The 43,038-nt window shown below is 69.9% G+C and carries 34 protein-coding genes; 10 read left to right on the top strand and 24 right to left on the bottom strand.

Translation table 11 applies throughout. The features are described 5' to 3' along the window. The 4 genes from VMJ70_02970 to VMJ70_02955 all read right to left on the bottom strand — a co-directional run. Nucleotides 1-293 (bottom strand): peptide chain release factor-like protein (locus tag VMJ70_02970; protein HTO90071.1); only part of this gene is annotated, 293 nt, incomplete at its 3' end. 2 nt (nt 294-295) lie between these two features. Further along, nucleotides 296-1,474: an ABC transporter permease gene (locus VMJ70_02965; GenBank protein HTO90070.1), complete on the bottom strand. Its 1,179-nt coding sequence runs from the start codon at nt 1,472-1,474 to the stop codon at nt 296-298. Further along, the gene (locus VMJ70_02960; protein HTO90069.1) at nt 1,471-2,280 is read right to left on the bottom strand and encodes an ABC transporter ATP-binding protein; all 810 of its coding nucleotides are present in this window, start codon (nt 2,278-2,280) and stop codon (nt 1,471-1,473) included. Before VMJ70_02960 ends, VMJ70_02965 begins: the two co-directional genes overlap by 4 nt. Then, nucleotides 2,264-3,247, bottom strand: coding sequence for an HlyD family efflux transporter periplasmic adaptor subunit (locus VMJ70_02955; GenBank protein ID HTO90068.1), 984 nt, complete (start codon nt 3,245-3,247; stop codon nt 2,264-2,266). The genes VMJ70_02960 and VMJ70_02955 overlap by 17 nt, the downstream gene beginning before the upstream one ends. Before the next feature lie 115 nt (nt 3,248-3,362). Here VMJ70_02955 and VMJ70_02950 point away from each other — a divergent pair, with 115 nt between their 5' ends. From VMJ70_02950 to thiL, 3 genes are read left to right on the top strand one after another with little or no spacing between them, the layout of a single operon-like run. Continuing rightward, nucleotides 3,363-4,796: a pitrilysin family protein gene (locus VMJ70_02950; GenBank protein HTO90067.1), complete on the top strand. Its 1,434-nt coding sequence runs from the start codon at nt 3,363-3,365 to the stop codon at nt 4,794-4,796. Next, nucleotides 4,793-6,187 (top strand): pitrilysin family protein, encoded by a 1,395-nt coding sequence (locus tag VMJ70_02945; protein ID HTO90066.1) that lies wholly within the window; start codon nt 4,793-4,795, stop codon nt 6,185-6,187. The genes VMJ70_02950 and VMJ70_02945 overlap by 4 nt, the downstream gene beginning before the upstream one ends. A gap of 8 nt (nt 6,188-6,195) precedes the next feature. Then, the gene (gene thiL, locus VMJ70_02940; GenBank protein ID HTO90065.1) at nt 6,196-7,200 is read left to right on the top strand and encodes a thiamine-phosphate kinase; all 1,005 of its coding nucleotides are present in this window, start codon (nt 6,196-6,198) and stop codon (nt 7,198-7,200) included. Here thiL and VMJ70_02935 read toward each other — a convergent pair. From VMJ70_02935 to VMJ70_02905, 7 genes are all read right to left on the bottom strand, one after another. Further along, entirely contained in the window at nt 7,197-8,186 is a 990-nt protein-coding gene (locus VMJ70_02935; GenBank protein HTO90064.1) for a plastocyanin/azurin family copper-binding protein, read from the bottom strand. The two genes, thiL and VMJ70_02935, sit on opposite strands and share 4 nt — an antisense overlap. 22 nt (nt 8,187-8,208) lie before the next feature. Beyond that, entirely contained in the window at nt 8,209-9,033 is an 825-nt protein-coding gene (locus tag VMJ70_02930; protein ID HTO90063.1) for a methylated-DNA--[protein]-cysteine S-methyltransferase, read from the bottom strand. Between the two features lie 83 nt (nt 9,034-9,116). Then, nucleotides 9,117-9,755 (bottom strand): isoprenylcysteine carboxylmethyltransferase family protein, encoded by a 639-nt coding sequence (locus tag VMJ70_02925; protein ID HTO90062.1) that lies wholly within the window; start codon nt 9,753-9,755, stop codon nt 9,117-9,119. Nucleotides 9,756-9,806: 51 nt separating this feature from the next. After that, nucleotides 9,807-11,192 carry an aspartyl protease family protein gene (locus VMJ70_02920; GenBank protein ID HTO90061.1) on the bottom strand — a complete coding sequence of 462 codons (1,386 nt, stop codon included), beginning with the start codon at nt 11,190-11,192 and terminating at the stop codon, nt 9,807-9,809. Next, on the bottom strand, nt 11,189-12,361 hold the full coding sequence (locus tag VMJ70_02915; GenBank protein HTO90060.1) for an amidohydrolase: 1,173 nt from the start codon (nt 12,359-12,361) through the stop codon (nt 11,189-11,191). Before VMJ70_02915 ends, VMJ70_02920 begins: the two co-directional genes overlap by 4 nt. A 267-nt stretch (nt 12,362-12,628) precedes the next feature. Then, a complete protein-coding gene (gene map / locus VMJ70_02910; GenBank protein ID HTO90059.1) occupies nt 12,629-13,372 on the bottom strand; it encodes a type I methionyl aminopeptidase in 744 nt (247 codons plus the stop codon). Between the two features lie 73 nt (nt 13,373-13,445). Further along, nucleotides 13,446-14,900 (bottom strand): OmpA family protein, encoded by a 1,455-nt coding sequence (locus VMJ70_02905; GenBank protein ID HTO90058.1) that lies wholly within the window; start codon nt 14,898-14,900, stop codon nt 13,446-13,448. Nucleotides 14,901-15,403: 503 nt separating this feature from the next. Here VMJ70_02905 and VMJ70_02900 point away from each other — a divergent pair. Beyond that, on the top strand, nt 15,404-17,956 hold the full coding sequence (locus VMJ70_02900) for a kelch repeat-containing protein (GenBank protein ID HTO90057.1): 2,553 nt from the start codon (nt 15,404-15,406) through the stop codon (nt 17,954-17,956). A 16-nt stretch (nt 17,957-17,972) separates the two neighbouring features. Here VMJ70_02900 and VMJ70_02895 read toward each other — a convergent pair whose 3' ends face one another. Both VMJ70_02895 and eda read right to left on the bottom strand, forming a co-directional pair. Further along, nucleotides 17,973-19,253, bottom strand: a complete 1,281-nt coding sequence (locus VMJ70_02895) for a hypothetical protein (GenBank protein ID HTO90056.1) — start codon at nt 19,251-19,253, stop codon at nt 17,973-17,975. Nucleotides 19,254-19,264: 11 nt separating this feature from the next. Further along, complete coding sequence (gene eda / locus VMJ70_02890; protein ID HTO90055.1) at nt 19,265-19,942, bottom strand: bifunctional 4-hydroxy-2-oxoglutarate aldolase/2-dehydro-3-deoxy-phosphogluconate aldolase; 678 nt, start codon at nt 19,940-19,942, stop codon at nt 19,265-19,267. Between the two features lie 79 nt (nt 19,943-20,021). Here eda and VMJ70_02885 point away from each other — a divergent pair, with 79 nt between their 5' ends. Continuing rightward, the gene (locus tag VMJ70_02885; GenBank protein HTO90054.1) at nt 20,022-22,577 is read left to right on the top strand and encodes an AsmA-like C-terminal region-containing protein; all 2,556 of its coding nucleotides are present in this window, start codon (nt 20,022-20,024) and stop codon (nt 22,575-22,577) included. 112 nt (nt 22,578-22,689) lie between these two features. Here VMJ70_02885 and VMJ70_02880 read toward each other — a convergent pair whose 3' ends face one another. The 4 genes from VMJ70_02880 to VMJ70_02865 all read right to left on the bottom strand — a co-directional run bounded on the left by VMJ70_02880 (nt 22,690) and on the right by VMJ70_02865 (nt 28,332). After that, entirely contained in the window at nt 22,690-24,039 is a 1,350-nt protein-coding gene (locus VMJ70_02880) for a DUF2330 domain-containing protein (GenBank protein ID HTO90053.1), read from the bottom strand. Then, a complete protein-coding gene (locus VMJ70_02875; protein ID HTO90052.1) occupies nt 24,002-24,910 on the bottom strand; it encodes an RnfABCDGE type electron transport complex subunit D in 909 nt (302 codons plus the stop codon). Before VMJ70_02875 ends, VMJ70_02880 begins: the two co-directional genes overlap by 38 nt. 42 nt (nt 24,911-24,952) lie before the next feature. Beyond that, nucleotides 24,953-26,986 (bottom strand): glycogen debranching enzyme N-terminal domain-containing protein, encoded by a 2,034-nt coding sequence (locus VMJ70_02870; GenBank protein HTO90051.1) that lies wholly within the window; start codon nt 26,984-26,986, stop codon nt 24,953-24,955. A gap of 161 nt (nt 26,987-27,147) precedes the next feature. Next, nucleotides 27,148-28,332, bottom strand: a complete 1,185-nt coding sequence (locus tag VMJ70_02865; protein HTO90050.1) for a divergent polysaccharide deacetylase family protein — start codon at nt 28,330-28,332, stop codon at nt 27,148-27,150. 233 nt (nt 28,333-28,565) lie between these two features. Here VMJ70_02865 and VMJ70_02860 point away from each other — a divergent pair, with 233 nt between their 5' ends. Genes VMJ70_02860 through VMJ70_02850 form a run of 3 tightly spaced genes read left to right on the top strand, consistent with a single transcriptional unit; the run spans nt 28,566 to nt 31,778 of the window. Beyond that, the gene (locus VMJ70_02860; GenBank protein HTO90049.1) at nt 28,566-29,300 is read left to right on the top strand and encodes a hypothetical protein; all 735 of its coding nucleotides are present in this window, start codon (nt 28,566-28,568) and stop codon (nt 29,298-29,300) included. 55 nt (nt 29,301-29,355) lie between these two features. After that, nucleotides 29,356-31,062 carry a HAMP domain-containing sensor histidine kinase gene (locus VMJ70_02855; protein HTO90048.1) on the top strand — a complete coding sequence of 569 codons (1,707 nt, stop codon included), beginning with the start codon at nt 29,356-29,358 and terminating at the stop codon, nt 31,060-31,062. 11 nt (nt 31,063-31,073) lie between these two features. Beyond that, on the top strand, nt 31,074-31,778 hold the full coding sequence (locus VMJ70_02850; protein HTO90047.1) for a response regulator transcription factor: 705 nt from the start codon (nt 31,074-31,076) through the stop codon (nt 31,776-31,778). A gap of 134 nt (nt 31,779-31,912) precedes the next feature. Here VMJ70_02850 and VMJ70_02845 read toward each other — a convergent pair whose 3' ends face one another. After that, nucleotides 31,913-33,649 carry a carboxypeptidase regulatory-like domain-containing protein gene (locus VMJ70_02845; protein ID HTO90046.1) on the bottom strand — a complete coding sequence of 579 codons (1,737 nt, stop codon included), beginning with the start codon at nt 33,647-33,649 and terminating at the stop codon, nt 31,913-31,915. Between the two features lie 299 nt (nt 33,650-33,948). Between VMJ70_02845 and VMJ70_02840 the strand changes: the two genes are divergently transcribed. Continuing rightward, nucleotides 33,949-36,075: a T9SS type A sorting domain-containing protein gene (locus tag VMJ70_02840; GenBank protein HTO90045.1), complete on the top strand. Its 2,127-nt coding sequence runs from the start codon at nt 33,949-33,951 to the stop codon at nt 36,073-36,075. Nucleotides 36,076-36,093: 18 nt separating this feature from the next. Here the strand turns inward: VMJ70_02840 and VMJ70_02835 are convergent, their stop codons facing one another. The 5 genes from VMJ70_02835 to VMJ70_02815 are packed head-to-tail and all read right to left on the bottom strand — an operon-like array spanning nt 36,094 to nt 40,511. After that, entirely contained in the window at nt 36,094-37,263 is a 1,170-nt protein-coding gene (locus VMJ70_02835) for a heparan-alpha-glucosaminide N-acetyltransferase domain-containing protein (GenBank protein HTO90044.1), read from the bottom strand. Further along, nucleotides 37,260-38,177: a 16S rRNA (adenine(1518)-N(6)/adenine(1519)-N(6))-dimethyltransferase RsmA gene (gene rsmA, locus VMJ70_02830; GenBank protein HTO90043.1), complete on the bottom strand. Its 918-nt coding sequence runs from the start codon at nt 38,175-38,177 to the stop codon at nt 37,260-37,262. Before rsmA ends, VMJ70_02835 begins: the two co-directional genes overlap by 4 nt. Before the next feature lie 10 nt (nt 38,178-38,187). Further along, the gene (locus tag VMJ70_02825; protein ID HTO90042.1) at nt 38,188-39,276 is read right to left on the bottom strand and encodes a HEAT repeat domain-containing protein; all 1,089 of its coding nucleotides are present in this window, start codon (nt 39,274-39,276) and stop codon (nt 38,188-38,190) included. 60 nt (nt 39,277-39,336) lie between these two features. Further along, the gene (locus VMJ70_02820; GenBank protein HTO90041.1) at nt 39,337-39,717 is read right to left on the bottom strand and encodes a hypothetical protein; all 381 of its coding nucleotides are present in this window, start codon (nt 39,715-39,717) and stop codon (nt 39,337-39,339) included. Beyond that, entirely contained in the window at nt 39,714-40,511 is a 798-nt protein-coding gene (locus VMJ70_02815) for a TatD family hydrolase (GenBank protein ID HTO90040.1), read from the bottom strand. The genes VMJ70_02820 and VMJ70_02815 overlap by 4 nt, the downstream gene beginning before the upstream one ends. Nucleotides 40,512-40,597: 86 nt before the next feature. On the opposite strand from VMJ70_02815, the gene VMJ70_02810 reads away from it, so the two are divergent. Then, complete coding sequence (locus tag VMJ70_02810; protein ID HTO90039.1) at nt 40,598-41,029, top strand: hypothetical protein; 432 nt, start codon at nt 40,598-40,600, stop codon at nt 41,027-41,029. Between the two features lie 23 nt (nt 41,030-41,052). Here VMJ70_02810 and VMJ70_02805 read toward each other — a convergent pair whose 3' ends face one another. After that, nucleotides 41,053-42,777: a class I tRNA ligase family protein gene (locus VMJ70_02805; GenBank protein HTO90038.1), complete on the bottom strand. Its 1,725-nt coding sequence runs from the start codon at nt 42,775-42,777 to the stop codon at nt 41,053-41,055. Nucleotides 42,778-43,038 lie beyond the last annotated feature (261 nt).

Here is a 43,038-nt window from a genome sequence, read left to right as displayed (position 1 = left end):
CGCTTCTCCTGCAGCCGTTGCTCGACGCTCGCACGCGTCGGGCGGGTCGCGACGCGCGGCCGGGGGCGCCGCCGCCGCCGCTCGAGCGCCTGCCAGACGCGCTCCAGCGCCAGCTGGCGATTGCGCGACTGCGAGCGCGACTCGGTGGCGATCCGGGTGAGCCCGGAGGGGCGGTGGGTGACGCGCACGCTCGACTCCGTCTTGTTCTTCTTCTGCCCGCCCGGCCCCGACGACTTGTAGGGGGTCACGGTGCAGTCTCGCGCGAGCCGGGCAAGATGCGGCGGCAGGCTCATGCCTACTCGAGCTGCTTGTGAAAGCGCTGGACGCTCATCGTGAACAGGAGCGCCGCGAACCCGGCCAGGGCCAGGGTCTGCGGCCAGATCGCGGCGAGGCCCACTCCCTTCAGGATGATGCCGCGCAGCGTTTGCAGGTAGTAGGTCAGCGGCAGGAACCAGCCCAGCCAGCGCGCGAACGCCGGCATCGCCTCGCGCGGAAACATGAAGCCCGAGAGCATGATGTTGGGCAGCAGGATGAACATCGAGGCCTGCATCGCCTGCGCCTGGGTGCGCGCCACCGTCGAGAAATAGAGTCCCAGCCCGAGGCTGGCGGTGATGAACAGCAGCGAGACCGCGTAGATCAGGAACAGGCTGCCGCGGATCGGCACGTGGAACAGCAGCGACCCCGCGATCAGCACCGTGGTCATCTGCACGTAGCCGACCAGCAGGTAGGGCGCGATCTTGCCGAGCATGATCTGGCTGCGGGTGAGCGGGGTCACGATCAGCTGCTCGAGGGTGCCGGTCTCGCGCTCGCGGACCACCGCCATCGCGGTGGTGATGATGAGCATGTTGGAGAGCAGCGCACCGATGATGCCCGGCACCATGAACAGGGCGTTCTTGAGCGCCGGGTTGTAGAGCGGTCGGATGCGAACGTCGATGGGCGGCACCTCGTTCACGGCGCGCACTCCTTCGCGCTGCTCGAGGATCTGTAGGCTCTGGCGCTGCCCGACCAGCTGGGCCGCGCCGATCGCGGCCTGCGACGAGGTGGGATCGGTGGCGTCCACCAGCACCTGGACCGCCACCGGCCGGCCGCGCTTCACGCTCTGCGCGTAGTCGGCGGGGATCACCACCGCGGCGCGGGCGCGCCCGCGATTCACTTCTTCGAGCGCGTCCGCGTAGGAGAGCACATCGCGGTGCAGCCGGAAATTGCCGGTGGCCACGAAGCGCTGGACCAGGTCGCGGCTCTCCTGGGTGCGATTCTGGTCGAACACCACGGTGGGGAGATTGCGAACGTCGGTGGTGATGGCGTACCCGAACAGGATCAGCTGCATCACCGGCACGCCCAGCATCATGCGCAGCGTCGCGCGGTCGCGCCGCATCTGGATGAATTCCTTCCAGAAGATGGCGCGAAGTCGCTCCGGGAAGATCCGGCCGAGCAACGAGACGCGCCGGACCGCGCTCGGGGCGGCGACACTCATGACTCGGCCTCCTGCAGCCTGACGAAGATGTCCTCGAGTGAAACATTGGTTCCGAACGCCGCCTTGACCTCGGTGGGCGTTCCAATCGCGGTGAGATGGCCGCGCGACAACATCGCGAGCCGATCGAAGCGTTCGGCCTCGTCCATGTAATGCGTGGTCACGATCATGGTGGTGCCGCTCTCCGAGAGCTCGCGGATGATCTGCCAGAACACGCGCCGCGCGGCCGGGTCCACGCCCGCGGTGGGTTCGTCGAGGAACAGCACCGGTGGCTCGTGCAGGAGCGAGCAGCCGAGCGCGAGCCGCTGCTTGTTGCCGCCCGACAGCGTGCCGGCGAGTTGCGAGCGTGACGCTTCGAGCCGCATCGTCCGGAGCGCCCAGTCGATGCGCGCCGGCGCGCGATCGCCCACCTCGTAGACGCCGGCGTAGAAGCGCAGGTTCTCCTCGACGGTGAGATCGCGATAGAGACCGAAGGCCTGCGACATGTAACCGATCCGGGTCTTGACCAGGTCGGGATGGCGCACGACGTCGATGCCGGCGACCGTGGCGTCGCCCGAGGTCGGCGCCAGCAGACCGCACAGCATGCGGATCGTGGTGGTCTTGCCCGATCCATTGGGCCCGAGGATGCCGAAGATCTCGCCGCGGCGGATTCCGAACGTGATGCCGGCGACCGCGATCAAGGGGCCGAACTTCCGCACCAGATCGTGGACCTCGATGACCGAGTCCACCGCCGGGCCGGGCGACGAGCCGCCGCGCAGCGGGCCGCCCGCCGGAGCCGGACTGGGACTCGCGTCACTCCACGTGACCATGGATTCGAGCATCCGCCGGAAGACCGGCTTTGAGCGCGCCGCCGCTCGGCGCCAGCTGCACCTTCACACCGAACACCAGGTTGGCCTGCTCCTCCTCGGTGAGTGCGGCGCGGGGCGTGAACTCGGCGCGCGAGGCGATCTCCACCACGCGGCCCGGGTAGGCGCGCTTCGCGCCGATCGGGCGCACCTCGACCGGCGAGCCGAGCCGCACGTCGGTGAGTTTCGGCGCCGCGACGTACACCCGCATCCACAGCGAGTCGGGATTGCCGAGCGTCACCAGCGGTGCGCCCGGTTGTGCGACCTCGCCGGGCTGGAAACTCTTGAGCAGCACCACGCCCGAAATCGGCGCGGTCAGCACCAGCTCCTGGGCGCGGCTCTTCGCTCCCGCCAGCTGCGCCTGGGCGGCGGTGGCGGCGTCGCGCGCCGCCGTGATCTGCTGGGTGCGGAAGCCGGTCTCGCGCATGCGCAAGTTCTCGGCGGCGGCGCGCGCCTTGGCGGCCGCGGCGTCGCGCTGCGCTCGGGCGCGATCGAGGTCCTGCTGCGAAACCACCCGCGACGCGGCCAGCTTCTGCATGCGCACGAGGTTCGAGTCGGCGAGCTCGGCGTCGGCGCGGGCGGCGGCGAGATCGGCGCGGGCGGCCAGCACCTCTTCGGGGCGCGCGCCGGCCTGCAGGTCGTGATACTGCGCGGCCGCGCTCTGGGCGCGCGCCGCCTGTGCCTGGAGATCCGCCACCAGCTCGCCGTGGTCGAGCACCGCGAGCGTGTCGCCGACGCGCACCGAGTCGCCCTCGTTCACGCGGATCTCGAGCACCCGGCCGCCGGCCAGCGACGACACGTCCACCTCGTCCATCTCGATGGTGCCCGACGCGCGGATCTCGCCGTTGCGCGAGCAGGAGCAGGCCAGCGTCACGAGCAGGAACACGAGCAGCGGGGGGGTGGCCGAGTGCAGCACGGTGCGGGCGGACATGGCCTCAGGATCGGTCAAGAGATAGGCGTGCGCAAACCGCCGCCGGCTCGCTCGCCGAACATCGAGCGGCTAGACTGCGCGCTTCGATCGTCGGCCGCAGTGGGAGGAAAACGGATTGATCGACACCCGTGGTCGGAGTTGCGCGGCGCCTCGCATCCTGCTCGTGATCGCCGCGCTGGCGATCGCGCTCGCGGCCTGCCGGGCGGCGTCGGCCGCCAAACGCCCGGCTCCCGCGCCGCCCGCCCAGGCGACGGCGGCGATCAGCCCCGAGCGCTTCAAGGTCGAACGGCAGGTGCTCGACAACGGCCTGGTGGTGCTGACTCACGAGGACCACGCGGTCCCGGCGATCGCGTTCTGGCAGTGGTACCGCGTGGGCTCCCGCAACGAGCGCCCGGGCATCACCGGGCTCTCGCACTTCTTCGAGCACATGATGTTCAACGGCTCGAAGAACGTTCCGCCCAAGGAGTACGACCGGATCCTCGAGTCGAACGGCGGCTACTCGAACGCCTTCACCGACCGCGACATGACCGGCTACTACGAAGAGGTCGCGTCCGAGCACCTCGACGTGCCGTTGCGACTCGACTCGGATCGCATGGCGGCGCTCTCGCTGCTGCCCGAGCAGCTGAAGAGCGAGATCGAGGTCGTGAAGGAGGAGCGCCGACTGCGCGTGGACAACGACGTGAGCGGCATGCTCGACGAGGCGCTGTGGGCGGGCGCGTTCGTCGCCTCCCCCTATCACTGGCCGGTGGTGGGATGGATGAAGGATCTCGAGCGCATTCCTCGCGAAGAGATGGTCGAGTACTTCCGTACCTACTACGCGCCCAACAACTGCATTCTGGTGCTGGTCGGGGATTTCCAGACCGCTGCGGCGCTGGCTCAGATCAAAGCGGCGTTCGGCGGGATCCCCTCGCAGCCGGCTCCGCCCCAGCCGGTGGACTCCGAGCCCGAGCAGCGCGGGGAGCGGCGGGTCGAGGTGCGTTATCCGGCCGAAACCCAGACTTTCGTCGAAGGCTACAAGGCCGGCGGCGTCCAGAGCCCGGATCTCTACGTGCTCCATCTGCTTTCGATCCTGCTCTCGGACGGCGAGTCCTCGCGACTGCATCAGACGCTGGTCTACGAGCGGCAGATGGCGCTCGACGTTTCGAGCGAATACCGGACCCGGCTGCAACCGGGGTTGTTCACGGTCTCGGTCGAGATGAAGCCTGGACGGAGCGCGGCGGACGGACAGGCGGCGCTGGATTCGGCACTGGCGGCCTTCGCCAAGGACGGGCCGGCCCCGCGCGAGCTGGAGAAGGCGAAGAATCTCGCCGAGGCCGACTTCGTGCGATCGCTCAAGACCAACAACGGCGTCGGCGAAATGCTCGCGAGTTACGAGCATCTGTTCGGTGACTACCGCGCCATGTTCCAGACCGTGGGTCGCTATCGCGCCGTGACCGCCGAGGACTGCCGCCGCGTGGCGCGCCAGTTGTTCGATTCGCGCCGGCGCACCGTCGCCGTGCTGGTGCCGGAGCCCGACTCGAGCGCTGCCGGCGACGAGGCGAAGCCATGAGGCGCGGGAGTCAGGCGCGCGCCGGCGTGCTGGCGCTCGGCATCGCGCTCGCCTCCGCGCTTCCGGCGGTCGCCGGCGCCGGGGCGCTCACGCTGCCGCCGGCGACGCGCACCACGCTCAGGAACGGACTCACCGTGCTGATCATGCCGACCGCGCGGTTGCCGCTGGTCGACATGCTGCTCGAAGTCAAAGCCGGCTCGGTCGGTGATCCCCCGGGGAAGGAGGGGCTCGCTCATCTGACCGCCGAGCTCCTGACGCAGGGGGCGGGCGAGCGCAGTGCCCGGCAGATCGCCGAGGACATCGCCTACGTCGGCGGGACGCTCGAGTCCGAGAGCGGCGAGGAGCGCATCCGGGTCTCGTGCGAGGTGCTCAAGAAGGACTTCGCGGTCGGGCTCGAGCTGCTGCGTGACGTCGCGGCGCGCCCCACTTTCCCCGTCGAGGAGTTCGAGCGCAGGCGGTCCGAGGCGCTCGGCGAGATCGCCAGCGCCGCCGACGACCCGGAAGAGGTGGCGGATCGCGAGCTGCTTCCGTTCCTGATGGGCGCGCATCCGCTCGGCCATCCGGTGCTCGGCTGGGAGGCGTCGGTGAGCGCGATGACGCGCGACGACGTGATCGCGTTCCACCGCCGCAATTTCGCGCCCGACAACGCGCTGCTCGCGGTGGTCGGCGACGTCGAGCCGAAGGTCGTGATTCCCGCGCTCGAGGCTGCATTCAAGGACTGGAAGTCGCAGGGCGGCCAGAGGTCGCAGCCCTATCCGCCGCTGGCATCGGCGCCGAAGCGCGAAGTGCGGGTGGTCTCGCGCCCCGAGGCCACGCAGAGCCAGATCCGCTTCGCCTGTCCGGCGCTGGCGCGCAATCACCCCGACTATTTCCCGGTACTGGTCGCGAATACGATCCTGGGCGGCGGGTTCACGTCGCGGCTCGTGAACGAGATCCGCGTGCAGCGCGGCCTCACCTATTCGATTCGAAGCGAGTTTCGGATGCAGCGGAACAGCGGCCAGTACGTGATCAGCACGTTCACGCGCAACGAGACCTTGCGCCAGACGATCGACGCCGTGATCGAGGTGATCAAGAAGTTGCGCGACGACGGCCCGACGGCCGAAGAGGTCGACAAGGCGCATCGCTATCTGGCCGGCCAGTTCCCGCTCGGACTGCAGGCGCCGGACGAGCTGGCCGAGCAACTGCTCGACGTCGAGTTCTATGGTCTTCCGCCCGACTACCTGCAGACCTTTGCCGACCGCGTGAACGCAGTGACGCTCGAGGACTGCCGCCGCGTGCTCAAGGCCTACTTCTGCACCGACGAGCTGAAGATCCTGGTGGTGACCCCGCCGGATCTGGGGAAGAGCGCGCTGGCCGGGCTCGGGCCGCTGTCGGTCAAGGACATCCGATAGGCGCGCGCATGACCCGACTCGAGGAGCTCGGCGAGTTCGAATTGATTCGCAGGCTCACCGCGAACCTTCGGCTCGGCCCGGACGTGCGCGAGGGCCCGGGGGACGACGCCGCGGTGGTGCGGCCCGATCCCGGCCGCGACCTCGTCATCACCAACGATGCGCTGATCTCCGGCCGTCACTGGCTCGACGAGTGGATCGAGCCCGCCGACCTCGGCGCGCGGCTCGCGCTCGCCAACTTGAGCGACGTGGCGGCGATGGCGGCGCGCCCGCGCTGGGCGGTGATCGCGATGGGCCTCAAGCCCGACCGACTCGAGGCGTGGGTGAGCGCGGTGCAATCCGGCGTGGAATCGACGCTGGCTCGCGAGAACGCCTGGCTGGTCGGCGGCAATCTCGGCTCGGTGGAGCTTCAGGAGTGGCTCTGCCTCACTCTGATCGGCGACGTGCAACCGGAGCGGGCGTGGACGCGCCGTGGCGCTCGGGCCGGCGACCTGATCGCGGTCACCGGCTCGCCGGGACGCGCCGGCGCGGCGCCGCGACTGATCCGGAGACTCGGCGCGGGCGCGCGCGCCGCGGAATGGTCGCCGCTGCTCGAGGCCTGGCGGCGGCCCACCCCGCGAGTGGACTTCGCGCGCGCGCTGGCCGCCAGCGGCGTGGTGGTCGCGGCCATCGACCTCTCCGACGGCGTCGCCGGCGACCTCGGCCACCTGTGCGCGGCAGGTGGCGTCGGCGCCGAGCTCGAGGCGTCGGCCTGGGGCGACGATCCGCCGCTCGAAGCCGCCGCTCGCACGCTCTCGGTTCCGCTCGAAGAGCTGCGCGCCGGCGCCAGCGACGACTACGAGCTGCTGCTGGCGGTGCGCGCTTCCGGGCGAGCGACCTGCGAGGCCGTGGCGCGCGAGGCGGGTGTCCCGCTCCACTTCGTGGGCCGCTTCACGCCCGATGCCGGCGTGATCGAGTGGCTCGAGGGCGGTACCCGGCGCCCGCTGCGGGCGCGCGGGTTCGAGCATTTTGTCTAGCGGTACAGCGCCTTCAGCCTTCCCCAGGTCGAAGTGCGCGCCGCGGTGGTGCAGAGCAGCGAGGTGCCGAAGTTCGGATGCGCCTTCTGCCAGGAACTGGCGCCGTGGTCGGTGGCCGCACCGCAGAACGTGATCGAGTAGCCGCTGCCGCCATTCGGCAGATCGGTGACGTCGACGACGTCGCCGGTGTTCCAGAGCCCGGCGGTCACCGCGGTGGCGCGGTTCGGCTGCGCCGCCTGACCGGCGACGCCCCACTCGACGTAGTCCACCATCTGATTGGCGTCGGTGAGTGACGCGGGCGCCGTCGAGCCCCCCGGGCCGGTCGTACTGTTGGGTACGTAGAGCGCGAACGATCCCGCGGCACCCATGTCGCCGATGCTCGGCAGATAGATGTTGGTCGCGTCATTGGTGCCGCTGGCGTTGAGGTGAAGGGTCAGACTCGAATTGGCGCCGAGGAAGATCCCCGTGCCCAGCGTCGTCGCGGTGCTGTTGGGGGTGACTCGGAAAAGGTCCAGGAAGTCCCCGTTCGTTCCGAGGTTGGTGATCTGGACGCGATCCGCGCCCGCGGCTCCGGCGAATTCGACCTCGGTGATGCGGTAGTTCGCGACGCTCGCGGTCCCGGCGGGATTGATGTTGAGGGTGCCGACCATGGTGGGGAAATGCGGAAAGCAGTAATAGGGCACGGATCCGCTTCCCGCCACCTTCCAGAAGAAACCCGTGCCGGCGGGCTGGCCTGCGGCACTGCCCGTGCTGCGAAATACCCCGGTTCCGCCTGAGCTTCCGTCCGTGCCGCTGGTCACGGTGTGGTTGCTGCCCGACCAGACCCACACCACCTGATCGCCGACGTTGGCGCTCAGCGTACTGGGAGTGAAGCTGAGCCCGCCGGCGCCGACGAAGACGGTCGCCTGCCCGGCGAACGCCGGCGACCAGCAGGAAAGCGCGAGCACGACGGCGACCGCGGACCGGAAGAGAGGCTTCCTACGCATGATGAACCTCGGAGTACGGCGCTCAGCGCCCAGATCGTTTGGTCTTCGCGACCCGCGTTCGGCTCCCGGTCGAGCCACGCGCGGCCGCCTTCACGCCGGCCCTGGGTGAAGTCTTGGAGGTGGAGGAGGCCGCCGGCCGAGCCGGCGTACGAGTCGCGGCGCGTGAAGCGGTTGGGGGGCGCGAGGCCGCGCCCGCGCGACTCGCGCGCGAGGGCTCCGCCTGGGTCGCCGAGGTGAGCCGGGCGACGCCGAGCGGCGGCCCGTCGCCGGAGGCGACCCGATTGGTGGGCGCGACGCCGGCGCCGGCGAACAGATCGAGCGAGGCGCCGCTCAGCCGCGCGAAGTGCGCTTCGTGGCCGAGCAGCCAGCGCTTGCGCGGCACGCCGCCGCCGTAGCCGACCATGCTGCCGTCCGAGCCGATCACGCGGTGGCAGGGAATGATGATGGCGATCGGATTCTGATGGTTGGCGAGCCCGATGGCCCGCGCCGCCCTGGGCTGATGCACGGCCTTCGCGATCTGCCCGTAGGTGCGAGTCTCGCCGTAGGGAATCTCGCGCAGCGCGTTCCACACCTGGAGCTGGAATTCCGAGCCGACCGGATCGAGCGCCACGTCGAATTGCGTCAGCGCGCCGCAGAAGTAACCCTCGAGCTGATCGACGACCGGCTTGAGGTCGAGCAACGACGCTTCCCATTCGGCGCCGGGATTCTCGTCACGGTGCGAATCCACCGCGCGCTTGATGCTGCGCTTGTCGAGGAACTCGAGGTAGCGCAGGCCGTTCTCGGTCGCGGCGAGGAACAGGAGACCGAGGGGCCCGGGAGCCGACATGACGTGGTAGGCGATGCGCATGCGGCGGGAGCATAGCCGAGGCTCACGAGCGCTCCAAACCCGGCCGCGCGCGTGTTGAGAAGCGGGAAACCGCGCCGCGGTGGTTACAGGCGCGGAACGAATCCGCCGGTGCGCGCGCGATAGGCCTCCCAGGCCCCGCCGAAATGTTCGCGCAGCGCCCGCTCTTCATCGGTTGCGCGCGCGCCGAGCAACATCGCCATGAGCGCGAGTGGAATCAGGCCGAGCGCGCTCCCGAACGCCAGAACCGCGCCGGCCGCGGCGAGCCATGCCCCCGCGTAGCCGGGATGCCGCATCCGGGCGTACAGGCCGCGGGACTCCAGCGCGTGTCCGGGCAGGATCGCGATGGTGGGATCGAAACGCGAGCCGAGCTGCGCCATCGCAGCGATACGCAGCCCGAGCCCGGCCGCCGCGAGCGCGACGCCGAACCAGCCGCGCGCGTCACCGCCGGGAATCATCGCCAGGTTCAGGCGTTCGCCCCAGGCCGCGAGTGGCGGCGTCGCGACCGGCAGCACGAAGAGCCCGAGGATCCGCAGCGGATCGCTGGCGCGGCGCGTGCCCTCGACCGCGCGCACCGGCTGGGCGATCGCCAGCAGCAGCGCCCCGCCGAACCACACCCCGAGCAGCGCCAGCGCGCGCCAGTGGCCGAGCAGGATCGGGATGCCGCCCAGCGCCCAGGCGAGCAGCGCGGCGTCGAGCGCGGTGGCGGCGAACGCGGCCAGCACCGCCGCCGCTCGAGTTCCGCGGGCCGGGGGGGAGGGCCGCGGAGCTTCCACCTAGAATTGCTCCAACACCAGTTCCTGCTTGGCCCAGTCGATCGTGATGCGCGTGTTCTCGAAGAACTCGCCGGCCAGGATCGCGTCCCGCCGTACGCCATGTCGCCACATCTCGGCGGAATCCATGGCATTCGACCAGCCGGCCACGTGATCGGTGACCATCCGTCCGACCGTGATCGAGGGCACCGTGACGCCCACCCACGGGCGGCCCTGCATGATGGTGCCCATGCTCTTCATGAACTTGGAGATCGCGCCGCCCTTGAGCCCCAGCTCCTCGAACACCTCGTTGGGCGCGGCGAAGCCGCAGCCCGGCACGCCGGTCTGCACCACCATCGCCATCTTGCGACTGCCGCCGACCGTGCCGCGCACCATCAGCTCGCACTCGCCCCACAGCTCGAACGGCACGCGGATGGCGTCCGGGCCGGCCGCGGCCGCGACCCCGCCTTCGAGAGGTCGAAGCTCGAGCCGCTTGCGCTTGTAGTCGATGGTGGGCGTGAAGCGCCGCAGCAGATTGAGGCCGATCACGCCCGCCACCTGCTCGCCGGTCGGATTCACCTCGATGCTCCACTTGTGGAGCGACAGGATGCCCGCCGGGATGCGTTCGATCTTGATGCCGTTGATCTCGAGCTTCTGGACGATCGCGTTCTTGACCGCGAAGCGCGAGCCGCACCAGAAGGCCAGCGATTGGCCCGGCAGCTTCGTGACGTTGGCCCGCGACGCCCACATCGGATCGATGAGCAGGTCCGAGGCGCCGGTGTCGAGCGCCATCAGCACGACTTCGCCATTGAGCCTCACCGAGACCAGCGGCACGGGATAGCTGCGCGACCACATCAGCGACACTTCCTTCGGCGGCGAAACGATCTGGAACGGCGGGGCCTCGGCCAGGTTTTCGAGCAGCGAGGCGCGGCCCGCGTCGTCGGCGTCTTCGGCGAGCCTGGCGGCGTCCGCCCACTCGCCGCGGCGCAGGCGCGTCGAGTAGAGATCGGCGATCGTTCCCTCTTCGACATTGCCGGCGGCGGTGAGCAGGCTCTCGGCCTCGGCGAGGTGGTTGTCGAACAGGGCGAGCTTGCCGAGCCCGGCGAGCGCCGAGGGATCGCCGGGCTTGAGCGCCAGCACGCGCGTGAAGAGCTTGCGCGCGTCGGGGCCGCGCCCGAGCCGCAGCAGCGCCACGCCCAGCGTGTCGAGCCGCGCCGCATCATCGGCGTGGCCGACCGTGTCGCGCGTCGCCTCGCGCAATTGGAGCTGGGCGTCGCGCAGGGTCGGATCGGGCTGCAGCCAGTCGGCGCGCGCGACCGCGATCGTCAGCGCCGCCAACGCCAGCGCCGCGAGCGGAAAACGCACCGCCCGGAGCGCACCGCGCCGAGCCCGCGGCCGCCCGTCGCTCACGCGCCGAGGAATTTCCGGGTGGTGCGCAGCATCATCTCGGCGCCGAGCGCCAGCACCTGCTCGTCCACGTCGAAGCGCGGATGGTGGTGATCCCACACCAGGCCCTTCGATTCGTTACGCGAGCCGACCGCGATGAAGCAGCCCGGCACGCGCGCCAGGAACGCCGAGAAGTCCTCGCCGCCCATGGTGCGCACGTTGGATCGGACGTGATCGGCGCCCACCATCTCGATCGCGACGCCGCGCGCCAGCTCGGCCATGGCCGAGTCGTTGACGGTCGGGCGATTCATGCGATCGAGCTTGAGCTCGGCGCGACAGCCCATGCCCTCGGCGACGCCCTTCACGATCCGCTCGACCCGGCCGGGAATCTCCTTCCAGACGTCGGGATCGAAGCTGCGGATGGTGCCGTTCATCCAGGCGTTCTGCGGAATGATGTTGAACGCGGTCCCGGCGCGCAGCTGCGTGACGCTCACCACGATCTCGCGGAATGGATCGGTGTTGCGGCTGGCGATGGTCTGGAGCGCGGTCACGATGTGCGCGAGCGCGACGATCGGATCGGAGCTGAGATGGGGCATGGCGCCGTGCGCGCCCTTGCCGTGCACGGTGATCGCGAATTCATCGACCGCCGCCATGAACGGGCCCGAGGTGACGCCGATGGTGCCGACCGGCAGGTCCTGCCACACGTGCATGCCGAAGGTGGCATCGGGCTTCGCGTAGTCGAGCGCGCCGTCGCGGATCATGGCTTCGGCGCCGCCGCCCCATTCCTCGGCGGGCTGGAAGCACAGCACCACCTTGCCGGGGAGCTGGGGGGCGTCGTGCACCAGCTGCTTCGCCACCGCGAGCAGGATCGAAGTGTGGCAATCGTGCCCGCACGCGTGCATCTTGCCGGGCGTCTGCGAGCGGTAGGGAACGTCGTTCTCTTCGTGGATCGGCAGGGCGTCCATGTCGGCGCGCAGCATCACGGTCTTGCCCGGGCGACCGCCCTGGATCGTGGCCATCACGCCGGTCTTGCCGATTCCGGTGCGCGGCGTGAGCCCCAGAACCTTCAGCTTCTCGGTGACGATGCCGGAGGTGCGCACCTCTTCGAACGCGGTCTCGGGATGCATGTGCAGGTCGCGGCGGACTGCGACCAGCTCGTTCAGGTCGATGGCGCTGTGAGTGAGCGTGGCCATGAGAAGACTCCGGGCTTCGGGTGCGCGGGTCGGGCGCGGATGGACTGCCGATGAGCGGCGCGAGCCTAGCACACGGACTGTCTGAGCACGCCGCGCGGGGAATCCGGCTAGTGGGTCTGACCCACTACCGGAATCCGATGGCGTCGGGCGCGCTCGACTGCGACCTCCTGCCTCGGTCTCGCTGTCGTCGCGGGCTCCGCAATCCTCTCCTGCGCCCGATGCGGAGCCCGGGGCCCCGAGACCCCCCGCGGCACGCTCAGACCGGGCCTAGGCCGCGGTCAGCAGCAGCGGCGCGCCCTTTCGCACCACCAGGGTGTGCTCGAAGTGCGCGGCGAGCGCCCCGTCGGCGGTGCGCAGGGTCCAGCCGTCGGGACCCTCGACCACGTCAGCGGAGCCGGCGCTGATGATCGGCTCGAGCGTGATCACCAGCCCCTCCTCGAGCCAGGCGCGCTCGGTGGGATCGCCCCAGTTGGGAATGGTCGGCGCTTCGTGAATCGTGCGGCCGATGCCGTGGCCGGTGAGCGCGCGCACCACGCGGAAGCCACGGCGCCGCACCGCCGCTTCCACCGCCGCGCCGACGTCGCAGGCCCGCCGGCCGGGCCGCACCTCGCGCAGCGCGGCGTGGAACGCGTGCTCGGCGGCCTCGGCCAGCGCCCGCGCGCGTGCCGCCACGCGTCCGACCGGGACGGTGATCGCGGCATCGGCCATGAAGCCATCCTTCTCGGCGGTGACGTCGAGCTTCACCAGATCGCCCGCTTCGAGGGCTCGCTCCGAAGGGACGCCGTGCACGATTTCGTCGTTGACGCTGATGCAGTTGTCGCCCGGGAATCCGTAGACCAGCCGCGGCGCCGAGCGCGCGCCCTGGGCCCGCAGCGTGCGCGCGCCGATCGCGTCGAGCGCGGCGGTGGTGATTCCGGGCCGCACCGCCGCGCGCAGATCCTCCAGCACGCGGCGCACCACGCGCCCGGCCTCGATCAGCGCCTCGAGCTCGGCTTCGGTTTCGATGCACATGCGCGCCTCCCAACGGAAGAGCCCGGAGCCTGCGCCCCGGGCTCTCGCCGTGCTGACGGGCGATCCCTCGCCCTTACTTCTGCAGCATGTTCTGCTTCTGCGTCTCGCGCTTCAGCGCTTCCTTGTTAAGCACCACGAACTCGACGCGGCGGTTCTTGGCGCGGCCGAGCGCGGTGTTGTTCGGCGCGATCGGTTTGGTTTGCCCGTAGCCCTTGACCGTGAATTGGTCGGCCTTGAGGTCGGGGAACTTCTTGGTCAGGTAGTCGAGCACCGCCTGAGCGCGCTGCTCGCTCAGCTTCTGATTCTTCGCGGGCACGCCCTGCGAGTCGGTGTGGCCGCCGACCTCGATCTTGAGCTCCGGCCACTTGCTCAGGATCTGGCCGACCTCGTCGAGCGCCGGGTACGAATCCGGCGTGAGCACCGCCTTGCCCGAAGCGAAGTTCACCTCGTGCAGCCGGATCATGCCGGTGTCGAGCAGCTCGGTTTCCTTCTCGCTCACCACGATCGGGCAGCCGGTGGCGTCGACCTTGGCGCCGGCCGGCGTGTCGGGGCACTTGTCGAGCCCGTCGCACACGCCGTCGTTGTCGGAGTCCATCGGACAGCCGTTGGCGTCCACCTTGCAGCCCGCCGGCGTATTGGCGCACTGATCGAGGCCGTCGTAGACACCGTCACCATCACTGTCGATCGGGCAACCGGTGGCGTCGACCTTGGCGCCGGCCGGCGTGTTCGGACACTTGTCGATCCCGTCGAACACACCATCCTTGTCGGCGTCACTCGGGCAGCCGTACTGGTTGACGGTCGCGCCGACCGGGGTTTCGGGACACTGGTCGAGGCCGTCGAGCACGCCGTCCTTGTCGGCGTCGTGCGGGCAGCCCTCGGCGTCCACCTTCGCGCCTTTCGGCGTGTCGGGGCACTTGTCGGACTTGTCGGGGACTCCGTCGCCGTCGGTGTCGCGCGCCTTCGCGCCAAGGGCGAAGGTGACGCCCGCGCCGAGCACGGTGAAGGTGGTCTTGGTGCCGCCGTTGTCTTTCGGCACCCAGATCAGCTGCCGGAATTCGGCGCGCAGGCCGATGCCGTCGTTGAGCCAGAAATTGAGCCCGGCACCGTACTCGCCGAGACCCTGATCCGCCTTGGAGCCGCCGCTGCTCGGCTTGAGCTGGCCCCAGCCGGCGCCGGCGAAGACGAACGGCCCGCCATAGCGGCCCGCCCACGGCGTCGCGACCAGGTCGCCGGTGAGGTGCATCCAGTCCACGTTGGTGCCGCCGCTCGCCACGTCCTCCTCGGTCGGCGTGAAACCGCCCGCGGCTTCGATGCCGCCCCACTTGAACGCCTGGTAGCCGACGCGGCCGCCCAGGTAGGCGTTGTCTTTCAGCTGGTTCGTGCCGGGGAACTTGAGGCCGCTGTCGAACAGCGTGAAGCCCCCGAAGGGCGTGACGGTCCAGTATTTCCCGAGCGGCTCGGCGGAAGCCGCCCTCGCGCATAGAGCCGCGGTCAGCATCAGCGTTACGACTCGCCATGGGCGCTTCATAGGCGTTGCCTCCTCTGTCCATGAGAGGCGACCGCGAGCTGAAATCGTGTTCACTCGCGGCGCGTTCCGCCGGAACCGGCGGCAATCGGGCGGCACGATAGCGGCGCTGGGGACGCGAAGCAAGACTCCGCTCGGGGGCGAAGCGGCGCGCGACGCGTTGCCATAATTCCGGCAAGGAACTGCGACAGTTCTTCCCTGCGCAGCCGAGACCGACATTGCCCTTGTATGCCGGGGCGCCCGGCGAGAGACTCGCGCAATCGATCTCAGGATGAGATCGCCTCTTGCACGAGACCACGGCACTCACGGAGGAGTCCGCCATGCGCCGCTCGGCCGCGTTCCTTCTTGTTCTGCTTCTGCTTCCCGCCCCGCTGGCCCGCGCTGCTCATGCGCGCCCAAGTTCGCTCCAGTTCGATAGCGGCACCTGGATCCCGCTCGCCCCCCCAGACCCAGTGCCCTCTCCGCGCCAGGCCGGCGCCGTCGCCTATGACCCCATCGGCGAGCAAATGATTCTGTTTGGCGGTGAAGCGCTGAACGACACCTGGTCGCTCGATTTGTCCGGCTCTCCGACCTGGACACAGCTGATCACCGCGCATTCGCCCACGGCGCGCTCTGGCGCGTTGATGGTCTACGACTCTCGCCGTCGACAGATGATCCTGTTCGGCGGAAACCAGGGCAATTCCTACGTGAACGACGTGTGGGTGCTGAATCTCACGGGTACGCCCGACTGGACTCCGTTGACGCCCGCCGGAAGTCTTCCTACCGCCAGAATGGCTGCCACCGGCATGTACGATCCGGTTAGAGATCGTCTGCTCGTGTTCGCGGGGTACCCCCCGGCGACTTCGGGCTCGACCGTCTGGGCGCTCAGTCTCGGGAGTGCCCCAAGCTGGGATCAGCTCGGCGTGACAGGCATTCTTCCCTCGCCCCGGTGGGGCGCCGTCGGCGGGTACGATCCCGAGAACGACCGCTTCATCATCACCTCGGGTAGCGCCACCGATGATCCCGCCGGGACCACCGACGTGTGGGCCCTGTCGCTGGGCGTCTCGCTGCAGTGGACGCTGATGGATCCCCCAGGGCTTCATCCACAGAGTCGCTTCATCGCTTCTGCGGTCTACGATCGGCCGAACAAGCGGTTTCTCTTGTTCGGAGGATTCGGCGCGCTTGGCCCGCTCAGCGACCTTTGGGATCTGGAAGACGCGGGGTCGGGAGCGTGGGTCTCCCTCGGCCCGGCCGGACCTCGTCCGTCGGCACGGCGGAATCACATGGCCGTGTATGACGAGCAGAATAGCCGCATGATCCTCTTTGGTGGCCTCAACGACGCCACCGTCGTCACCAACGACCTTTGGTCCCTCCAATTCCCTCCGGCGGCCCCGCTGCTGCCCGAGATCGACTCTTTCGAGCCAGCGGGAGGCCAGGTGGGTGCGACCGTAATCATTCACGGACATCACCTGGACGAGGTCTCCGGAGTCTCATTCAATGGCGTACCTGCAACGGTCTTCTCTGCAGTTCCACTCCAGGCGCAGGCGCAGGTACCGGCGGGCGCCACCACCGGGCGCATTCGTTGCACCTCGGCGACGGGCTTCGCCGAGAGCGCCACCGATTTCTTCATAGGTGATCCGCCCGTGCTGCTTGGCGCGGAGCCGGATTCCGGCGGACCTCGTGCTCAAATCCTCCTATCCGGGAGAAATTTCACGGGTGCGACGCGCGTCTCGTTCGGCGGCTCGAGCCCGACCGCCTTCTCAGTGACCTCAGATACAACGATCCTCGCGTTCGTCGGACTCAACGGCACCACCGGGCACGTCACGGTCGCGAATCCGGTTGGCAGCTCCGTCGGGGCGTTCGAGTTCCATGTTCTGGCCGCGATCGCGACGCCCCGCCTGCTCCCGGTGCGAGACGTTCCCAACGATCAGGGTGGGCGCGTCACGTTGCGCTGGGAGGCGAGCGACTTCGACGAGCCTTCCACCGGCACCATCACCAGCTATCGCGTGTGGCGCCGCGCTCCGGCCGCGCTCTCGGCGTCGCCGGGCGATCACGTCCAGGCCGCGGACTACTGGGAGCCGCTCGCGGATCTGCCCGCGGCGTTTCTCCCAGGCTACGCGTACACGGCGGCCACGCCGTTCGACTCGACTGCAGACGCGAATCCTTACACGGCGTTCTTCGTGCAGGCGCTGACCGCGGATCGCCTCACCTTCTACACCTCAAACGTGGACAGCGGCTACTCGGTGGACAATCTGGCGCCGCCCGAGCCGACGCCGTTCGTCGCGACCTATTCCGCCTCACAGGCGGCGCTGCACTGGCGCGCCAGCCGCGCGGCCGACTTCCGCGAGTTCCGGCTCTACCGGGGGATGGGTCCGAGTTTCCCGCTGGCGCCGCAGAACCTGCTGGTGGCCACGCAGGACACCGGCTACGTCGACGTGGCCGCGGGGCCGAACGACTATTCGTACAAGCTGATCGCGCTCGACATCCATGGCAACGCGAGCCGGGCCGCGATGGTGTCGCCCGAGACGCCGGTGGCGACGCTCGCATCACTGCTGAGCGCCGAGGCGAATGCCACCCGCATCCGCCTCGCGTGGTACTCGGGCGACGCGCCCGGCGCGCTGGCGACCGTCTATCGCCGGCAGCTCGATGGCGATTGGCAAGTCGTGGCGCAAATCGTGGCCGATGGCAGCGGAATCCTTCGTTATGAAGATCACGCGATCGTCGCCGGCCAGCGTTACGGCTATCGGCTGGGCATCGTCGATGGCGGGGTCGTGACGTTCGCGGGAGAAGTGTGGCTCACCGCCGAGACGCCGCAGTTCTCGATGGCCGCGGTCTGGCCGAATCCGGCGAGTGGCGGGCGCTTCTCGGTGGCGTTCGATCTGGCGAGCGCGGAGGCCGCCTCGCTCGAGCTGTGGGACGTGGCCGGACGGCGAATCGACCGCCGCGAAGTGGGCGCCCTCGGCGCGGGCCACCATCAGCTCGAGTTCGGCGGCGACACGCGCCTCGCGCCCGGCGTTTATCTGCTGCGGTTGAGCTCGGCGGGCCGGAAGCTCAGCTCGAGGGTCGTGCTGCTGAACTGAGCGCGCGGGCGAAGCGCTAGAACGCCGCCTGCAATTGCAGGAAGCCCTTGTCGTGGTGGAACGTCACCGGATAGGGCTCGGGATCGAGCTCGATGCCTTCGATTCCGGCGACGCTCACCGCGCCGAATCGGGCGATCAGTCCGAAGTAGGCGCGTGATTCGTTGCGCGTGCCATCGGTCTCGGTGAAGGGAGCGGCGCGCGTCGCGTCAACGCCGATCCGGTCGAACAGCCCACCGGCGCGGAAGGTGAATTGCCGGTTGATCACCGCGGTCACGTCGAGGTTCATCATCCGGTCGTCGCAGACCAGGATGTACTGCGTGTCGGGCGGACCGCTGAATTCGCATCGTCCCTGATAGATGTAGCTGCCCTGCACCAGCACGCCGCGCATCAGGTTCATCGGCCGGCGGAAGTAGCCTTCGGCCTGCCACTGGCGCCGGTAGCCGAGATCGGGAATCACCAGCGGGCTCACCGGAATGTCCTGATCGCGCGCCTGCCGATTCCAGCCGCGTGCGCCGAGCGTGAGCTTGCCGAGGTCGCGTTCGATCTGCCCGGTCGCGTAGGCGCCCCACAGCTCGTGGAATTCCTGATTGGCCCCGTAGAACTGGACGTACACGCTCTTGCGCGAGGAGGTGAGCCACTTGCCCGACACTTCCGCGCGCCAGTGGTCGTGGCGCGTCGCGAAGTGCAGCGCAGGCTCGTAGGGACGCTTCTGGTAGGGCTCGCTCAACTGGCCGACCTGGGTCTGCCGGAACGCCCAGAAATTGTTGAACACGTCCTCCAGCGTGAAGGTCAGGTTGAGCTGATAGGCGCTGGTGTCCGAACCGAACCCCCACGAGAACCCCAGGTCCTGGCTCGCCTTGTCGGGCATCGCCCGGAACATCACCCCCAGGACGCCCGCCGGCATCGGATAGTTGAAGTAGAGATCCAGGTACTGGTACTGGAGGATGTCGCTCTGGTTCTGCAGGTAGTTGACGCCGAGCCAGGCGCGTTGGCCCAGCGGCGCCCTCAGGCGCAGATCGGTGTCGATCAGCCAGCGCCCGGAGGTGAGGCAGCCCTGCGCGGTCCGCAGGATCTGCGGCGAGCGCGCCCATTCGTCGAGCCATGGATTGGGCGCGCGCGTCAGGAAGTGATCGATCATGCTTTCGTCGTCTTTTTCCTGATTGACGACGCTGAAGGTCGAGAACTCCTCGATGCTGGCGCGCGCGATCGCCGGCGCGATGACCAGCGTCGCGATCGCCGCCTGCAGGGCGCCGGCCGACAAGGCCAGTATTCTCGTCAGCGCGGCCGGAGGTGCCACGCCGGAACACCTCACACGGGGGCCTCGATCTCCCCGGCGCGTTGCGCCGCGTGGAGCCGCGCCACGAACGCTTCGGCGCGCCGCGTGATCTCGCCGAACTCGCCGCGCACGGCGAGTTGTGGATCGGCGAGCGCGCCGCCGAGTCCGCAGCCGATGCAGCCGGCGCGCAGGAACGGCACGACGTTGTCGAGATGGGTGCCGCCCGCGGCGAGCATCGGGATGTGCGGCAGCGGATCGCGGATCACCTGGATGTAGGCGGGGCCGCCGGCCACGCCGACCGGATAGACCTTGACGACGTGAGCGCCGGCGTCGCTGGCGGCGACGATCTCGCCGGTGGTGTAGGCGCCGGGGCAGAACATCACGCCGGCCTCGCGCGCGATGCGCGCCACCTCGATCGACAGGTTGGGCGCGATGATGAATTTCGCGCCGGCGTCGAGCGCGGCGCGCGCCTGCATCGCGCTCAACACCGTCCCCGCGCCGACCACCAGGTCGTCGCGCCCGGCGAGCTGCTCCATGACGCGCGGCGCGTCGGGCACCGAGTAGGTGACTTCGATCAAGCCTATGCCGCCGGCGGCCACCGCGCGCGCCGCGCCCAGCGCCGCCTCGGGCGAGGGCGCGCGAATCACCGCGACGAAGCGCTGCTCGCGCAGGCGGGTCAGTGCCGCGGGCTCAGGGCGAGTCGGAAGCATGAGTTGCCGGACACTAACCCCACGACCGCTGTGGCACAATGGCCGAGTCGCTCGCCCGCCTCGTCACGGAGGACCCCGCATGGCCGCGCCGCGCTTCACTCGCGTTCTCTTGATCGTCGCCGGCGTTCTGCTGGCGATCGTGCTGGTGGCGTGGGCGGCGCTGGCGATCCTGTTCCCGCCCGCGAAAGTGCGCGCGCTGGCGCAGCGGCAGCTGGGCGCGGCGCTGGCGCGCGAGGTGCGCTTCGACGACGCCTCGGTTTCGATCTTCCCGCCGGTGCGACTCCGCGTCGCCGGCCTGGCGCTCGCCGAGCCGGGCGGATTCGCGAACGGTGCCGCCTTCCAGACCCGGACGCTCAACCTCGATCTCGACGTGCTGGCGCTGATCGGCGGCCGGGTGGTGGTGCGGCGCCTCGATCTCGACCATCCGGCGCTTCATCTGGTGCTGCGCACCGACGGCACCACCAACCTCGACGGTCTCTCGAAGCCGCCGCCCGCGGGGGCGCCGCCGGCGAAGCCGATGGACTTCGCGGTGCGCGAGCTCGCCATCGACGGCGGCAGGCTGCTGGTGGACGACGTAAGGAACGCGCGCCGCATCGCCTGCGGGCTCGGCACACGACTCGGCCTCTCGAGCGAGTCGGGCGGCAAGCGACTGTCGCTGGACGGCCGGACCACGCTCTCGAATCTGGCCTTCGGCCCGCTGAGCGCGCGCAGCACCGCCGATCTCAATTCGTCGCTGGCGAAGCTCGAGTGGAAGATCGAGCACGCCGGCAAGTACGACGCCGGACTTCAGCGGCTGGCCTTGACCCGCCTGGCGCTCGAATTCGGTCGCACCGAGATCGCGTTGCGCGGCGTGGTGGATCATCCCGGACCGCAGGCGGTCGTGGGCCTCGAAGCGCAGGGCATGGGAATCGATCTCGGCGAAATCCTCGGCTTCCTGTCCGCCGCGGACACGCACCTCCTGAACGGCATCTCGGGCGCGGGCCAGCTCGACTTCCAGCTCGCCGTCCGCGGCTCGGTCGCCGGCGGCGCGATCCCGGCGGTCACCGGGCCGCTGCGCCTGCGCGACGCGCGCTTCAAGTACGCGGGCGCCCCGGCGGCGGTCGAGGCGCTCCAGTTCACCGCGAATTTCGGGGGCAATTCGCTCGACATCGGCGATCTCAGCGCACGCGTCGCGTCGCAGCCGATCCGCGCGCGACTGCACGTCGAGAACTTCGCCGATCCGAGCCTGGACCTCGCGCTGCAGGGCAATCTCGACCTCGCCGCGATCGGCCCGCTGGTGGCGCCGAAGGACACCAAGCTCGCCGGCCGCGCCGACGTCGACGTGCGCGTCCGGGGCCGCGCCAGGGATCCGGCGGCAATGAACGTGGATGGCCGCGCCAAGCTCGCCGCGGTCAGCGTCGAGACCCCGGCGTTGCCGAAGAAGCTCGAGGACTTGCACGGGGACATCGCGTTCTCGCAGACGCGCGCGCAGGTGACCGGCCTCGGCGCGCGGGCCGGCCAGTCGTCGTTCACGCTCGACGGCACCGTGGACCGCCCGCTGTCGATGATGGCGGCGCAGAAGTCGGACGGCAGTTTCCCGACGCCGGCGGCGGCGGTGAAATTCGACCTGCGCTCGCCCTACCTCGACGCCGCCGAGATCATGCCGTCCTCGGGCGGCGCGCCGGTGCTGCCCAACGCCACCGGCGGCGGCAACGTGAGCATCGGGCGCCTGAAGAACGGCGCGCTCGACGTGCGCAACGTGGCGGCCTCGGTGGCGCTTGCGCCCGCGGTGCTGAGCGTGCCGAGCTTCGCGATGGACGGCTACGGCGGAAAGATCGGCGGGAACGCGCGCTTCGATCTCACGCAGCCGAAGTCTCCGGCTTTCGACGTGAAGGCCAAGCTCGACACCCTGCAGGCCGACGCGCTGCTCTCGGCTTGGACGCCGGCCAAGGGGCTGCTGCGTGGGGTACTGAGCACCGATCTCAATCTGTCGGGAGCGGGTGGAACGCCGGAAGCGCTCAAGCGCACGCTCACCGCGGTCGGCCTGGCGGCGCTCGCCAATGGCCAGCTCGGGCCGGGCCCGGCCCTCGAGGCGATTGCGCAGGTCACGAGGATTCCCGACTTGAAGCAGATGTATTTCAAGGACGCGAAGCTGCCGTTCAAGATCGAGCGCGGCCGCTTCGTGACCGACGCCGGCCACCTCAACGGGCCCTACGGCGAATGGCTGATCGCCGGCGGCGTGGGCTTCGACGGCGCGCTCGACTACGCCGTGAGCATCACGCTGCCGCCGAGCGCCGTGGCGGCTCTCGAGGCGAAGTCGGCGCTGGCGGCCGGGGCGCTCGCCGACGATCAGGGCCGCATGCTGCTCGATCTCAAGGTGGCGGGCTCGGCCAGGGCGCCGCGCGTGACCTGGGATACCGACGCGATGAAGGCGCGGCTCATGGGCCGGGCTTCGGCGGCGATCGAGGAACAGCGCACCAGGCTCGAGGCCGAGGCGCGCGCGGCACTCGTCGACAGGCAGCAGGCCGCGGCCGAGAGCGCGCGCGCCGCGCTGCAACGGCTGCAGGGGAGCGCGGCCGACAGCGCGCGCACGCGCATCACCGACGTCTTGAAGGGGTTCTTCGCGAAGACCCGGAAAGACTCGCTCGCGAAGTAGCTGCGAAGATTCTCGAGCGAGCCCCGCACCCCCTGAAATCCTGGAAATTGGACGCAACCCATTGCGGGGCTTGCGGACAGCTCATTTTACCCGCTCCAGAGCGGGCCAAGCCTCAGTTCTTCCAGATCTTCTCCCACCACTTGGGCTCGGCGACGGCGAGGTCGGGTTCGCCGCTCGCCGCCATGCGCGCGCGGATCGCGCCGAGATCCCAGCCGGTGAGATCGGCCAGCGCCCGGGCTTCCTTGGCGCGGCGTTCGTTCAGCTGGCGCTGGTAGTCCGCGGCCGCCGGGCAGCTCAGGTCGCCGGCCCACGGGTGGCGAAGCACGTAACGGCCCTGGAAGTTCTGGGTGTCCGCGGTCTGCTGGAACACCAGGTCATCGGGAAAGTGCGCGCGATCGTAGCGCGCGTGCAGGCGCGTCATGAACACGCGCGTCGCGCCGTTCGACGCATCGTCGAGCCAGAACACGCCGAGCTTCTGCAGCTCGTCGTTCGACAGCGGCGGGCTCGCGCACGGATCGCACCAGCTCATGTCCCAGGCGTATTCGGTGAAGACCACGGCCATGTTCTCGCGCTCGACCTGATGAGCGAACATCGCGGTGTAGAAGCGTGGAAACTCCTTCTCGACATAGAGCGGCACATCCATGTCGGACGGCAGCTTGACGTTGCGGTAGTTGGCGGTCTCGACGCGGCCGGCACGGGTGAGCGCGTACACCAGCAGCTCCTGCTCGCCGTCGGCGTTCACCATGCCGAGCCGGATCGGCAGCATGAAGCGCGGCGATTCGAACGCCATCTGCAGCGGACGGAGGTTGACGACGCCGAGCCGTTTCTGCTCGCCCAGGTTCACCTTTGCGACGAAGAACTTCATGCCCTGTTTGAGATAGATGCCGAGCACGCGCGAGGCGCCGGCCGGCAGGCGGTAGCCGTGATCGATCAGCCAGCGCTCGAGCCCGCCGCTCTCTTTGGCCGAGAGAATCAAGATGTCGTACTCGCCGACGGTATAGCGCGCCTCGATCGTGACGCCGCGCGCCTGATCCCGTTTCGCCGCTCCCACCGCGGCCGGCGCGTCGGCGGCGCGCGACTTCAGCGCCTCCATCTCGAGCGCCACCGGCGCGCAGGGATTGGGATCGAAGTACTCGACCAGCCGCGGCGCCGAATAGGCGTCGAGGTGATCGATCACGGTGCGATCGCCGACGTGGATCTGACCGCGCTCAAGCACGGTCGGCACCGGCACCACCAGCGCGAACTGGCTGGGCTCGCCGCGGAAGTCGTTGGCCATGGTGAGCACGGTGCGATCACCGTCGCGCACCATCACCACCTGCGATGCGCGGTTGAAGAGCTTCGCGTCGCCGCTCGCGACGTAGAAGCCGCAGAAGGCGTGCGCTGGAGCGACGGCGAGGACGAGAACCAGCGCCGCGACCAGGGTGTCAGGCGCGTGCCGGAACCAGCGTGGGAAGCGAAGCATGAGAGCCCCCTTTCGAGTGCGAGGAGTTCGCGTCCCTGCGCCATGCGTGGCGCGCTCCCGGCAGCCAGCGATCGAGCAGCGGAACCAGCGGAGCGCAAGCCGCCAGCGACCAGATCAACGCGTTGGTTCGATAGAGCGCGAATTGCACCACGCCCGCGCCGACCGCCACCGCAGTCACGAAGATCAGTCGGCCGAGACGGGAATCGGGTGTGGTCCTGGGGTCGGAAATCATGAAGAACGCGAACAACAGCACCGAGCCGTTGCTCAGCACGTGGAGCGGCGCGGCCCATGGCTGCCCGAGCCAGGCGGCGCGACCGAACAGCAGCGCCGCCCAGGCACCCAGGAAGCCGAGGCTGACGTCGGCGCGTGCGGCGCGCGTCACCACCAGCGAACCGAGCGATCCGATGGCGAACCCGACGAGCGCCGCGTGGCCCCACTGCCCCGCCGACACCCAGATGCCCTGACGGAGCGCCATCATCGCGGCGAGCCCAAAACAGGTGGGGTTGAACAGGTGTTTGCCGTTGACTCTTATGAAGAATTTGCTGAGCACGCTGAGCGCGCAGGTCGCGACCGCCAGCGCCGCCGAATCGGTGCGCAGCAGCAGGCACAGCCCGGTGCCCGAGATCAGGGCGCTGCGCCACTCGAATGGTGCCGGGCGCACGAAGCGCGAGCCCAGCCATTGCGAGGCGAGGCAGGCGCTGATCGTGAGCCCGGCGCGCGCCGCGGTGACCTCGAAGTCGAGCGCGGCTAGCCCAAAGAGCAGGAGCGCCGCCTGCACCGACATCTGGTAGTGGCGGGGGTCGGCCGCGAACGCGCGTGCGAATCGCACCGCCGCGTCGCGCGCCGCGCCGGCGAGGTCGCGGAGCGTCATGCCGCCTAATACGCGGCGTCCGCCCGATCTATTCCGTGCGTCCTACCAGGGGAGCGGGACCGCGACCGGGGTCGAGGCGTGCTCCACTTCCTCGATCCACACGCGGAGCAGCTCGCCGGCGGCGATCGCGGAATGGACGGCGCCGGCGGGGCGGCGATCGGCCAGTCGGAAGCGCTCGGGAATTCGCCACGGCTCGCCGCAGCGAACCAGGGCGTGACGCAGCGCGTCGAGATCGGCGCGAACGCGCGCCTGGGCCTCGGCGCTCCGGCCGCCGACGCGCAGCCGTGCGGTGTGGAAGGCGCCAAGCCATTCGGTCTCGACTTCGTCGTCGTCAGGAACGGGGCGCAAGCCGAGTGGCGTGGCCAGCTCGCGCTCGATGGTCGCGAGCAATCGCGCCGGGCGATCGTCGGCGAGCAGTGAGCGCGGCAGGCTCGAGGCCAGCACCTGGGCGGCGCTCAGGCCGGCCACCGGCTGTTCATCGCGCAGGGTCTCGAACAGGCAGCCGCGCGAATCGTCCCACAGCGCCTCGTTGAACCGCCGCTGGTGCTCGTGCGCCCACGCCAGGTAGAACGCGCCGTTCTCGCGCCGGCCGGCGAGCCGGGCCAACTGCGCCATCGCCACCAGCGCGTAGGCCCACAGCGCGTTCAGGGCCGACGGCTTGAGTGTCGCGCCGTCGCGGGTGACGGCCAGCAGGCCGTCGGAGTCCACGGCGATCCCGTAGTGCGTGCCCGAACGGTAGAACTGCATCACGCCCTCGAGCGCCGGGAACAAGACGTCCCGCGCAAACGCCGAATCCTCGCTGCGCCGCGCGTAGAGCTCGGCCGCCGCGATCAGCCACAGCGAGGGCTCGGGCGAGCCGTAGGCGGGGGTGCCGTCGTCGGCATGGAACGATTCCGGCGCGACCCCCTCGTTCAGGTACTCGAGCACCCCGAGCAGCACGGCGCGGGCCGGCTCGAACGCCCGCATCGCCAGCAGGCCGGGAATGCCGCGCAGCGTCGACGCCACGCGCTCACGCGGCGCGGGCAGTCGGTCGAGCAGCGTCAGACGCCGATCGCGTCGCGTGAGCCCGACGAGCAGCCCGCGTGCGAGCGACACCGTCCAGCCGTCGCCGGCATGCACCAGCGGCTCGGCCTGAGGCGCGTTGCCGTTGGGGCCGGGCTCGGCGTCGCGCGCCGCGGCTTCCGACCCGCTCGAGCCGTGCGCGGAGGCGGCCTCGCGCGCGGTGTGCGCGGCGCCGGCGAGCGTGGCGCGAGTGCGTTGCGCCAGATCCTCCCGCTCGGTCTGCTCGATCATCGCCACGCAGGCGGCGAGGGTCGGCGGAGGCGGCGCCCCCAGCCGATCCTCGCGCGCCAGCGTGCGGAACAGCTCGGGCTCGTCGGCGAACACCAGATGCAGGTGCGAGCCGGGCGCCAGCGTCGCCTCGACATGGCCGGGGACGAATCCGGCATCGCCGAGCGTCGGATCGTCGTCATGCAGGTAGGAGAGGCCGCTGCGCCACAGCTTGGCGGGCAGGAATGCCCCGTTGTGCCAGAGGGTGAGCGACGGCCCGCCATCGTCGAGCGCGAGATGCACGCGCCCGGGGACCCCGCCCGCGACGCCGGGAACATCGCGCACCCGCTCGAGCGCGTGCGGGGCTCGCCGCGCCACGATCGGGGCCACCATCAGGCGCGCGTTGTGTCCGCCGAGATGCCGGTAACGGATCGCCACCGCGTTGTGCCCGGCGATCGGAATCAGCGCCTTCTCGATCGTCACGCCGGCGGCGACGAAGCGCCAGGCCGGCCACGGATCGGTCTCGAAGGCCTCGAGCGTCGAATCCAGCAGCCGGCAGCCGTCGGCGAGGAAGCGATGCGCGGAGAGCTCGGTGGTGTTGCCCCGCACCTGCAGACGCTCGTCCAGTCGAAGCAGCAGCGTGACGAGCCGGCCATGGGGGGAAGCCGCGACCAGCAGGGCCTGGGTGCGGCGCGTGGCGATGTCCGCGGCGGTGCCGGCGGAGTAACCGCCGAGCCCATTCGCCATCAGCCACTCACGCGCCAGCCATCCCTCGGGGATGCTCCGGACGTCCTGTCCTGTGCGCATGCCGGCGCGAAGATAGCACGCGTCCAGTGGATAGAGCAGAATTTTTTCGGCGGGGCGGTGGTGCCGACCGGCGGCCGCGCCGAGCGCCGCCGTTGCCCACCGCCACCCTGCCGGCGCGCGAATCGCCGGGCGGGTGCCGGGGCGCCGACCTCAGAGCGAGCCTACAGCTCGGGCGGCCGCTTCAGCACCGCCGAGAGCGGAACCAGGTCGACCCCGTCGAGACGCTTCGGATCGAGCGACTTCTCGAGCCACCCGCGGCTGGTGGCGGTGGCGCGCAACCACACCACACGGGTTCCGCCGGGCGGCGTGTTCTCGACCAGATGGCGCCAGGCCCGGTCGAGCCCGGCCGGCTTCTCGGCCCGTGCTTCGCCGTCGAGCACCAGGTCGGGCTCGGCGTAGACCACGCCGAGCTGTGACGCCAGCGGGCGGCACACCGCGCCTGCGACCGGCGTGAGATGAATGAACGGCAAGCGCTCGCGCCGCAGCTCCTCGTACACCGCCGTCATCACCGTCATGTCCTGGGTGGCGAGCGATCCCATGAGATTGGCCACCGCCACCACCGGCCGCGCCTGCGCGATCTCGCGTCGCACCTCGCTCGCGATGCGCGCCGGCTTCATGGTGACGAGGATCGCGCCGGGCCCGGGGCTGACCTGAGGATAGTTGATGGGCTCGAGCGGCAGGTGGAGCACGACTTCGCGGCCGCGCGCGTGCGCCTCGTGGAACAGGGCTTCGCTGGAACGGGTGTCGGGCGGCAGCACCACCGCGAACGGACGCGGGATCGCGAGCGCCTGCTTCGCCGTGGCCTCGTCATCGCCGAGTCCGTACAGCACGATCGCGATGCGCGCCGCGTGAGCCTCACTCTTCTCTTCCGGCCGCGCCGCACGCGCCAGCAGCAGTTCGTGAGTTCGATCGCGGCCCACACCCACCACCAGCGTCAGCTCGGATCCGCCGTGCGGCGTTGGACGCTCGCGCCCCGAGAACACCCGACCGCCGCCCTGGGCGACGGCTACGCTGATCGCACGGTTGGCCTGGATCAGCGAGGCCTCGGGCGCGATCCCGATCCGCCAGTGCACGCTCGTGCCCGAACCGCGCGGCGGCTCCTCGCGCACGCTGTCGCGTGGCACGTTGACCGCTGCCAGCCCTCGCCGCACGTCGCGCGAGAGGATCTGGGTGAGGCGTGAGCGATCGCCGAGGCCGAGGCTGCGCGCGATCAGAATGGCGCCCGAATCCGAGCGCAGATAGCGGACCAGCTCGCCGCCGAGGAACAACAGGAGGGCGCCGGCGAACAGGATGAAGAGCAAGCGAGCGTCGGCGGGCGCGGACTTCTTTCGGCGCTTGGGGCTCATCGAGGAGTGACCGCACGTTACGGAGCCTCGGCGGGGGCGTCAACGCCCGGGGCGATGGTCCCGAGCGGGCGAAACGCACGCCGGCGGGGCCCCCACCGGTTGGCCGGTCCGCGATTTTTGCCCTTCCCTGACACGATTCGAAGAGTCTGATGACAGGCTTTTCCTCGGTTCGGCCGATCTTCCCCTTGAGCGGCGCCCACCCCGGGCGCGGCTGGCGTGCCTGGAGGTGCCTCGTGAAGCTAGTGCGACCCCTTGTTCCTGCTTTCACCGTGCTCGGCCTGTGCGCCGGGGTCGTCGCCGCGTTCGCCTGTGACCAGCAGAAGGCCCAGGGTGCCGGCGCCGCCGCCTCGAACACCGCCTGCTCGGCTTCGGTCTGCCCCCATGGCGCGAAGGGCGCCTCGACCGCGGCCATCACCGCCGCGTTCGACCACTGCTCGGGAAGGAGCGGAGCGTCGGCCACCGCCGCGAGCATGTCGGGCGGCGCGTGCACCGGGAAGAACGCCGCGACCGCCGGCGCGAACTGCTCGGCGCACGCCGCGACCGCCCAGCACATGTGCTCGGGCGCGAACGGCGCCACCGCCAGCGCGCAGCACACTACCTGTACCTACTGCCACGATCTCGACGCCTGCGAGCAGGAGATGCGCAGCCTCGGCGCGGTGGTCCAGGTGGTGCCGCTCAAGAATGGCGTGATGTACGTCTACACCACCGATCCCGCGCGCGTGCGGGCGGTCCAGTCGGCAATGGCGCGGCACAAGGAGGCCGGCGTCATGTTCGCCTCGGCCGGCGAGGACGCCAAGCTCTGCGACAATTGCCGCGCCCTGCGCGGCGCCGCGGCAAGCGGTAAGCTCACCCGCGAGGTCGTCAACATCGACGGCGGATGCCTCACGCTCATGACCTCGAACGATCCGGCGGTCGTGGCCAGGATCCACGAGCTGGCCGGAGTGAACACGATCCGCGCCAAGAGTTGATCGAGGGTCCCGGTTTTCGGGCCGGCTCGCTCGCGCGGGCCGGCCCGATTTGCTGATGGCGACTTCCGACTCGATGAATCCGGCAGCCGAGAGCGCCCGCCGCGCCGCACTCGAAGCGGCGCTGGCCGAGGCGCGCGCGCGATCGGGTGCGCCCGGCACGGCGCCCGAGGGGGCGCCGCTGCGCGAGCGCATCAAGAACGCGCTTGCCAACATTCCGTTCCGCCGCCGCGTGCTCACCGCGGTGTTGAGCGCGGTGGCGATTCCGGCCGTGATCCTGGCGGGGCTCGCCATCTACCTCACGCAGCGCGTCACGCGCAGCGTCGAGACCGACAGTGCCACCTACGACTCGTATGTCGGACAGCAGGTCGCCGAGGCATTCGAGCTCGAGCTGAACTCACATCTGCGCGCCGCGCTCGAGCCGGTGGATCCCGCGATTCGCGCCGGTGCCGATCCGGGGCTGGCGCTGGCGGCGGTGCCGATGAACGGCGACGGATTCGCGGGCTGGCATTTCGTGCCGGTGTCGGAAGTCGAAGGGCTGTCGGTGCTGCTGGTGGAGTCCCAGGTGCTGGCCTACGCGCCCGGCGAGGGGCATCGGCGCGGCCAGTACTTCGTGGGCTGGCTGCTCCGCAACGGCACCAACGACATCATCGGCGCGGGCGGCTGGTGGGTGGACCCCGGCGTGTTCATCCAGCGCCACCTCGATGAGGTGGTGCAGGAAAAGATCCCGGCCGACGAGCGCATCTACGGCGGGATCGAGTCGATCCGCCACGTCAGCATCGAGGTGTTCGGTCCGGGCGGCGAGCGCGTGGGCGCGGTACGCGAGCCGGCCGATCTCAAGACCGCCCGCATGGAGCGACTTTCGGGTCCGTTCGAGCGCTACGTGGTGCGCGTGGCGCCCACCTCGAGCGCCGGCGCGGCGTGGACGCTGCGCTTCATCTCGCTCGAGATCTTCATCATCACCCTGATGGGGCTGGTGATCCTGGCGGCGATGCTGTTTGGTTACCGCTATACCGTCCGGCAGCTCGAGCTCGCACAAATGAAGGCCAGCTTCGTATCGAACGTGACGCACGAGCTGAAGACACCGATCGCGCTGATCCGTCTGGCGGTCGAGACCTTGCAGATGCGCCGGTTCAACAGTCCCGACGAGAGCGAGCGCTTCCTTTCCACGATCGAGCGCGAGACCCAGAAGCTGACCCGGCTGGTGGACAACATTCTCGATCTGGCGCGCTTCGAGTCGGGACACCATATTCTCAAGATGACGCAGGTGGACGTGCGGCAAATCGCTCAGGAAACGCTGGAAAACTTCCGCCCGCGACTGGAGCATGCCGGCTTCCGGGTGGAAACCGATCTTCCCGACGGGCTTCCGCGCGTGCGGGGAGACGCGATCGCCCTGTCTCACTGCCTGCTCAACCTGCTGGACAACGCGGTCAAGTACTCGAAAGATGACCGTTACATCCGGGTGACGGCGGCCGCATCCAACGGCACGGTGCAGCTATCGGTGGCCGACCACGGAATCGGGGTGGCGCCCGGTGACCGCCGGCGCATCTTCGAGAAGTTCGTGAGAATCGATCACGGCCTGCAGCACGATGCCAAAGGCGCCGGGCTCGGGCTTTCGCTGGTGCAGCAAATCATGCGCGCTCATCACGGGCGCGTCGAGGTGACACCGAATCCAGGAGGGGGAAGCGTGTTTACGCTGGTACTGCCGGCCACCGACGGGGCGGATGCGGCGCGGGCCCACGACCGCGCTCCCGTGAGTTCATGAAGGAGGAAAACGTGACAACCGCTGCCAAGCGCGTGTTGATCGTGGAGGACGAGGAAGGTCTGCTCGATGGACTCGCTCACAATTTCCGCTACGAAGGCTACGAGGTGCTGACCGCGAAGAACGGGCAGGAGGGCCTGCGCATGGCCCTCAAGCAGAAGCCCGACGTGGTGCTGCTCGACATCATGCTGCCCGAGAAGGACGGCTTCACGGTTCTGAAGGAGCTGCGGCAGCGCCACCGCGACATCCCGGTGCTGGTGATGACCGCGCGCAACTTCGAGGCCGACATCCTCAAGGGCTTCGACCTCGGCGCCGACGACTACGTGACCAAGCCGTTCGGCATCAAGGAGCTGGTCGCGCGCGTGCGCCGTCTGGTCCAACGCGGCCCGGCCACCGGCCCGGCGCCCGGTCCCACGATCTACAAGTTCGGCGACGTCGAGGTGCGCTTCGAGCCGCGCGAGGTCTACAAGACCGGCAAGGCGGTGGCGCTCTCGTTCAAGGAGTTCGAGCTGCTCAAGTATCTGATCGAGCACCGCGGTCGCACCGTGAGTCGCGAAGAGCTGCTCGAGGAGATCTGGGGCGTCGACGAGGAGCTGGGCGTCACCACGCGCACCGTGGACACCCACGTCTCCAACCTGCGGTCCAAGCTGGGGGCGGGGTTCGCGCAGCCGTTCATCGTCGCGGTGCACAAGGTCGGCTACAAGTTCGTCGAGCCCTGATGGGCAGCGAGAGAGCAACCGATCACGTCGCTGGATTCGGCCGCTCCTCGCTGCGAAGTGTGCGCGGGGATACCGCTCGCTGGTCGCGGCCGAGCCGCCCTCTCCTCGGCGGCTCCTCGCAGCCCAAGCCGCCTCTACGGCGTGATGATGATGGAGCCGATCTTGATGCTGTCCGCCATCGAGATCGCCGAGAACCAGCCGGTGACGCCCGGCCCGGTGATGTTGGGAGTGCCGAACAGAGTGGTGTCGGGCAGGGCGTAGCGGATCGGGCCGTTGGCCGCCCACAGGTGGAAGTAGTACTGGCCGGTGGGCAGCGGGTCGTTCGACAGGTGGAGCGCGGGATCGCCGATGGCGGTTCGATCGCCGACGGTCACGGTGCCCGCCGGCCATCCCGTCACGAACACCTGCGGGGGAATCGGAAAGGTGAGCGGCTCGAACGAGCCGACGTAGATCGCGTCGTAGCCAGTGAAGCTGCTGGCGTCGTCGCTCCATTCCGCCGCGAACACCGAATCCACGATGGCGTCGTTGGAGGGTGACAGGATCCTCATGCCTCCCGGCATGAGCACCGTTGCCGACGCATCCATCGCGCCGTCGCCGTCGAAATCCAGGTCCAGCTCGTAGCTGGATCCGCGTTGCAGGCTCAGCGAGCCGCTTACCCCTCCGATCACGCCGTAGTACCCATTGCCGATGGAGGGCAGCGTCGTGACGGTGCCGCCGCCGTTCAGCTTCACGACCGCGTTGTTATAGGCCGGGAAGGTCGGCGAGGTATTGACGCGAATGCGGACGGTCGCTTCGTCTCGAATGATGGTCGCCGCGTCCCGCCCGCGGATCAGCTGGGCTTCCACGATGTAGCTCTGCGCCGGCCCCGATTGCAGCGCGAGGTTCCGCTGCACGCAGGGATTGCCGATGGTGTCGGACTGGGCGCTGGCCCCGGCGGTGGTGATGGCGCCGCCGGCGACGCGCGTGGCCACCAGTTGAATGGCGGCGTGGGGCGCGGCGTCCACTTCGTATTGCCCGAGCGAGTTGGTGGTGGTGAGCCCGCCGGGAAACGCCTGCACGTTGACGTTGGGAATCGGGGTGCCGCCCGCGGTCACGATCCCGCTCACGCATGCGGGCGTGCCATCGAGCAGCCCGGCCGCGTACCACGACAGATGATCCACGTCGACCTTGACCACCGGCACGCCGCCGATCCCCGAGCTCGCCACGGTGCCGTAGGCGAAGGCCTTCCACAGGCCATCGGTCGGATCGTAGCGGAAGCACTGGAGCGCCGAACCGGGAAGCAGCTCGGCCACGCGCGAGGCGGGGATCGGCAGCTCGAGATGAATGGTCTTGGCGAGCGCGTAGCCGTTGCCCGCGGCGTCACCGACGGTGACTTCAGCGACCGAGATCGGATCGAGATTGCCCGAGGCGTTGAACAGGTTGAGCGCCGAGATCGTGCCCGGCATCGCCATGGATTGAACCGTGGTGGGATCGAGCCCGGTGACCTGAACCTGCGCCGTGCTGCTGCTGCTCACGAATCCGGCGGGCAGTGTCACCGCAGTTCTGGAAACCGGGTCCATCACCTGGCCGCCGCTGGCCGCCGCGACGTTTTGAGTCACGCCGATCGGCAGCAGCGACAGCGTCAAGCCTTCCGCGTTGCCGGCCGAAGCCTTCAGGTTCACCGGGTGCGAGGCGAATCCGGCCTTGGAAACCGTGACGCTCACGGCCTGCTCGGCGGGGATGGTCAGGGTGTACTGGCCGAGGCCATTGGTGGTGACGTTCGAGCCCGCACCGGGAGTGGATGAGACCGTCGCACCGGCCAGCGGTGAGCCGCCGCCCGTCAGGTTGAACACCACGCCGCTCACGCTGGCGGTGGGCCCGGGCGGCGCCATTGGATTTCCGGGACTGCTCTTCTTGCTGCACGAGAGCGCGAGCGAGAAGCACAGCAAGCACGGCAAGACGAGAAATGGGCGACTTCTCAGGGCTCGACCTCCCACCCGGCACGAAAAGGCGTCGGGCCGCACCGGCAGCCCGACGCCCGATCACCCCATGAGTGTAGCCCGCCGCCGCCCGGGCCGCTAGCCGAAGCGACCGGCTTTTTCGCGTTATTGAACGTGGGCCGGGCCGCAGCCATACTCCCGGCTCGACCGATCTCTGCCCCGGAATCCGCCTTCCCCACCGGAGGTGTCGCGTGCGTCGCCAGGCGATGGTTCTCGCAGCCGCTCTCGTTTCGCTGTTCGGCCTTCCGTCGTTCGCGCGCGCGGCCACGCCGCCTGCTCGCGATCCGCAGTACGTTCGCTTCATGGGCCGCGAATTTCCGCGCCAGGGCACCGACGCCCGCCGTGCCTGGATCGCGCGGCTGCAATCGCGCGTCGCGACCGCGCGCACACGCCTGGCGGCGGCCAAGTCGGGCGCGTCGATGCCGAACCCCGATCAGGGCGGCCTGCCCTCGATCGAGTCGTGGACCGGAAACGGCGAGCCGGTGGTGACCAGCCCGATTGGCCAGGCCGAGCCGACCGGCGTCGCCGATGGATCGGGCGGCGCGATCTTCGCATTCGAGGACTTCCGCAGCGGAGCGCCCGACGTGTTCGCGAGCCATCTCGATTCGAACGGCAATTTCGTCTCGGGCTGGGACCCGGCGGGATTCCCGGTGGCGGTGACGGATTCGTTTGAAGTGCTGGTCCAGTCGTGCACCGATGGCGCCGGCGGGATGTACGTGAGCTGGAGCGTGCTCCACACCGGTTCCGGCTCGATCGGCGATCTCTATCTGCAGCGCATCACGAGCGCCGGAGCGCTGAGCCCGGGCTGGCCGGTGAATGGCAGGAGGTACGCGGTCGGCGAACTCCAGGGCTATGCCCTGCGCGCGGACGGCTCGAACGGCACCTACGTCGGCTGGACCGACATGAACCTGCAACCGTGGGTGGTGCGGCTGGACGGCTCGGGCAACGCGATCGCCGGCTGGCCGGGCGGCGGGAAAGCGATCGGCAATGCCAACAATCAGGAAATTGACTTCACGCTGGACGGCTCGGGGGGCTTCCTCTTCACCTGGGCGTCGAACGACAGCGTGTTCGCCACGCGGCTGGCGGGCGATGGCACGTTCTCGCCCGGCTGGAACGCGAACGGCGTGCTGATCTGCACCGGCTCGCTCACCAAGTTCAGCCCGGCCATCACCCGGCTCTCGACCGGGAACTTCATGCTGGCGTGGACCGACGATCGCAATTTCGACCTCGACATCTTCGCGCAGTGCATTACGCCTTCGGGAACGATTCCCTCGCCGTGGCCGCTCAACGGCGTCCAGCTCTGCGGCGCGGCGGGATTGCAGGACGGGACGAGGCTGGTGCCCGATCTTTCCGGCGGGGCGGTCGCGGTCTGGCAGGATTATCGCGGCGCCGGCACCACCAACACGTTCTACGCCCAGCACGTCACTTCGACGGGTGCGATCGCCGCCGGCTGGGCGGCCGACGGCAATCTGCTCTGCGACGCGGCCACCTCGAAGGGCGAGTTCCTGGCACTGCCCGACAACGCCGGCGGCGTGGACGTGGTGTGGGTCGACAACCGTGCCGGAAATCCGGATGTCTACGTGCAGCGCATGTTGTCGGGCGGATCGCGTCCGCCGGGTTTCCCGTCGGGCGGCGCGGCGATCGTGAACACGCCCGATGACCAGGACACGCCGTGCGCCGTCACCGACGGCACCAATGGCGTGATCAGCGCGTGGGACGACGCGCGCGGCGGGCTGCGCGTCTACGCCGGCAAGATCCTCGGCGACGGCACGGTGTCGGCCGAGGCCTCGCTGGTGAGCGCGTCGGCCGAGCCGGGACGCGTGCTGCTCCGCTGGTTCTCGCCGAACGGCGCCAACTTCGTGGCGACGCTCGAGCGCGACGCCAACGGCTCGGGCTATGCCACGCTCGCCACGGTGCGGGCCGACGGCACCGGCAACGTGAGCTACGAAGACGACGCGGTGACGGCGGGCGCCAGCTACGCCTACCGGCTGCGGGTGATGGAGAACGGCGCGTGGCGGACGCTGGGCGAAGTCCGCGTGCGCGTTCCGCAGACGCTGGCGCTGTCGTTCGGCGCGTTGCGGCCGAACCCGAGCGCGGGCCCGCTGACGACCGAGTTCACGCTGCCGGGCGCTCAGGCAGCGAAGCTCGAGCTGCTGGACGTGCAGGGCCGGCGGGTGCTGAGCCGCGAGGTGACGCTGGGCGCGGGCACCCATGTCGTGCGGCTGGAAGAGAGCGCCGCTCTCAAAGCCGGTGTGTACGTGCTGCGGCTCACGCAGGGCGGGCGATCGATCCAGACGCGGGCGGTGATCGCGCGCTGATCTCGCTGTCGCGCCGCGCTACAGGTAGTGAATCACGCGATCCGGGTTGCGCTCCTTCAACGCGCGGTACCAGCGCGCCATGGGGAGCAGCACCGCCGCCGTGACGACGAATGTCAGCGCGTAGCGCGGCACATCGGCCTGGCGCAGGTACGGCAGATGGAGCAGCGCGCGCGCGCACACGAACGTCACCAGCAGGTGCGCGACGAACAGGAACAGCGGAGCCTGTCCCCAGGCGATCAGCCAGCGGCCCGCCGCAAGATCCTTGATCGCGCTGCCCAAATCCAGGAAGCCGCCCAGGGCCAGCAGGCCGAACGAGATGTTGAACGCCTCGTAGTCGAGTGACGGCGGACCCTTCTGCATGATGAACAGCGCCTGCACCCCCTGCGCCGGCCGCCATACGTTGACGCTGCCGAGTCCGGTGAGGCGCGCCGCCAACCACACCGCGAGGCAGATGCCGGCGGCCAGGTAGTACGGCCGGCCGGTGAGCCAATCGCCGCGCACGAGGCGCCGCCCGAACAGCAGTCCCATCGTCATCAGTCCCATCCAGCCCAGCACCGGGAAGGTCACCACCGGACGATGAACCTCGTCGAAGGTCACCAGCAGGCGGGCCGGGAACGCGAAGCTCTCGAGCGTCGCGGTCGGCACCAGCCGGATCAGCGCCGCATAGCCCACGAACAGAATGGCGGTGACGGCGATCAGCGGCCGGTCGGGCAGCCGCCGCAACGGGATCATGAGCAACAGCGCGGTGGCCAGGCACGAGAGCAGCTCGAAATCCACCACCGCGTGCGGCGCGTGCAGCGGATTCCACTCCCACGACACCAACACCATGTCGATCAGATAGAGCGCGCCGGCGCGAATCAGCAGGAAGTCGTCGGTCGCGTGCTTCCAGCGCTCGCGTCCCGCCATCAGTGCCACGCTCAAGCCGCCGACGAACCAGAAGGTCGGCGCCGAGACGTTGGTGAACAGTCCGGCGATCACCCAGCCCGGCCCCCACAGCGACAGCGGGCGGCGCGTGTAGCTCTCGGCCGCCACGTTGACCTTGGCGAAGAACGCGGCGTGGTCGAGCAGCATGAGCAGCAGCGCGAGGCCACGCGCGGCGTCGACCGCCGGCAGGCGCTCGCGCACCGGATCGGGGGCCGGGTTCAGCGCTGCGACCGCCGGCGCCGATCGGGCGGGGGCGCCGCTCACGAAGCTGCCGCGTTGGCGAGCCGCGCGAACTCGTCGAGCGTGAGGGTCTCGCCGCGGCGCCGTCCGTCGATGCCGGCCGCGCGGCACAGGCGCGCCACGCCCTCGCGGTCCAGATCGAGCGAGGCTTCCAGCGTGTTGGCGAGCTGCTTGCGGCGCATCTGGAACGCGCCGCGAATAATGCGGAAGAGCAGCGACTCGCTCGCCACCTCGACCGGCGGCTTCGCGCGCAGGAAGAATCGCACCAGCAGCGAATCCACCTCGGGCCGAGGCCAGAACGCCGACGCGCGCACGTGGAGCAGCGGCTCCATCAGGGCGTGGTAGCGGGCGAACAGCGTGAGCGCGCCGTATTCGGGAGTTCCGGCCGCGGCGCTCAGGCGCTCGGCGTATTCCTTCTGCACCAGCAGCACCGCGCTGCGCACGACCGCGCGCTGCTCGAACAGTCGCTCGAGGATCGGCGTGGTGATGTTGTAGGGAATGTTGCCGACCACCACCAGCTGCTCGACGCCGCTTCGCGCTGCCAGTGCCGCGAGATCGAACTCGAGGAAGTCGGCGGTCACGATCTCGAGGTTGGCGATCGCGGCGAGATCCTCGCGCAGCAGCTCGGCCAGGCCGAAGTCCTTCTCGATGGCGACCAGCCGCCGGACGCGCCGCGCAATGCGCTCGGTGAGCGCGCCGGCGCCGGGACCGATCTCGACCGCGACCTCGTCGTCGCGCAGATGGCAGTGCTCGACGATCCGATCGGCGAGATCCTCGCGCACCAGGAAATTCTGGCCGAAGCGCTTGCGCGGCGAAAGTCCACGCATGGCGAGCGCGTCCTTGACGCGCGTCACCGCGCTGCCTTCCTGTGCGGCCCGTTCCCGGATATAGCGCGACGGGCGGCCACGGCGCGGGTCGTGGGGGCGAGGCGCGGACATGCGCCCGAGCCTAAGGGGCGGCGCGACGGTGGCCAAGCGCGTTTCCCGGGAAGCCGCCCGAAAGCGCTTCGGCCGCGATCTCGCGGGCGTAAGGGTCGGCGTGAGCCTTCGCGGCTCGCTGCAGCGCGTGGCGGCCGGCGTCGCCCAGCTCGAACAGCGCGTAGGCGGCGTGCCGGCGCACCCACCAGGCCCGGTCGTCGAGCCGCGCGGCCAGCGCCATGACCGAATCGGGGTCACGCAGCAGTCCCAGCGCTCGCGCGGCCTGGGCGCGCACCTGCCAGGCTTCGTCGTCGAGCGCGCTGCGCACGCGCGTCGCGTATTCCCGGGCGCCCAGTGTTCCCAGGGCGCGCACGGCCGACACGCGCAGGTCGCGCCACTCGTGGCCGAGCGCCCGCGCGATGAGCGGCACCGCGGGGAGGTGGCCGCACCACGCCAGGGTCTCGATCGCCGCGCGCTCCATGCGCCTCGTCGCGACGCCGCGCTGGAGCGCCATGAGCAGCACCGGTGCGGCGCCGCGGCCGAACGACTGGAGCAGCGCGATGTGGAGCTGCGGCGAGCGATGCTCGATCACGCTCGGATGCGCGAGCAGCCACTCGAGCGCGCGGCGATCGCGCGCGCGGCCCAGCGCCTGCGCCGCCGCCAGCGTGACGAATTCGGGGCCGGCGCCCATGGCGCGGCGCAGCGCCCGCGAATGGCGTCGCGCGCCCAGCGTGCCGAGCCGGCGCGCGGCCCGCTCGCGCCGCCACGGCGCGTCGTCGCGCAGGGCTCGGCGCTCGGCGCTCACGTGGCGCGAGTGGTCGAGCACGCGCTCGAGCTCGCGGCGGGCCCGCGACGTGAAACCGTCGAGCGAGGCGTCGAGCGCGGCCCAGAACGAATCGGGGTCGAGGCCCGCCGCCGAATGCAACAGCTCGCGGCCGCCGAGCTTTCGCTCGAGGTAGACGTCGAGCTGATCGCGGAACTCGGCCTCGCGCTCTCGGGTGGCGCGGCGGCCGAGCCTGGCCCCGGCGCGGGCGACCAGGAATCCGCCACCGATCGCCAGGGCGAGAGTGAGAAATGCGAGCAGGACCTCGACGCCCTGGGAAAGCTGGGCCTGGGACATGCTCAGTTTTCGGCGAAAACCGGGGCGAGCTTGAGCCGGGGGCGGGCCGTGAAACCGGCGCTAGTGCCGCACGAACTCGCCGGTTCGATTGGGGGGGAGCTCGGTGCCGCCCGGCGTCACCGGCACCACGCGCCAGCGGCCGGCACGCGCCGAATCCGGCAACACCGCGTGCGCGGGCGCCGAGGTGTCGCGCACGATCGCGCCGGCGAGGAGGTGCATGGACAAATCGTAGACCTCGAGCCGGTAGACATCGGCGCGCGGCTCGCGCGGCCAGGTGAAGCGCGCCAGCGAGTCGGTGACGTCGAGCGCGTTGCCGTCGATCGCCGGCTCGATCGGGCGTGGCACCGGCCGCAGCACCGTCCACGCCATCCAGCCGGCGCCGATCGCCACCAGCACCACCGCCACCACGATCGGCCAGCGCGTCACGCGATCGTTGCTCACGATCCCACCTTCCCCGGCGCCACGGGCGCGCCGCCGATCGGCAATCGGAACAGATCGAGTGCGTTGGCGGTGGTGACGCGCACCACTTCCTCGGGCGTCCAGCCTCGCAGCTCGGCGATCCTCTTCACCACGCGCGTGAGCAGCGCCGGCTCGTTGCGCTTGAGCGTGCGCGGCTCCGGCTCGAGATAGGGCGCGTCGGTCTCGAGCACCAGCATCTCGGCGGGCGCCACCTTCACCGCCTCATCGAGCGCCGCGTGGCCATAGGTGACACAGCCGCCGAGGCCGAGCTTGAAGCCGAGCTTGCTCGCGCGCTCGGCCGCCGGCGGGCCGTCGTCGAAACAGTGGAGCACGCCGCCGGCCTGCGGGCGAGCCGCTTCGAGAATCGCGAGGGTCGGATCGAGCGCCGAGCGCTGGTGGATCACCACCGGCAGGCCCTTCTCGTCGGCGATCGCGAGCTGGGCGCGGAACCACTGCTCCTGACGCTCGCGTGGCGCGTAGTCGCGATAGAAGTCGAGTCCGGTCTCGCCGATCGCCACCACGCGCGCGTGTCCCGCGTGATCGCGCAGCGAGGCGCGATAGTCGTCGGGGACGCGGCCCGATTCGCTGGGGTGAACGCCGACGCACAGGAAGAGATCGGGGTGCCGGGCGGCGAGCGCGTGCGCCTCCGGAACGATCTTCGGTTCGTGCGCGATCTCGACGAAGGCGCGCACCCCCGCGGCATGGGCGCGCTCGATCACCGCTTCGCGATCCTTGTCGAAGCGTTTGTCGCAAAGGTGGCAGTGAGTGTCGATCACAGCCTGCATCGTGGGCCGCGATCGGCGCAGCGTCAAGACCCCGGACGCGGCTCGACGCCTCGCCCGGCGCGGCGTAGCCTCGGCGAATGAACGTCGGGGAAACGCCGGCCGGCCGCGTCACCGAGGCCGCCACCGCGCTATCGCGCGCGCTCGACCGCAACGACTACGCGACCGCGTCCGGCCTGATCGCCCCGGGCTGCGTGTACGAGGTGCGCGGCGAGCGCGTCGAGGGCTCGGCCGCGATCATCGCTTCGTACGCGGGCAGCAATCAGTGGGCGATCGAGCATCTCGACGAGGTGCGCTACGAGAGCGTGGTCGAGGCGCCGCACGGCGACACCGCGCCGGTGCTCTACACCGATTACCTGATGAAGGCCGGCGCCGGCTGGCACCGGCATCGCTGCCGCCAGCATCTCACCGTGGGTGCGGAGGGGAAGATCGTCCGCATCGTGCACGAGGATCTGCCCGGCGAGGTGGAAGCGCTCGACGAATATTTCGCCCGCTGTGGGATCGAGCGGTAGCGCGGCGGAGTCGCCGTGCCGGGTCAGGTCTCGGCCTTGACCTCGATCTTCGGGAACAGGATTTCGACCGCTCCCAGCGCCGGCTCGCCGAGCGGCTTCCGCCCGTACGCCGGTGCGGCGGCTTCACCGCGCGGCTCGCCCGGATTTCCCGCCAGGCGCAACTGCGACCACAGCGCCTCGCTCTTCTGCGGGATCACCGGCCAGGTCCACAGTGCGACCAACCGCAGCGTCTCGAGCAGCGCGTTCAACGCCGTGCCCAACTCGGCGCGGCGCGTCTCGTCCTTCGCCACCACCCACGGCTTCACGCGCTCGACCAGTTCGTTGGCGCGCACCACCGGCGCCCACGCGGCGGCCAGCGCATCGTGCACGCGAATCTCCTCGAACGCCGCCGGCACCTCGCGGTGCGCGGTCTCGGCCGCCGCGATCAAGGCGCCCAGCGCCGCGCGGGCCTCGGGCTCGCGCAACGAGTCGGGCGCCCAGTCGGCGGGGCGCACGCCGTTGAGATACCGGTGCACCATGGAAATGCTCCGGCTGGCGAGATTGCCGAGCTCGTTCGCCAGCGCCACGTTCACCAGGTCGACGAACTGCTCGAGCGTGAACTCGCCGTCCCGGCCGGTCGGGAACGAACGCAGCAGATAGAAGCGCAGCGCGTCGGCGCTGTAGGCGGCGGCGAGCTCGACCGGATCCACCACGTTGCCGAGCGACTTCGACATCTTGCCGCCGCCGCGCGCGTAGATGAAGCCGTGGACGTAGATCTGGCGCGGCAGCGGCACGCCGGCCGCGAGCAGCATCGCCGGCCACAGCACGCAATGGAACCGGCTGATGTCCTTGCCGATCAGATGGAACGCGTTGGTGAACTGCGGCTGCGCGGTGCCGGCCCACGCCGCGCCGGGACGGCCCTGGCCATCCAGCTCGGCGAATTCGTCCTGTCGCGCGGCGCCCGGGCCGCCGACCTCGTTCTGCTTCGCGAGCCACCACAGCGAGAACTTGCGATCGGGCCAGCCCAGCGCCGAGAGGTAATTGAGGAGCGCGTCCGGCCACACGTAAGCGGTGTGGCCTTCGCCGCCCTCGATCTCGGGCGGCAGCGGAATCCCCCAGCTGATATTGGGGCGCGAGAAGCTGATGTCCTGCAGCCCCTCCTTGATGACGTTGAGCACTTCGTTGCGGCGATAGTCGGGCTGGACGAACTCGGGATGGTTCTCGAGGTGCTTGAGCAGCGCCTCGTCGTACTCCGAGAGCCGGAAGAAGAAGTTGGTCTCCTTGATCTTCTTCGGCGGCACCTGGTGGATGAGACATCGGCCCCGCTCGTCGAGATCCTTCTCCTGCTTGAAGGCTTCGCAGCCCTCGCAATAGAGACCCTCGTAGTCGTTTTCGAACAGCACCGGCAGGCCGCTCTTCGGGCTGCGCGCGTCCTTCAAGCGCACGAACAGCTCCTGCACCGCCATCTCGTGACGCTTGTCGGTGGTGCGGATGAACTTGTCGTGCGTCAGCTCGAGCGCCTTCCACGCCGACTGGAAGGACGCGACGATGCCGTCGACGTAGGTCTTGGGGGGCTGGCCGAGCGCGGCGGCGGCGTTGGCGACTTTCTGGCCGTGCTCGTCGGTGCCGGTCAGGAAGAACGTGGCGTCGCCGCGCTGTCGGTGGTAGCGCGCCAGCGCGTCGGCCAGCACCTTTTCGTAGGCGTGGCCGAGATGCGGCTTGCCGTTGACGTAGTCGATGGCGGTGGTGATGTAGAAGCGTCTGGGCACAGCTGTCTCCAGGAAAAAGCGGTCGGAGAGTATAGCGAATCGCCGGGCGGAGGTTTTCGATGCGCGGCGGATTCGGCTGAGCTAGATTGCAGCCCCGTGACGCCCGCCGCCCACGACCCGGTTCGCCGCGCCAAGTCGCTGGCCGGCCTCGTGCTCGCTACACTGTCGCTGGCGGTCCTGGGCGCGACCGCCCCGCCGCCCGGCCCTGGCGGTGGGCACGCGGCGCCGAGCAACACGGCCGCCGACGTGGCGGCGGCGCGC

The sequence above is a fragment of the Candidatus Sulfotelmatobacter sp. genome (genome assembly GCA_035498555.1).
Taxonomy (GTDB): Bacteria; Eisenbacteria; RBG-16-71-46; order RBG-16-71-46; family RBG-16-71-46; genus DATKAB01.
This window is presented reverse-complemented; position numbering and strand designations above follow the sequence as displayed.

Bases quoted from the DNA above. Each gene is read 5' to 3' on its own strand.
- VMJ70_02965 (HTO90070.1), bottom strand. From the start codon at position 1,474: ATGAGTGTCGCCGCCCCGAGCGCGGTCCGGCGCGTCTCGTTGCTCGGC.
- VMJ70_02960 (HTO90069.1), bottom strand. From the start codon at position 2,280: ATGGTCACGTGGAGTGACGCGAGTCCCAGTCCGGCTCCGGCGGGCGGC.
- VMJ70_02955 (HTO90068.1), bottom strand. From the start codon at position 3,247: ATGTCCGCCCGCACCGTGCTGCACTCGGCCACCCCCCCGCTGCTCGTG.
- VMJ70_02945 (HTO90066.1), top strand. From the start codon at position 4,793: ATGAGGCGCGGGAGTCAGGCGCGCGCCGGCGTGCTGGCGCTCGGCATC.
- thiL (HTO90065.1), top strand. From the start codon at position 6,196: ATGACCCGACTCGAGGAGCTCGGCGAGTTCGAATTGATTCGCAGGCTC.
- VMJ70_02935 (HTO90064.1), bottom strand. From the start codon at position 8,186: ATGCGTAGGAAGCCTCTCTTCCGGTCCGCGGTCGCCGTCGTGCTCGCG.
- VMJ70_02930 (HTO90063.1), bottom strand. From the start codon at position 9,033: ATGCGCATCGCCTACCACGTCATGTCGGCTCCCGGGCCCCTCGGTCTC.
- VMJ70_02915 (HTO90060.1), bottom strand. From the start codon at position 12,361: ATGGCCACGCTCACTCACAGCGCCATCGACCTGAACGAGCTGGTCGCA.
- map (HTO90059.1), bottom strand. From the start codon at position 13,372: ATGTGCATCGAAACCGAAGCCGAGCTCGAGGCGCTGATCGAGGCCGGG.
- VMJ70_02905 (HTO90058.1), bottom strand. From the start codon at position 14,900: ATGAAGCGCCCATGGCGAGTCGTAACGCTGATGCTGACCGCGGCTCTA.
- VMJ70_02900 (HTO90057.1), top strand. From the start codon at position 15,404: ATGATTCTGTTTGGCGGTGAAGCGCTGAACGACACCTGGTCGCTCGAT.
- eda (HTO90055.1), bottom strand. From the start codon at position 19,942: ATGCTTCCGACTCGCCCTGAGCCCGCGGCACTGACCCGCCTGCGCGAG.
- VMJ70_02885 (HTO90054.1), top strand. From the start codon at position 20,022: ATGGCCGCGCCGCGCTTCACTCGCGTTCTCTTGATCGTCGCCGGCGTT.
- VMJ70_02880 (HTO90053.1), bottom strand. From the start codon at position 24,039: ATGCTTCGCTTCCCACGCTGGTTCCGGCACGCGCCTGACACCCTGGTC.
- VMJ70_02875 (HTO90052.1), bottom strand. From the start codon at position 24,910: ATGACGCTCCGCGACCTCGCCGGCGCGGCGCGCGACGCGGCGGTGCGA.
- VMJ70_02870 (HTO90051.1), bottom strand. From the start codon at position 26,986: ATGCGCACAGGACAGGACGTCCGGAGCATCCCCGAGGGATGGCTGGCG.
- VMJ70_02865 (HTO90050.1), bottom strand. From the start codon at position 28,332: ATGAGCCCCAAGCGCCGAAAGAAGTCCGCGCCCGCCGACGCTCGCTTG.
- VMJ70_02855 (HTO90048.1), top strand. From the start codon at position 29,356: ATGGCGACTTCCGACTCGATGAATCCGGCAGCCGAGAGCGCCCGCCGC.
- VMJ70_02845 (HTO90046.1), bottom strand. From the start codon at position 33,649: ATGGCGCCGCCCGGGCCCACCGCCAGCGTGAGCGGCGTGGTGTTCAAC.
- rsmA (HTO90043.1), bottom strand. From the start codon at position 38,177: ATGTCCGCGCCTCGCCCCCACGACCCGCGCCGTGGCCGCCCGTCGCGC.
- VMJ70_02825 (HTO90042.1), bottom strand. From the start codon at position 39,276: ATGTCCCAGGCCCAGCTTTCCCAGGGCGTCGAGGTCCTGCTCGCATTT.
- VMJ70_02810 (HTO90039.1), top strand. From the start codon at position 40,598: ATGAACGTCGGGGAAACGCCGGCCGGCCGCGTCACCGAGGCCGCCACC.